The 56622-nt window shown below is 65.1% G+C and carries 60 protein-coding genes and 2 pseudogenes (1 of these 62 only partly in view); 44 read left to right on the top strand and 18 right to left on the bottom strand.

The window, feature by feature from the left end; translation table 11 throughout:
- Positions 1 to 184: 184 nt before the first annotated feature.
- The 3 genes and pseudogenes from LWC34_RS12505 to LWC34_RS12515 all read right to left on the bottom strand — a co-directional run bounded on the left by LWC34_RS12505 (position 185) and on the right by LWC34_RS12515 (position 2080).
- Positions 185 to 862 carry an IS630 family transposase gene (locus tag LWC34_RS12505; RefSeq protein ID WP_308200086.1) on the bottom strand — a complete coding sequence of 226 codons (678 nt, stop codon included), beginning with the start codon at positions 860 to 862 and terminating at the stop codon, positions 185 to 187.
- Positions 775 to 1266, bottom strand: a pseudogene (locus LWC34_RS12510) (winged helix-turn-helix domain-containing protein); the annotation flags it as partial. The gene LWC34_RS12505 and the pseudogene LWC34_RS12510, both read right to left, overlap by 88 nt.
- 73 nt (positions 1267 to 1339) lie before the next feature.
- Positions 1340 to 2080 carry a GNAT family N-acetyltransferase gene (locus LWC34_RS12515; RefSeq protein WP_233725219.1) on the bottom strand — a complete coding sequence of 247 codons (741 nt, stop codon included), beginning with the start codon at positions 2078 to 2080 and terminating at the stop codon, positions 1340 to 1342.
- Between the two features lie 301 nt (positions 2081 to 2381).
- Between LWC34_RS12515 and LWC34_RS59395 the strand changes: the two are divergent.
- Positions 2382 to 2540: pseudogene (locus LWC34_RS59395) on the top strand (hypothetical protein); the annotation flags it as partial.
- Positions 2541 to 2692: 152 nt separating this feature from the next.
- On the opposite strand, the gene LWC34_RS12520 reads toward LWC34_RS59395, so the two are convergent.
- On the bottom strand, positions 2693 to 3415 hold the full coding sequence (locus LWC34_RS12520) for a S1 family peptidase (protein WP_233725220.1): 723 nt from the start codon (positions 3413 to 3415) through the stop codon (positions 2693 to 2695).
- Between the two features lie 326 nt (positions 3416 to 3741).
- On the bottom strand, positions 3742 to 4035 hold the full coding sequence (locus tag LWC34_RS12525) for an AMP-binding enzyme (protein ID WP_233725221.1): 294 nt from the start codon (positions 4033 to 4035) through the stop codon (positions 3742 to 3744).
- A 104-nt stretch (positions 4036 to 4139) separates the two neighbouring features.
- On the opposite strand from LWC34_RS12525, the gene LWC34_RS12530 reads away from it, so the two are divergent.
- Both LWC34_RS12530 and LWC34_RS12535 read left to right on the top strand, forming a co-directional pair.
- A complete protein-coding gene (locus LWC34_RS12530) occupies positions 4140 to 4481 on the top strand; it encodes a hypothetical protein (protein WP_233725222.1) in 342 nt (113 codons plus the stop codon).
- Positions 4482 to 5885: 1404 nt separating this feature from the next.
- On the top strand, positions 5886 to 7133 hold the full coding sequence (locus LWC34_RS12535) for an IS701 family transposase (protein WP_233726421.1): 1248 nt from the start codon (positions 5886 to 5888) through the stop codon (positions 7131 to 7133).
- A gap of 363 nt (positions 7134 to 7496) precedes the next feature.
- Here the strand turns inward: LWC34_RS12535 and LWC34_RS12540 are convergent, their stop codons facing one another.
- Entirely contained in the window at positions 7497 to 7949 is a 453-nt protein-coding gene (locus LWC34_RS12540) for a hypothetical protein (protein WP_233725223.1), read from the bottom strand.
- 15 nt (positions 7950 to 7964) lie between these two features.
- Positions 7965 to 9281: an ISL3 family transposase gene (locus tag LWC34_RS12545; protein ID WP_233725224.1), complete on the bottom strand. Its 1317-nt coding sequence runs from the start codon at positions 9279 to 9281 to the stop codon at positions 7965 to 7967.
- A gap of 221 nt (positions 9282 to 9502) precedes the next feature.
- Between LWC34_RS12545 and LWC34_RS12550 the strand changes: the two genes are divergently transcribed.
- On the top strand, positions 9503 to 10126 hold the full coding sequence (locus LWC34_RS12550; protein ID WP_233725225.1) for a PadR family transcriptional regulator: 624 nt from the start codon (positions 9503 to 9505) through the stop codon (positions 10124 to 10126).
- A gap of 469 nt (positions 10127 to 10595) precedes the next feature.
- Here the strand turns inward: LWC34_RS12550 and LWC34_RS12555 are convergent, their stop codons facing one another.
- Complete coding sequence (locus LWC34_RS12555) at positions 10596 to 10808, bottom strand: hypothetical protein (protein WP_233725226.1); 213 nt, start codon at positions 10806 to 10808, stop codon at positions 10596 to 10598.
- Between the two features lie 89 nt (positions 10809 to 10897).
- On the opposite strand from LWC34_RS12555, the gene LWC34_RS12560 reads away from it, so the two are divergent.
- Positions 10898 to 11116 carry a hypothetical protein gene (locus LWC34_RS12560; protein ID WP_233725227.1) on the top strand — a complete coding sequence of 73 codons (219 nt, stop codon included), beginning with the start codon at positions 10898 to 10900 and terminating at the stop codon, positions 11114 to 11116.
- A gap of 257 nt (positions 11117 to 11373) precedes the next feature.
- Here the strand turns inward: LWC34_RS12560 and LWC34_RS12565 are convergent, their stop codons facing one another.
- Positions 11374 to 11658 (bottom strand): hypothetical protein, encoded by a 285-nt coding sequence (locus tag LWC34_RS12565; RefSeq protein WP_233725228.1) that lies wholly within the window; start codon positions 11656 to 11658, stop codon positions 11374 to 11376.
- On the opposite strand from LWC34_RS12565, the gene LWC34_RS12570 reads away from it, so the two are divergent.
- The 3 genes from LWC34_RS12570 (at position 11651) to LWC34_RS12580 (ending at position 15811) form a co-directional block, all read left to right on the top strand.
- Positions 11651 to 12022, top strand: a complete 372-nt coding sequence (locus LWC34_RS12570) for a hypothetical protein (RefSeq protein ID WP_233725229.1) — start codon at positions 11651 to 11653, stop codon at positions 12020 to 12022. The genes LWC34_RS12565 and LWC34_RS12570 overlap by 8 nt on opposite strands.
- A 78-nt stretch (positions 12023 to 12100) precedes the next feature.
- The gene (locus LWC34_RS12575; RefSeq protein WP_233725230.1) at positions 12101 to 12736 is read left to right on the top strand and encodes a hypothetical protein; all 636 of its coding nucleotides are present in this window, start codon (positions 12101 to 12103) and stop codon (positions 12734 to 12736) included.
- 72 nt (positions 12737 to 12808) lie between these two features.
- Positions 12809 to 15811 carry a toll/interleukin-1 receptor domain-containing protein gene (locus LWC34_RS12580; protein WP_233725231.1) on the top strand — a complete coding sequence of 1001 codons (3003 nt, stop codon included), beginning with the start codon at positions 12809 to 12811 and terminating at the stop codon, positions 15809 to 15811.
- Between the two features lie 9 nt (positions 15812 to 15820).
- On the opposite strand, the gene LWC34_RS12585 is transcribed toward LWC34_RS12580, so the two are convergent.
- Together LWC34_RS12585 and LWC34_RS58010 are read right to left on the bottom strand one after the other, a co-directional pair.
- Complete coding sequence (locus tag LWC34_RS12585; RefSeq protein ID WP_233725232.1) at positions 15821 to 16684, bottom strand: DUF4231 domain-containing protein; 864 nt, start codon at positions 16682 to 16684, stop codon at positions 15821 to 15823.
- A gap of 195 nt (positions 16685 to 16879) precedes the next feature.
- Positions 16880 to 17386 carry a response regulator transcription factor gene (locus tag LWC34_RS58010; protein ID WP_233725233.1) on the bottom strand — a complete coding sequence of 169 codons (507 nt, stop codon included), beginning with the start codon at positions 17384 to 17386 and terminating at the stop codon, positions 16880 to 16882.
- A gap of 252 nt (positions 17387 to 17638) precedes the next feature.
- Here LWC34_RS58010 and LWC34_RS12595 point away from each other — a divergent pair, with 252 nt between their 5' ends.
- From LWC34_RS12595 to LWC34_RS12605, 3 genes are all read left to right on the top strand, one after another.
- Positions 17639 to 18490: an IS5 family transposase gene (locus LWC34_RS12595; protein ID WP_233722595.1), complete on the top strand. Its 852-nt coding sequence runs from the start codon at positions 17639 to 17641 to the stop codon at positions 18488 to 18490.
- A gap of 387 nt (positions 18491 to 18877) precedes the next feature.
- On the top strand, positions 18878 to 19189 hold the full coding sequence (locus LWC34_RS12600) for a hypothetical protein (protein ID WP_233725234.1): 312 nt from the start codon (positions 18878 to 18880) through the stop codon (positions 19187 to 19189).
- A gap of 124 nt (positions 19190 to 19313) precedes the next feature.
- Positions 19314 to 19733 carry a hypothetical protein gene (locus LWC34_RS12605; protein ID WP_233725235.1) on the top strand — a complete coding sequence of 140 codons (420 nt, stop codon included), beginning with the start codon at positions 19314 to 19316 and terminating at the stop codon, positions 19731 to 19733.
- Here LWC34_RS12605 and LWC34_RS12610 read toward each other — a convergent pair.
- Positions 19696 to 19851 carry a hypothetical protein gene (locus LWC34_RS12610; RefSeq protein WP_233725236.1) on the bottom strand — a complete coding sequence of 52 codons (156 nt, stop codon included), beginning with the start codon at positions 19849 to 19851 and terminating at the stop codon, positions 19696 to 19698. The two genes, LWC34_RS12605 and LWC34_RS12610, sit on opposite strands and share 38 nt — an antisense overlap.
- Positions 19852 to 19912: 61 nt before the next feature.
- Here LWC34_RS12610 and LWC34_RS12615 point away from each other — a divergent pair, with 61 nt between their 5' ends.
- The 6 genes from LWC34_RS12615 to LWC34_RS12640 all read left to right on the top strand — a co-directional run bounded on the left by LWC34_RS12615 (position 19913) and on the right by LWC34_RS12640 (position 25202).
- The gene (locus LWC34_RS12615; RefSeq protein ID WP_233725237.1) at positions 19913 to 20518 is read left to right on the top strand and encodes a hypothetical protein; all 606 of its coding nucleotides are present in this window, start codon (positions 19913 to 19915) and stop codon (positions 20516 to 20518) included.
- A 232-nt stretch (positions 20519 to 20750) separates the two neighbouring features.
- Positions 20751 to 21293 (top strand): hypothetical protein, encoded by a 543-nt coding sequence (locus tag LWC34_RS12620; RefSeq protein WP_233725238.1) that lies wholly within the window; start codon positions 20751 to 20753, stop codon positions 21291 to 21293.
- A 15-nt stretch (positions 21294 to 21308) separates the two neighbouring features.
- Positions 21309 to 21770 carry a cupin domain-containing protein gene (locus LWC34_RS12625; RefSeq protein ID WP_233725239.1) on the top strand — a complete coding sequence of 154 codons (462 nt, stop codon included), beginning with the start codon at positions 21309 to 21311 and terminating at the stop codon, positions 21768 to 21770.
- Between the two features lie 113 nt (positions 21771 to 21883).
- Entirely contained in the window at positions 21884 to 23209 is a 1326-nt protein-coding gene (pdxR, locus tag LWC34_RS12630; protein ID WP_233725240.1) for a MocR-like pyridoxine biosynthesis transcription factor PdxR, read from the top strand.
- 207 nt (positions 23210 to 23416) lie between these two features.
- Positions 23417 to 24334 (top strand): NADP-dependent oxidoreductase, encoded by a 918-nt coding sequence (locus LWC34_RS12635; RefSeq protein ID WP_233725241.1) that lies wholly within the window; start codon positions 23417 to 23419, stop codon positions 24332 to 24334.
- Between the two features lie 508 nt (positions 24335 to 24842).
- Positions 24843 to 25202 (top strand): TetR-like C-terminal domain-containing protein, encoded by a 360-nt coding sequence (locus LWC34_RS12640; RefSeq protein ID WP_233725242.1) that lies wholly within the window; start codon positions 24843 to 24845, stop codon positions 25200 to 25202.
- A gap of 69 nt (positions 25203 to 25271) precedes the next feature.
- On the opposite strand, the gene LWC34_RS12645 is transcribed toward LWC34_RS12640, so the two are convergent.
- Entirely contained in the window at positions 25272 to 25931 is a 660-nt protein-coding gene (locus tag LWC34_RS12645) for a phosphatase PAP2 family protein (protein ID WP_233726422.1), read from the bottom strand.
- Positions 25932 to 26387: 456 nt separating this feature from the next.
- Between LWC34_RS12645 and LWC34_RS12650 the strand changes: the two genes are divergently transcribed.
- Positions 26388 to 26666: a hypothetical protein gene (locus LWC34_RS12650; protein WP_233725243.1), complete on the top strand. Its 279-nt coding sequence runs from the start codon at positions 26388 to 26390 to the stop codon at positions 26664 to 26666.
- A gap of 401 nt (positions 26667 to 27067) precedes the next feature.
- Here the strand turns inward: LWC34_RS12650 and LWC34_RS12655 are convergent, their stop codons facing one another.
- Complete coding sequence (locus LWC34_RS12655; RefSeq protein ID WP_233725244.1) at positions 27068 to 27952, bottom strand: SDR family NAD(P)-dependent oxidoreductase; 885 nt, start codon at positions 27950 to 27952, stop codon at positions 27068 to 27070.
- 68 nt (positions 27953 to 28020) lie between these two features.
- Between LWC34_RS12655 and LWC34_RS12660 the strand changes: the two genes are divergently transcribed.
- The 6 genes from LWC34_RS12660 (at position 28021) to LWC34_RS12685 (ending at position 33598) form a co-directional block, all read left to right on the top strand.
- The gene (locus tag LWC34_RS12660; RefSeq protein ID WP_233725245.1) at positions 28021 to 28620 is read left to right on the top strand and encodes a TetR/AcrR family transcriptional regulator; all 600 of its coding nucleotides are present in this window, start codon (positions 28021 to 28023) and stop codon (positions 28618 to 28620) included.
- A gap of 96 nt (positions 28621 to 28716) precedes the next feature.
- Positions 28717 to 29310 (top strand): class I SAM-dependent methyltransferase, encoded by a 594-nt coding sequence (locus LWC34_RS12665; protein ID WP_233725246.1) that lies wholly within the window; start codon positions 28717 to 28719, stop codon positions 29308 to 29310.
- Entirely contained in the window at positions 29307 to 30026 is a 720-nt protein-coding gene (locus LWC34_RS12670) for an SDR family NAD(P)-dependent oxidoreductase (protein WP_233725247.1), read from the top strand. The genes LWC34_RS12665 and LWC34_RS12670 overlap by 4 nt, the downstream gene beginning before the upstream one ends.
- A 178-nt stretch (positions 30027 to 30204) precedes the next feature.
- Positions 30205 to 31248, top strand: coding sequence for a chemotaxis protein CheB (locus LWC34_RS12675; protein ID WP_233725248.1), 1044 nt, complete (start codon positions 30205 to 30207; stop codon positions 31246 to 31248).
- Positions 31249 to 31311: 63 nt separating this feature from the next.
- The gene (locus LWC34_RS12680; RefSeq protein ID WP_233725249.1) at positions 31312 to 33177 is read left to right on the top strand and encodes a CheR family methyltransferase; all 1866 of its coding nucleotides are present in this window, start codon (positions 31312 to 31314) and stop codon (positions 33175 to 33177) included.
- Positions 33178 to 33217: 40 nt separating this feature from the next.
- Positions 33218 to 33598: a hypothetical protein gene (locus LWC34_RS12685; protein ID WP_233725250.1), complete on the top strand. Its 381-nt coding sequence runs from the start codon at positions 33218 to 33220 to the stop codon at positions 33596 to 33598.
- Between the two features lie 182 nt (positions 33599 to 33780).
- On the opposite strand, the gene LWC34_RS12690 is transcribed toward LWC34_RS12685, so the two are convergent.
- A complete protein-coding gene (locus LWC34_RS12690; RefSeq protein WP_233725251.1) occupies positions 33781 to 33963 on the bottom strand; it encodes a hypothetical protein in 183 nt (60 codons plus the stop codon).
- A 145-nt stretch (positions 33964 to 34108) separates the two neighbouring features.
- Positions 34109 to 35332 (bottom strand): STAS domain-containing protein, encoded by a 1224-nt coding sequence (locus LWC34_RS12695; RefSeq protein ID WP_233725252.1) that lies wholly within the window; start codon positions 35330 to 35332, stop codon positions 34109 to 34111.
- Positions 35333 to 35652: 320 nt separating this feature from the next.
- Between LWC34_RS12695 and LWC34_RS12700 the strand changes: the two genes are divergently transcribed.
- From LWC34_RS12700 to LWC34_RS12715, 4 genes are all read left to right on the top strand, one after another.
- Positions 35653 to 36396 (top strand): hypothetical protein, encoded by a 744-nt coding sequence (locus tag LWC34_RS12700; RefSeq protein WP_233725253.1) that lies wholly within the window; start codon positions 35653 to 35655, stop codon positions 36394 to 36396.
- A gap of 98 nt (positions 36397 to 36494) precedes the next feature.
- Positions 36495 to 36992: an ATP-binding protein gene (locus LWC34_RS12705; RefSeq protein WP_233725254.1), complete on the top strand. Its 498-nt coding sequence runs from the start codon at positions 36495 to 36497 to the stop codon at positions 36990 to 36992.
- Positions 36993 to 37141: 149 nt separating this feature from the next.
- Positions 37142 to 38023, top strand: coding sequence for a manganese catalase (locus LWC34_RS12710; RefSeq protein WP_233726423.1), 882 nt, complete (start codon positions 37142 to 37144; stop codon positions 38021 to 38023).
- Between the two features lie 113 nt (positions 38024 to 38136).
- A complete protein-coding gene (locus tag LWC34_RS12715; RefSeq protein WP_372496473.1) occupies positions 38137 to 39036 on the top strand; it encodes an SDR family oxidoreductase in 900 nt (299 codons plus the stop codon).
- On the opposite strand, the gene LWC34_RS58015 is transcribed toward LWC34_RS12715, so the two are convergent.
- On the bottom strand, positions 38985 to 40244 hold the full coding sequence (locus LWC34_RS58015) for a PP2C family protein-serine/threonine phosphatase (protein WP_233725255.1): 1260 nt from the start codon (positions 40242 to 40244) through the stop codon (positions 38985 to 38987). The two genes, LWC34_RS12715 and LWC34_RS58015, sit on opposite strands and share 52 nt — an antisense overlap.
- Before the next feature lie 146 nt (positions 40245 to 40390).
- Between LWC34_RS58015 and LWC34_RS12725 the strand changes: the two genes are divergently transcribed.
- From LWC34_RS12725 to LWC34_RS12800, 16 genes are all read left to right on the top strand, one after another.
- Complete coding sequence (locus LWC34_RS12725; protein WP_233725256.1) at positions 40391 to 40948, top strand: hemerythrin domain-containing protein; 558 nt, start codon at positions 40391 to 40393, stop codon at positions 40946 to 40948.
- 39 nt (positions 40949 to 40987) lie between these two features.
- Positions 40988 to 41974 carry a polyphosphate kinase 2 gene (ppk2, locus tag LWC34_RS12730; protein WP_233725257.1) on the top strand — a complete coding sequence of 329 codons (987 nt, stop codon included), beginning with the start codon at positions 40988 to 40990 and terminating at the stop codon, positions 41972 to 41974.
- 37 nt (positions 41975 to 42011) lie between these two features.
- On the top strand, positions 42012 to 42944 hold the full coding sequence (locus LWC34_RS12735; protein ID WP_233725258.1) for an NAD-dependent epimerase/dehydratase family protein: 933 nt from the start codon (positions 42012 to 42014) through the stop codon (positions 42942 to 42944).
- 3 nt (positions 42945 to 42947) lie between these two features.
- Positions 42948 to 44573 carry a carbamoyltransferase family protein gene (locus LWC34_RS12740; RefSeq protein WP_233725259.1) on the top strand — a complete coding sequence of 542 codons (1626 nt, stop codon included), beginning with the start codon at positions 42948 to 42950 and terminating at the stop codon, positions 44571 to 44573.
- A complete protein-coding gene (locus LWC34_RS12745) occupies positions 44570 to 45469 on the top strand; it encodes a glycosyltransferase family 9 protein (RefSeq protein WP_233725260.1) in 900 nt (299 codons plus the stop codon). The genes LWC34_RS12740 and LWC34_RS12745 overlap by 4 nt, the downstream gene beginning before the upstream one ends.
- Positions 45421 to 46713 carry a UDP-glucose dehydrogenase family protein gene (locus tag LWC34_RS12750; RefSeq protein ID WP_233725261.1) on the top strand — a complete coding sequence of 431 codons (1293 nt, stop codon included), beginning with the start codon at positions 45421 to 45423 and terminating at the stop codon, positions 46711 to 46713. The genes LWC34_RS12745 and LWC34_RS12750 overlap by 49 nt, the downstream gene beginning before the upstream one ends.
- Positions 46714 to 46761: 48 nt before the next feature.
- Positions 46762 to 47274 (top strand): D-glycero-alpha-D-manno-heptose-1,7-bisphosphate 7-phosphatase, encoded by a 513-nt coding sequence (locus LWC34_RS12755; RefSeq protein WP_233725262.1) that lies wholly within the window; start codon positions 46762 to 46764, stop codon positions 47272 to 47274.
- Positions 47271 to 48269 carry a glycosyltransferase family 9 protein gene (locus tag LWC34_RS12760; protein WP_372496474.1) on the top strand — a complete coding sequence of 333 codons (999 nt, stop codon included), beginning with the start codon at positions 47271 to 47273 and terminating at the stop codon, positions 48267 to 48269. Before LWC34_RS12755 ends, LWC34_RS12760 begins: the two co-directional genes overlap by 4 nt.
- Entirely contained in the window at positions 48266 to 49171 is a 906-nt protein-coding gene (locus LWC34_RS12765) for a glycosyltransferase (RefSeq protein WP_233725264.1), read from the top strand. The genes LWC34_RS12760 and LWC34_RS12765 overlap by 4 nt, the downstream gene beginning before the upstream one ends.
- On the top strand, positions 49168 to 50373 hold the full coding sequence (locus LWC34_RS12770; protein WP_233725265.1) for a glycosyltransferase: 1206 nt from the start codon (positions 49168 to 49170) through the stop codon (positions 50371 to 50373). Before LWC34_RS12765 ends, LWC34_RS12770 begins: the two co-directional genes overlap by 4 nt.
- Before the next feature lie 8 nt (positions 50374 to 50381).
- Positions 50382 to 50951, top strand: a complete 570-nt coding sequence (locus tag LWC34_RS12775; RefSeq protein WP_372496536.1) for a D-sedoheptulose-7-phosphate isomerase — start codon at positions 50382 to 50384, stop codon at positions 50949 to 50951.
- A complete protein-coding gene (locus LWC34_RS12780) occupies positions 50948 to 51802 on the top strand; it encodes a bifunctional heptose 7-phosphate kinase/heptose 1-phosphate adenyltransferase (protein ID WP_233725267.1) in 855 nt (284 codons plus the stop codon). Before LWC34_RS12775 ends, LWC34_RS12780 begins: the two co-directional genes overlap by 4 nt.
- The gene (locus tag LWC34_RS12785; protein WP_233725268.1) at positions 51799 to 52479 is read left to right on the top strand and encodes an SDR family oxidoreductase; all 681 of its coding nucleotides are present in this window, start codon (positions 51799 to 51801) and stop codon (positions 52477 to 52479) included. The genes LWC34_RS12780 and LWC34_RS12785 overlap by 4 nt, the downstream gene beginning before the upstream one ends.
- Positions 52470 to 52931 (top strand): D-glycero-beta-D-manno-heptose 1-phosphate adenylyltransferase, encoded by a 462-nt coding sequence (gene rfaE2, locus LWC34_RS12790; RefSeq protein WP_233725269.1) that lies wholly within the window; start codon positions 52470 to 52472, stop codon positions 52929 to 52931. The genes LWC34_RS12785 and rfaE2 overlap by 10 nt, the downstream gene beginning before the upstream one ends.
- The gene (locus LWC34_RS12795; RefSeq protein ID WP_308200027.1) at positions 52928 to 53905 is read left to right on the top strand and encodes a glycosyltransferase family 2 protein; all 978 of its coding nucleotides are present in this window, start codon (positions 52928 to 52930) and stop codon (positions 53903 to 53905) included. The genes rfaE2 and LWC34_RS12795 overlap by 4 nt, the downstream gene beginning before the upstream one ends.
- Before the next feature lie 62 nt (positions 53906 to 53967).
- The gene (locus tag LWC34_RS12800) at positions 53968 to 55560 is read left to right on the top strand and encodes an IS1182 family transposase (RefSeq protein WP_233725270.1); all 1593 of its coding nucleotides are present in this window, start codon (positions 53968 to 53970) and stop codon (positions 55558 to 55560) included.
- A gap of 312 nt (positions 55561 to 55872) precedes the next feature.
- Here the strand turns inward: LWC34_RS12800 and LWC34_RS12805 are convergent, their stop codons facing one another.
- On the bottom strand, positions 55873 to 56622 hold the 3' portion of the coding sequence (locus LWC34_RS12805; RefSeq protein ID WP_233725271.1) for an NAD-dependent epimerase/dehydratase family protein. The gene runs 306 nt beyond the window's last position; the window shows 750 of its 1056 coding nt (coding positions 307–1056); the start codon falls outside the window, past its right edge; its stop codon occupies positions 55873 to 55875.

Genomic DNA, 56622 nt, shown 5'->3' on the forward strand with positions numbered 1-56622 from the left:
CGGCGGAGGTGGCGGACGCGGGTTTCTCGCCGAGTGCGTACGCGACGGCCTGGTCGAGTCTCGCCGGACGAACCTCTCCAGCAAGCCGAAGCCATCGCAGCAGTCCGCGCCAGGCTCGACGACGAAGTCATCCGGCGCCCTTGTGCATGCCATTAAAGATCTTTCGGTATTTGAGTGAATTGTGTCATAGGGAAAGGCCGGTATGGTCGAGGAAGTTGAAGCACAGTTGGTAGCTGCTGCCGACACGTTCCAGGCCGGCCTGGGTGGCGGTGTGGGCCTCGTCGATGGTGTCCGGGCACAAGTTGGCCAGCTCGGTGGCTTTGACGTTGCCCCACACCATTTCCATCGGGTTGAGGTCGGGGGCGTAGCCGGGCAACGGTTCCACGCGCAGCCAGTGTCGTTGGGTGGCCAGCCATTCCTTCATGGCCGCGGAACGGTGGGCGGGCAGGCCGTCCCAGATCAGGGTGACTTTCTGGCGGTCAAGGTGATCGAGCAGAGCGGTGAGGAACTCGATCAGCGAGGCGGTGTTGTAGGCGCCTTCTTTGATGCCGAACACGAACACGGCCTCGCTGCGGTCGGGCCGGTAGGCCAGCGCGCCGGACATCGACAGGCGTTTCCAGGAGAACCGGTGGGTCAGCACCGGGGTCTGGCCGCGTGGCGCCCAGGTGGCCCGGACTACGGGCAGCAGGGAGAATCCGGACTCGTCCTGGAAGCAGATCCAGGCCCTTCGGCGCCGGGCGCTTTTTTTATGCGTGGCCACTCCTTTTTCACCCACCTGTCGATGGCCTCCTGGTCGCGTTCGGTGGCGCGGCGGGCGGGACGCTGCCTGCTCCAGCCCAGCCGCTCGCGCAGGATCGTCCAGGTCTGGGTTTGCGAGTACCGCACCCCGGTGAGTTTCTCGATGACCTTGGCCACCCGTGCCAGTGTCCACATGTCGGTCGGGAATCCGTTCGCCTTCGGTCCCTGCGCCAGCGCGCCGGCCACCTCGGCCACCTGCTCGTCGGTCAGCTTGGGCAGCCGCCCGGCACGGCCAGCCCCGGCCAATGCCTGCCGTCCGCCGGCCGACCACGCCCGGTGCCACCGTGAGGCGGTCTGCGCCGAGACTCCCAACTCCACCACCACATCGACCTGCCGCTTGCCGCGGTCGAACATCTCCGCTGCCCGCATCCGGCGTTCTCGCAACGCCTCAAAATCACGGCGGGCAGCTACTTTCTTGCTGCTACGGGCTTTCCGACGCTGGCCGGCCGATCGTGACGGTTCTGGCATACCACGATTGTCCTACCAGGCAAGGCGTATCACCCGCAACGACTCACCCTATTACGAAAGATCTTTAACGCAGTCAAGCCTTCAAGTTGTAGAAGTGGATCGGAGAGTTCGGTTTGAAGCCGATACGCGGATACACAGGCGCCCCAGCGGCAGTCGCGTGCAGTGTCGCCCGTGTCAGTCCGGTCGCCCGATTGGCTTCGTACAGGGACTTGCGTGTCACAGCCTCGCCGTAACCTCTGCGCTCCCACTGAGGATCAGTGGCGACGAGTACGACAAATAGACAACCATCCGTTTCCACCGTCCCTGCGCATGTCACTGGAATCCCGTCCCGCAATCCCAGGTATGCGTGCACTTCGGTCTTCCACAGCGTGGAGCCGACGAGCCCGTCGCGCCCGTCCTCCAACGCGAATCCGTAGGCACGCGAATTGATGTCCGCATAGGACTGCAGTTGCTCGTCTGTCGTCACACGCACGAACGTGAGGTCAGGGTGCGATGGCTCGGGAATGGGGAGCAGGTCTCCGGCCATGCCGATGCCCGAAAAGGCGAGATCGAGACCTGCCCGCTCGGCCGCTGCGGGCAGCGCTGCTCGTGTCTCGTCTTCGAGGAGATCCTCGAAGAGCCATAGGAAGCCTGGAAGACGTTTGGAGCGCATGATCTCTGCTGCCTGGCTCAACCGTCGCGTGACAAGGTCGAGTTCCGCATCGGCCTCGGTGAACGTAATGCAGTTCCAGAACGCGAACTTGCTGTCGGCCCAGCGAACAGCGATGCCGGGAAGGTCTCGCACGTCCGCATCCGGTGTCCGATCGAGTACCATCGCACGCCATCCTGTGGCGAGCTGTTGCATTGATTCGATTGAATCGGTGAAATCCGACATCACGGTCCTTACTGTCTACTTTGGATCTCAATCGTAGTTCAAATCGCCACGTCAGGCCGTACTGATATGTGCCTGAGGGGGTGAATCGTCCTGAGTAGCGTGGCTTTTCCCTTGGCGTAAAAGCGCCAATCGGCGTTGTGAGGCACGATGATGCGGCCCTGTCGATCCATAGAGGACGAACGGGCCACTCAGTGTAGGCGGCCCATTCGATGTGTCTCAACCGTGCATAACGGACTGTGGAATGAACCGCCCCGGGTCGGATCGTACGCGCACGTGCCAGTTCCCGTTGCGTAACACTGGTCAGGTGCGTCCGTTCACCAACGGCCACCCGGAGGATGTCAGTTCTTATGTGGACTCTGACGTCTACCGGTTGTCGGCTTCGGTGTCCGGCTATGGCTGGAGTGTTCAGGTGGACGCTGGAAGTCGCGGTACGGGTGCCCGCACCGTGGAGGAGGTCGACGGCTTGCTCAGTTCGGTCTCTTCCGGTTCTCGTGAACTGAATGGCAGAGGTGAGTCCCACGAATTAGACGGGTGCGGACGAGATGGAAACCCTCACGTACCGGTTTGCTGGCGGATCCAGGACAGGTGCGCGGCGATGCCGGTGTACAGCGTCGTGGTGGCGCATTCGCCGTTGTTGTCGCCGGGACCGCTGGCCTCGCCGACCAGGGTCCAGTTCGCGCGAGTGCCAGTGATCGCCGGTCCGCCGGAGTCGCCGTGGCAGGCGGACTGACCTCGTCCGCCCGAGACGCACACGTCCTTGGCGGTTCCGCCACCGGCCATGCAACGACTGCTGGGAAGGACGGTCAGGTCGATCTCTTGCAATGTGACCGGAGTAGAACAGCTCGGCCAGCTCGTGCACCCCCAGCCGGTCAGCCGGACGGGGCTACCGGCGGCGGGATTGGTCTCCGCCATCCGCACCGGGGCGGACCGGGCGGGTGTGGACAGGTGCATCAGGGCCAGATCGGTTCCGGGCTTGGTGACGCGACGGTCGATCTGTCTGACCTCACCACCAGAATTCTTGTCGGTCGAGCCGATCCGCGCCTGCGACGCATTGCCGCAGTGGTTGGCTGTGACAATCCATTGGGGCGCGACCAGGCTGCCACCGCACTTGTTGCTCAACGCGACCATGAACGAATACGTCTCGGTGGCATTGTGCCCGCCGATGATGCTCGGCTGGGCGCCGCCAGCGGGTTCCGCCGCGTTCGCGGCCGTCGCGCTTACCGCCGGGAACGCGAGCGTGCACGTCCCAAACGCGGCGATGAGGACCTTGCGCATAGGACTCTCCCAATCGACAGCCAACGCCGTCTCCGGACAAAGATTCACCAGCCGTGCGCTTGCGGGAAAGACAGTGTCGCAGCGGTCGGGTGTCAAGGGATGCCTCTGTCGTGAATTGGACATCAGGCCAGGGGCGGCGTAGCGCTCAACAGGTCATCGCCGCATGTCAAGCCGCTGCTCAGGTAGGCGAAGACGGGTGAATGGTGTGCAAGATCTCGGACACATCAGTGCCCCACGGCTCGCGTTTGATTCGAACGACATGAGACCGTGGGGTTTGTCTGTGACGACGGCGACCTCGTATCGCGGCCGCGACCAGCACACGCAGTTCACGCTTGTCGACTCAGTGCCAGACGGTCGAACTTTCCGTTGACATTGAGCGGAAACGAGTCTTGATGCTGGTATCGATGCGGCACCATGTAGATCGGCAAGTGCTCGCGGAGCAACCGGGTCAGTTCGCCGGTGGTGACCGGCTCGCCGGTGTAAAGGGCGACGAGTTCCGTGTCACCCGTGCGCGGGGATGCGACCACGACGACGTCGGCAACGGCGGGATGCTTGCGGATGGCGGCTTCGATCTCGCCGAGTTCCACCCGGTAGCCACGGATCTTTATCTGGTTGTCCACTCGTCCCAGATGGACCATTCCGTCTTCAGCAAGGAAGAACTGGCGGCGATCGTACCTTTATCCACGCGGAGGACAACGACCGTGGACCCGCCCTCGACGCGGCGTTGAAGCCGGCCGGAGTCACGCCGGAGCAGCTGCGCGAGTTCAACTCGTACATGTGGGCGCCGGACGCCGAGAAACGCCGCCAGAACAGGTTCACCGAACTCAAGGCGACTGCCACTGGGCGCGACTCCGAACGAGACTCGATGCGCATCTGGATGTCCGTGCCGAACGACAGCCTGTACAACTCCAGAGCGATCGACCTCTCCCAATATGTCGGCAATAACCCTGAGATGCCAAGGGACGCGCGGTTCGAAGCCTGTAAGGCGGCCAACCTTGAGAAGATCAGCCCCACCTACCTGCGGTACATCCCAGTCGGCCCGTTGCAGTTTCCGCGCGGCCGCTGAACTCCTGGCAGGGGACGGTCACGGCACCCGCGGTAGCCGACCGCTACGCGGGTCACCTCTTTCAACACGTCCCATGTGGACAGTTGGCGGCAGATCGGGATTGACCTTTCCGGTCTCTCAAACCCGTGCTCGCGGGTCCGGAGTTGACGGCAGGGAGGCGGCCACAAGCCGGCCCACCTGGTCAAGCAGGCGGGTTTCCCTCGCACGACACGCATCGAGGACTTCGACTTCGTCGCGAACCCGAACGTCCCGCCCGCTCTCGTCCACATCCTCGCCAAGGGCGCCTGGATCGCCCGCGAAACCCGAGACTTGCCACAGCCAAATGACGATCGAAGGACGGCACGACGTCCAGGCTCCTGCGTCAAAGCCGGGTGGCTATGGCGAACAGCCGGTCTGACGCACGAACTCGTACAGTTGCTGACGTCGCATCCAGGACCGCCTCAACTGATCCGCCGAGCCGGTCCGCTCAAGATGGTTCGGTTTCCACCCGGTCCGGGTCGTGCACGATGAGAACACCGCTGTGTAGAACACCGCTGTGCGCGTCCAGGACAACGATGCGGCACGCGGCAAACGAATATAATTAACTGTTGGAAACAAGTGATCTCAATTCAGCGAATATGGATCATTCAATAAGTGTGTGCTCTGTCCAGACGAAATCCGGCGTCCGTTTGACCTATCTGAAAAGTTGTGTCCCGCTGGACTGGACCAAGGCGTTGACAGGCTGCAATCGTCGTGATTAAGTTTAGGCCTGTTTAATTAATTGGCAACTCTTGCCATGCAATCGACAGTCTCCGTGGAAAGGTTCTGGAATGGTAATTGGGACACGCCTGCAGCGCATCGCCGCGGTTGCGGGGCTTGTTGGGGCGGCTTCGCTTGGCGTGGTGAGTGCTTCGGGCCAGGCTTTTGCGGAAACGCAGCGCGCTACCGCACCGCACGCTACTGCGACGGCCCAAGTGTTCTACGGCCCGTACAGCACATACAAGGAGTGTCTCGACGCACAGGCCACCGTCGTGGAGAAGGGTGGCACTGTGCTCTGGAAATGCGGCTTTATCAGCCAGGATCCTTACCGGTGGAGTTTCTATGCTCGTTGAGCCTTGGACGACATGGTAATTAACCCCGTCGGTGTCGGAGTGGCTCGCTGATCAGGGCCATGATACTGAGGCGGATATGGCCTTCCTGGTTGCCCGTAATACAGCCGGAGATCATGTGATGTGGTCTCCGGCTGTGCACTTTCGCCCGTCTTAGTACTCCAGCTGTAGTTCGTGATGTTGCTGGAGGGACCCGGTGACATGGGTGCGGCCACCACGTTGATCATGATTGTTTGTGAAGACATACCAAGATCGCGTGGTGGCCGCAGCCGCTAGCGTAGACCTGCGGATCGTGCAGGCGAGTGTGGGGCGGTTGCTGGACCAGGTCGCGGGCCGGTTCTGCCGGGTCGAGTCCCGCCGTCGTGCGGCTCGGTTCGTGACGGGATTGCTGGCGGAGTTGCCGGACAAGAACTGTTGGACCATCGCCGAGCATGTCGGTGACGCGTCGCCGGCGGGGATGCAGCATTTGCTGTCGCGGGCGGTGTGGGATGCCGATGGTGTCCGCGACGACGTTCGGGACCATGTTTTGGAGGCGTTGGCTGATCCCGGGGCGATCCTGGTGGTCGACGAGACCGGGGATCTGAAGAAGGGCACCGAATCGGTCGGGGTGCAACGCCAATACACCGGGACCGCGGGCCGTATCGAGAACTGTCAGATGTCGGTGTTCCTGGTCTACGCGAGCGACGCTGGGCACGCGCTGATCGACCGGGAGTTGTATCTGCCCGCCTCATGGGCCGCCGATCCCGCCCGGCGGGCCGGGGCCGGGGTGCCCGAGGACACGGCCTTTGCCACGAAATCGGTGCTGGCCCGAGAGATGATCACCCGGGCGATCGATGCGGGGACGCCGACGCGGTGGGCAACCGGGGACGAGGCCTACGGCAAAGACGGTCAGCTGAGGGCCTTTCTTGAACAGCAAGGGTTGGGTTATGTGTTGGCGGTGGCCTGTGATCACCAGATCACCGCTGGGCGGGTCAAGATCCGCATCGACCAGATCGCCGCGAACCTTCCCGACGCGGTATGGCAACGCCTGTCGGCCGGACCGGGCGCGAAAGGACACCGCTACTACGACTGGGCATGGATCGACCTCAACACCGAGCACCACGATCAGCCGGGGCATCGGTGGATGCTGATCCGCCGCAACCGCCGCACTCGCGAGCTGGCGTTTTACCGCTGCTACGCACCCACCCGGGTCCGGCTGGGCGAGTTGGTGCGGGTGGCCGGACGCCGCTGGAGCATCGAGGAATCCTTCCAGACCGCCAAGGGACAAGTCGGCCTGGACCAGCACCAAGTCCGTACCTGGATCTCCTGGTACCGGTGGACCACCCTGGCCGTGCTCGCCCACGCCTTCCTCGCCGTGAGCACTGCCCTGACCCGCGCCGCTGCCACTGTCGAGGGCCTGATCCCGTTGACACTCAACGAAATCAGGCGCCTCTACATCAGACTCGTTGTCGAACCAGCCCGCGCCGCCGTGGACACCGAGGCCTGGTCCCGCTGGCGACGAGAACACCAATACCGAGCCCAACAAGCCCATTACCAGCGAAAATCCGATCACGAACCCGCATGATCACGATCTACAGCTGGAGTATTAGCGTCCGGTCATCGGCAGAAAGAGCACGAGGCGTGATCGATTTACGTACGCGCGATCAGCGGCATGACAGTGCGTCGGCCGGATGTGTCCCCAGTTATGCGTTGTGCCGGTTCCGGCTGTTGTCGGATGCCGTGCCGGGTCGGTGGCGGGTGTTGCGGCCAACCCGGCAAGCCGTGGACCGGCCCGGTGCGGCGGCATCGGTTCCAAGCCGTTGGGGCGAACGCTCGCGTTGATCACGTTCGACTGGAGATCGGTAGCCGGGCGTGGAGAGCCGTCCGGTCCGGGTGTTGTGGATCACGTGGGCCCGGCTGGTCAGGATCTGCCGTGGTTCCGGTCGTGTCAGGGGACAGCCGGAACGGCCTCGCAGGTGGGAGGGACACAGGTGCCGAACCCCGTCTCGAGCCAGAGGACCAGCCAGACCGCGAACGGCCCGATGGACAGCAGCACGACGGGGGCTAGTGCGTACAACGCGATGGCCAGAACGGCCTTGAGGATGGACTCGATGGGCCGGGGGCCCGACCGGATTCCCCGGGTGATGAGGGCGATGCCGCCCACGAGCACGGCAAGGCCGACGAAGGTCCAGGCCAGTGCGGGTGCGAGGGTGGTGGATATCCAGGCCAGGGCGGTGAACGCCTCACTGAGGTGGACGGGTTCGCCGAGTCTGAACCCGCGTAACCCCGCGCCGCAGCCGGCCAGCAGGCCGAACACCGCGGCGGCGATCATCGACAGGATCAGGGCGGATCGGCCCAGGGAAGAGCACTCGGTGGCGGGGGTGGGTGGTGTCTGAGACATGGGGGCTCTTCGAAGTTATGCGGGGTTGAGGCATCCTCGGGCTTTGCGGGTGGTGGCGCAACGGGTGCGGAGTCGCTGGCTGGCGGGGTTGCGGAAACCGTAGGCGTCGCGGGCGACGGTTTTGATGACACGGTTGGTGCCTTCGGATCCGGCGTTGGTGATGTCGGTGTCGAGGAAGGCGAGGATTTCGGGCCACCAGGCCGAGACCGTGCCGGCCAGACGCTCCAGTTCGGGTAGGCCCGAGGCGGCGCACCGCTCGTAGAACCGGGACAATCGGGCCCAGATCGTGGCCCGGTCCGGGTGGGTGCGGGCCAGGGCAAGCAGATCGAGCAGGTCTTCCTTGGCGTTCCACGCGGCCAGGATCGGCGTCCCGATTACCGCGGGCAGCGCGCGAAGATCGTCGATCATGGGGTCCAGGTGCTGCTCGTGCATCCGGGCGGCGGAGCGGGTCAGCCGGTTGCGCAGTTCCCATTCGCGGTTGCCTTTCCGTCCTCGCCTGCCCCGCACCTGCAGGGTGACCCTGCGACGTACCTCGGTGAGGGCCTGGTTGGCCAACTGCACGAGATGAAAGTGGTCCACGACCAGCCTGGCCTGCGGTAACGCGGCACGGGCCGCGGCCTTGAAAACCGTGCACATATCGATCGCCACGACCCGGACGCCCTGACGCCAGGCCTCATCCCACTGGGTGAGCCAGTCCCGCACGGCCACACTGGTGCGGCCCTCGACCTGCCCGAGCAGCCCCTGCCCGCCCGCCAGGTCCACGAACCCGACATGCCAGCGATCCACCGTGATCTCCCAGCACTGCTGTTCGTCGTTCCAGGTCCATTGTGGACGGCCCCGGCGGATCTCGTCGATCCCCAGCACCGCCACCGGTTGCGGCTTGTCCGGCAGCACCGCCGTGGCGTGTGCGGTGAACGCGGCCGAGACCACCGGCCAGGACAGGCCGTGATCACGCGCGGCTTGCACGATCGTGCGCCCACCATCGGCCACCGCCGCACCGGCCGCCTGCCGCAACCGAGTGGTCACCCGGGCTCGAGCCGGAATCTCCCCGATCGCCTCGGTGAACGTCTTCCTGTCGCATCCCTGCTGGTCACAGTGCCACCGACGCTTACACCACCGCAGCTCGACAGGCCGGCCGGCCACCGGCAGATCTCTCGGGCTGGTCGTCACCCACCCCTTGACCCGCCTCGCCCGCACTCCACATCCCGGGCAGATACAAGCCTGCTCGTCCGCGGTAACCAGGTGCACGACCGGCCCATCATGTACTGCGTCCTCGACCCGAACGACAGCCAGACCGGCAAGGCCCAGCAGACGGGTCGTATCGTTGACCATGCCCGTGGCTCTTCTGTTGTGATCGTTCTGCTTCGACAACAGACATGATCACTCACAGAGTCACGGGCCCTTGCCACTGGCTGCCCCCAGCAACATCACGACCAGTTCAAACCCCGGTCAAATTCGAAGAGCCGACATGGGACACCTCGCAGTAGATACTCCGTTTCAGAGTATGTCTATACTCCGAAACGGAGTATCTGGCAAGGTGGGAGGAGGCGGACTTGGCTGGCCGGACCAAGAAACTCACCACGGTGTCCTACGGCATCCTGGGTCTGCTCGGACTGCGCCCGCACACGCCCTACGAATTGGTGCAGCAGTTCAAGCGCAGCGGTACGTTCTGGGCCTCGGCCGAGAGCGTGGTCTACAACGAGCCCAAGGCGCTGGTGGCGCACGGCCTGGCCGCGGCGGCCGCCGAGACCAACGGCGGGCGGCGCCGCACCCGTTATTCGATCACCCCGGCCGGGCGTCGGGAGCTGCGCCGCTGGCTGTCCGACCCCGCCGCCGAACCGCAGTTCCAGTTCGACGCGATGATGAAGGTCCTGTTCTCCGATCTCGGCGACAAGGACGACCTGCTCGGCGCGATCAAGGCGATGCGTGCGTGGGCCGATCGAACCCAGGCCGGTGCGGCCATGATCACGCACGACTACACGACCGGCGACGAGCCCTACCCCGACCGGACGCACATCGTCGGCCTGACCCAGGCATACCGGGTCGGACTGGCACAGATGACCCGGCAGTGGGCGGACTGGGCCGAACAGCAAGTCCGGGACTGGCCCGATACCCACAGCGGCCCCACCCCCGCCGGCCTGCTGGCCCGACTGGGTGCCGGCCGGACACCCTGGTAGCGCGGCGACTGGTGGACCTCCCCGCACCGCGAGCGTGACCCGCGTGGCCGACTCTCTCGCCAACACGGCCAGGACCTGCCAGCGCCTACGAGTCCGCCGGTGAATCTGGGTCGTGCGATTCCGCAGTTCGAGGCGACGCTCGCTGACAGCGAGTGAGTGTTGGGCCACGGCCACCCGACAACCAAGGTGATCCGGTCGAACCTTGACATGGCAGGATCGACCGAGAAGCCGCTTACCTTCGGTAACACATGGCCGGCCGCAACAGCGCCCGAACTACCGCTCGTCGGCAGAAGAGCACGGGGCGTGATCAATTTACGTACGCGCGATCAGCGGCATGAGCGGATGTCCGCACTGCACGCAGGTCTCGCCTCGGGGAAGGATCTGTGTGCGGCCGAAGTCCAGGTGCACCAGGCGGAACGGGCTTTCGCCAGACTGGACCGAGGTGACGTGGCAGAGGTCGGGCTACGGCTCAGCGCAGGTCGATCTCGATCTGGTGCTCGGTGAACATGTCCAGGAGATACTCCAGGGTGATCGCCGGACCCAGCAGACGCCGGTCGTAACCGACGACGAGGCACGAGACCGTCGCCGAATACACCGCGGACGTGCTCGCGCCGATCGAGGAGTTCGTGCTCCGCACCGTCAGCGACGAAGGTGACTTCGTCGGCGCCGTCGCGGCCTTCACAATCGTGATCGAAGGAGTGCTGGCGCCCGCCGCGGAGCTCAGCGAACGCAAGTGGGACCGGCTCGACCCGGCGGCGGGCGAGATCGCCCGTGGCGGCGGGAATCGACGAGATCTGGCACCTGACGGTCGGCAGCTCGATCGTGCGCGAGCACCTCATCCGCGGTGTTGGTGGCCAGGATCGCCACGGCCTCCTCGAGGTCCATGTAGCGCAGGCGGGCCTCGGACATCTCATCGGTCCACTGTTCAGCGATGTCGTGGCACTCCATCGGGGTGGTGTCCAGCAGCTTGCGGCCGGGGACACCGCATAGCCGTCCAGCAGGTCGCGGGGTTCCTGCATGCCTTCCTGGAAGAGGTTCTCGCCGTGCAGCACGTACTTGAGCACCGGCACCTCGTCCCAGATCTTGCGGTCCTCCGTCACGATCTCCAGCACGCGCGACTTGTAATCCGGGTGGCCGTGCGGACGCACACGTCTCTGACTGACCGTGAGTGAAGCCTTGGTGTGATCAGTCCTCATGCGACAGGAGGACAGTCACACCAAGGGCTTCGCAACGCCGAGTCATCGGTGTCAGCCGATGGAGGCGCCGAACTCGCCGGATGCCTTGTTCCTTCCCGGATCATCGGTCTTTGGCAGGAAATGGAGCACGGCGCCGGCGCTGTCGTTCCTGTCGATCTCGATGGCGACGGAATTGGCTAGCCTGATGGTGCCCTTACCGAGGACATAGCCGTTCACGACTCCTGTTTCGGCGCAGTCGACGCTGAAGCTCACCTTGTGCGGGGCGGCATGGCGCATGATGAACGTGGTGCAGTCGAACTTGCGCGCCATCGGAATCGTGACTTCCCCGGTGATCACGATTTCGCAGTCCGCGTTGCTGCACGATTTCACGTCGGTGCCGTTCGCCGCCGAGAGCGGCGGGGTCCCTGAGGTCAAGGAGGTTCGGGGCGAGGTGCTCACCGGTGTTGTCGGCGGCGAGTTCGTCGTGCTGGATGCCGACGTGGCTGTGGTGGTGGGCGTGGTGGATTCCGGTCCGGCCGATGTCGCACATCCAGGCGCGATCAGTGCGACGAACATCAATGGCAACGTGCGCTTTGATGAAGTTCGCATGGGGCTTGTTTGTAGTGGCTTTGTTCCGGGAGCGGTCCCGCCGCGCAGTGGATGTCTTGATATCATGTCGGCTCATTTTGCACGACGTCTGCGCGGTTGCGATTCCAGGTAGGCGTTGGTCGGCCGGGTGACTGGTGGTGGGCCGTCCGGCAGTCCAGAATCGATAGCCGTGACGCGGAATGATCGACTCGTGCGGGTAACCGCCGTGGGGGAACTGCCTGGCGCCCTCGACCGGTTGGGCGTGAGCCGGGGACGTCCGGTGATCGTCCTGGTCGGTGGGGCGGGCGGGATGAGTGCCCGGCACCTTGATCTGGTCCGCGACCTGTTCGGTGACCTGATGCCCGCCCTTGTCCGCCGAGGAGCCGCGGTGGTCGACGGCGGTACGGACACGGGCGTCATGCAGTCCATCGGCGAGTTCAGTTGCGACGGGGTCACGCTCGTGGGAGTCGCCGCGGAAGGTTCATTGGGTGACACACCGCTGGAACCGCACCACGTACACGTATTGGTGCCGGGCGAATCGTGGGGCGATGAGTCACCGTGGATCGCCGAGGTGGCCTCAGTGCTCGCCGGCCCGAACGCGGCCGTGACGTTGTTGGTCAACGGCGGTGACGTGACATATGTCGACGCCGAGCAGAGCATTGCGAGACGACGTCCGCTGATAGTGCTCGCGGGCACCGGCAGAACAGCTGATGTGATCGCCTCGGCGGCCGCTGGCGTCGTTGACGATCCCCGTGCCGCGGCCATCGCCGCCGCTGATTTAACTCAGGTGGTATCGGTCGAGGACTTTGTCGCGGTTGTCGCGGCCGAATTGGACAGGCCCGGCTGATCGATGATCTGTCCGGTCTCCTGAGTATTGTGATCCGTCGTGAACGGACATATGTCAGGGGAGTCCGCGTCCGTGGATCACACGCGTACTTCTGAGTACGACGCGTTCATCTCTTATAGTCACGGTGCCAACAATCATCTCGCAAGCGGCATCGAGCAGGGATTGCGCTTACTGACGAAACGGTGGAATCAGCGGCGTGCGCTGCGCGTGTTCCTCGACCAGAGCAACCTGGGTGCCTCCTCTGACGTGTGGGGCACGCTCACCGAGGCGCTGGACCGGGCCAGATTCCTCATCCTGCTGGCGTCACCCCAGGCCGCTCTGTCCCAAGGAGTCGACCGGGAGATCAAGCACTGGATCGACACCGGACGTGCCCACGACCGCTTTCTGATCGTGCTCACGAGCGGCACGATCGCCTGGGGTGACGGTGACTTCGACTGGCAGCGCACGGACGCGCTGCCAAAGCGGCTGGCGGGCTGGTTCCCCGCAGAGCCGAAGTGGGTGGATCTGAGCTCGGCGCACGAGGATCCGCAGTTCTCCCTTCGGCACAGCGTGTTCCGCAAGGCCATCGCCGAGCTGGCGTCGCCGATCCACGGCAAACCGGTCGACGACATCGAGGGCGAGGACATCCGGCAGCACAGGCGAACCACCTCGATCAGGCGGTTCGCGGTGGTGTTCCTCGCGCTGTCACTGGCGGTGGTCACCGGATTGCTCGGCTACACGGCGGTGCTGCGGTCGGACGCCGAGAAACAGCGAGACGCGGCGCTGTCCCGCGAGCTGGCGGCGCGCAGCGAGGCCACCGGCGACGGAGATCCGGACCTGGCACGTCTGCTCGCGGTCGCCGCGTACGACATCAGCCCCACCGCGGAGGCGCGCGCGGCCCAGTTCACCGCGGCCGTCAGGCCAGGCGCCGCGGTCCTGTCTCCCGGCGGTGGCCCGGTCGGCGCGCTGGCGTTCAGCCCGGACGGCAGGACACTGGTCGTCGGCTCGGCGGACAAGACGATGAGTGTGTGGGATTCGGCCACACATGCGCGAATAGGCGCGCCGGTCACCGGGCACCGCACGCCGCTGGCCTCGATCGCGTTCAGCCCGGACGGCGCCACCCTGGCGACCGGTGACGGCGGGGATGTCCGGCTCTGGCGCATGGCCGACCGGCGGCCGGTCGACCCGGCCGGTCTGATCGATTCGAAGTTGACCAAGGACAACCGTTCGCCGGACAGCAATGCTTACCGGGTCGCTTTCAGCCCTGATGGGCGGTGGCTGGTGGCCACCGCGTGGGGCCCGCCGGAGATGCAGATGTGGGATGTCGCCACCCGTGCGCCGATCGACCCACTCGCACGCATGTACGTCAGTGGCAGACCTGCCGTCGCGTTCGGCCCGGATGATGACCATGTCATCACCTTGAGCCAGGAGGGCGACAATCTGGCGTTCTGGCACACCGGCAGCGGACCAGACGGCCCGTTCGTGGCCGCGCATGGCGACAGCTTCATCTCCAACACCGGCCCCGCGATCGCGATCGCTCCGAACCGCCAGACCATAGCCACTGTCGGCAGGGACAACGCGTTGCGATTCTGGGACGCGTCCACCAAACAACCTCTCGGCGAGCCCATCGTGGGGTACGTCAGTCCCGACAGCGCCACGAGGATCCCGGCGGTGGCGTACTCGCCCGACGGGGCGTTGTTCGTCGCAGGTGGCCATGGCGGAATGGTGCACCTGTGGGACACAGCTGGGCGGCGATACGTCGGCGAACCTCTGCGTGGTCACACCGGTGCGGTGACCACGTTGGCGTTCAGCCCGAACGGTGAGCTGCTGGCAACAGGCAGTGCCGATGGCACAGTGCGACTGTGGAGCATGTCGCACCATCGGGTGCACGCCGCACCCTTGGCAGGTCACGGTGGCCGTGTGCACGCCGCCGCGTTCAGTCCGGACGGACGGACGCTCGCTACGGCAGGAGATTCCCGTCGTGAGTCGTCAGCCGCCAGCGAGGTGTACCTGTGCTCCGATGGCGGCCGCGAGGTTTGCTTTCTTGACGATGACGGGGTCACGGCAATAGCCCCCGGAGGCTCCGCGTGGGGCCCGACCAATGAGCGCGCATGGTCAGCGGAGGGCCCAGCCGTGCTGCTCTGGGACGTGGTGCGGCGCGAACGCACGGGGGATCTGGCGGTCGGTTGGTCGACCGCTGTGCGGTCCGTCGTGTTCAACGCGGACGGATCGACGCTCGCAGTCGGCGGGCTCGAGGAGAAACCGGACAGTAATTCCCAACAGGACGTACGTGGCATCCTGTCCCTGTGGAGGGTCGATACCCGAGCCCTGCAAACCACCACGCTGCTCGACATGCATCAAACAGTTCGGTCTCTCGCGCGGCATCAGGACGGCCGCACCTTCGCCGTCGCCACGGACTACAGGGCCGGCGCCGGCGGGAGCGTCATGCAGGTCGAGCCCACGGTGTTGCTGTGGGATTCCAAGGACCGCGTGCCTGCCGGAGAGCGCCTGCGGGGACACACTGCCTACTCGACGGCGTTGAGTCCGGACGGCCAGCTCCAGCTGGCGGGCCTGCAGGACGGCCGGGTCCAGATCTGGCGGCACGGGCACGACACGAAACAGCTTCCGGGACACGGTGGGCCGGTGGGCGCGGTCGCGTTCGCACCCGACGGCAAAACCTGGGCCAGTGCGAGCGACGACGGCACGATAAGGCTGTGGGACACCTCGACCGGCACGCAGATCGGTGAGCCGCTGATCGGCCACACGGGGCCGGTGTACACGGTGGCCTTCAGCCCCAACGGCGAGCTCCTGGCGACCGGGGGAGGGGACGACTCGGTGCGCCTGTGGCACCTTCCTACCCGGCGTCAGATCTCACCGGCTCACCTGGCTCATCACGGGGCAGTCCGAGCGGTCGCGTTCAGCCCGGACGGGCGGTCTCTTGCCACTGTGGGTGACGACAGCGGGGTTCGCCTGTGGGACGTCAGCCCCACCACAGATCCGCGACACGCCTTATGTGCCATGACAAACCGTACGCTGAGCCCGGAGGAATGGGCGCGATACGCACCAGGCGTGTCCTATCGTGCGCCTTGCCGCTAGTTGTCGCGGTCAAGTCGTGCTGGGGCGTGACGCGAGCCATGCGGAATGCTCGCGGCTGATGGCTTCCTCCGTATTCGCCACCGCTGCGGGCCATTCGTCCTCCGCGGTGTCGGCGAGTTTCTCGTGCAGCAGCGCCAGGTCGCGGGCGGCCGCTGAATAGGTGACGTGCAGGTTCTCGTGTTGTTTCAGCCCGAGCCAGGCCGCGCCACCGGCGACGGCCGCGGCCATCACACCGGAGATGTCGACATCCCAGACGCCCATGGCTCGGAGAAGTGCCAGGACGATGGCGACGAATTCGCCCCCGATCAACAGATAGCGCCACAGTTTCGCCCATTTCTCGTTGCGATTTGCCCGGTCCGCGTACCAGTTCTTCTGAAGTAGCACGCGGTCCCTGCGGTACGCCTGCTTGCGGTCGTCGAACGATGCGCCGCGCAACTCGATCATCGACGGCGTGACCGAAGGGTTCTCACTGGACAACGCCAGCTTCCTGCCGTGGCTTTCGACCACATTCGTGATCTTGTCCCGCAGGTTTTGCGTGGCTTCCGGCAGTGTGGACGGAAACGGATCAGCCGCGACAGCGAACCGCCACACGAGCGACTTGATGCTTTCGGCGACGGCGCGGCCCGCGTTCCACTTCTGCTCCGGGTGCAGTGCCCACAGCAGGATCTCGGCGAACAACGCGACAAGGAAGCCGGCCAGCGACACGAAAGCCCACACGTCGTATCTGCCGAATTTCCAGCTGAGCGCGCCACCGAGGGCGGCGACCACTGCGCTGAGCAGCCGCAATCGGCTGAGCACAATGGTTTGCCGCTGGCCGGTCAGCGATGCCCTCTCCGCGTCGTGGAAGAAACCGGGCAGGTCGGCGTCGGTCATCTGGTGTCTTTCTGCGCCAACGTCAAACGTTGATCACGATTATTCAAACCTATACTGGCACGTTGCCGGTCGTTGCGAGGTGCTTTCGTCTAATGGGGTAGCGGACATTAAACCAGCCGTGCCGCACCGCCGAGATCGCTGCTGCCTGATGTGTGGATTGTGAGGTTGTGGCCTGCGAATTGTTCCCGGTCAGCGCTAGGAGTTCCATGGCGTCAGGTGGGCGATGCGGATCAGGTCGCAGCGGCGGGTCCGGCCGAGCTTGTCCCGAATGTTTTCCAGGTGACGGTTCACCGTGCGCACGGCGATGTGCAACTGCATGGCGATCTCCTGGTTGTCGTATCCGTTCGCCGGGCAGCGCAGCACGTCGCGCTCTCGGGACGTGAGTGGGCGGGCGTGCCGGTGCAGTTCACCGATCAGGTGCGCGGCGAGTTCGGCGGGGAGCACCGGGCCCGCTTGGGAGAGCATGAGAACGCGTACTTCCGGCCTGCGTTGGCGTAGGTGGCTGATCAGGCTGACGCCCTGTCCGGTGCGTTCGTCGGGGTGGGGCCGCAGGCGCAGGTCTATGAGGGCGACGTCCGGCCGTGCCTGGTCGGCCATCCGGCATGCGGTTGGCACGTCGGCTGCCTCGGCAACGACTGTCGCCCTGCCGTCGCGTTCCAGTCCAGTTCGCACGCCGTCCTGGGTGATCGAGTGGTCCTCCACGACGAGCTCGCGGATCTGGTTCTCGCCGGAGAGCAGACCTAACCAGGCCGGAACCCACCCGGTACTCGGATCCGGCGGTCTCGAGCCAGCGCATGGCGCGGGGCATTGCTGATCATGGTCCCGATCGCGGTCGCTCGCGCCGGGTTCATGGCGACCGTCTATGGGTGGCTGACCGCAGTTTCTTAGAGGGCATCTGATCTTGGTTGGGGCGATATGTCTGTGTCGGGTGACGGCTGATACCTTGATCAACTTGTGGGGTCCCGGCGTGCGTACCGCAGCGACTTGTCCGATGCTCGCTGGGCGTTGATCGAGCCAACGCTGACGGCGTGGCGTGCTGCCCGGCGTGGGCCGGGAACCGTGATGCGCGTGCATGACTTGCGGGAGATCGTGAACGCGATCCTGTACGTGTGCCGGACCGGGATCGCCTGGGAGTATCTGCCGCACGACTTCCCGCCCTGCAAGACGGTTTATGACTACTACGCCAAGTGGGAAGCCGATGGCACAACGGAAACGCTGCATGACCTGTTGCGTGACCAAGTCCGCGTCGCGAAAGGCCGCGCTGCTGCCCCGACGGCGGCGATCATCGACTCGCAGAGCGTGAAAACCTCCTGCAATGTCAGCGAATCCAGTCAGGGTATCGACGCGGGCAAGAAGATCAAGGGCCGCAAACGGCACATCGCCACCGATGTGCTCGGCCTGCTGCTGGCGGTAATCGTGACCGCGGCGTCGGTGCAGGATTCCGCTGGCGGGCAACAGGTTCTCGATCATCTCGCCGCTGCGCATCCGACCGTGTCGGCGGCATGGGTGGACGGTGGCTACAACAACACAGTCATCCGTCATGGAGCCCAGCGGGGTATCCGGGTTGAGGTCGTCAAACGCCCTTCTGCCAAGGGATTCCACGTGTTGCCCCGGCGGTGGGTAGTGGAGCGCAGTCTGGGCTGGCTGATGCAACACCGCCGACTCGCGCGCGACTACGAAGCCCTGCCCCAGCGGTCGCGCACGATGGTCCACTGGGCGATGACTAACATAATGAGCCGCACCCTGACCGGGGAATCCACCCAAACCTGGCGAAACGATCCACCCAAAGCAGACATTCTTGCCTAACTAAGATCAGATGCCCTCTTACACGCTGCCGTTCGCGTTCACCTGCAGGGTCTATTTCTGGCTGGTCTGTGGTGGCTGCCCGTCGCTCCAGTACAAAGCCCTCTTCGCCGCGCTGCATTCGTCCGACCAACTACGTGGCCTTTCTCGACTGGGCCGGTTCACGGCTCCTCCTGCACACGGCGGGCAGCGCGCTGACGTCCCCGCACCGCGAGATCCAGCAGTACCTGTCAACGACGTGGCGGGCGCGGTCCTGACCGGCAGGGCCGCACGGGCCAGGACGTGGCGATGTGCACCATGCAGTACACCCTGTAGGACGGCGCATCGGTGAACATACTCAACTCGGCAATAGCGGACGTTCGATCGCCGTCGCCTTGATCGGTCCGCACGGTGGATCTGGGGCAGGTCCGTGTTCGTCGACCCGGTGGACGGTGGCTCAGCGAACGACTACGACTACGTGGCGGCGACCCGATCAACAAGATCGACCTCGACGGCCGCAGCCTCTGGGGCTGGATCACGAAGAACGCGACCGCCATCAGCAACGTCCTGAGCACAGCGGCCGTCGTGCTGTCGGTCGCCGCGATGTTCGTCCCGGTACTCGCCCGATCGCCATCGTGGTCAACGTCGCGTCGGTCGCACGGGGACTGGTTCGGCGTGGTCACCTCGCTTCCCGGGATCGAGGCGGCCGCGACCCGCGGCTGACCAAGATCGCCGTCGGTACGTACGCCTACGGGTATGTGCTGGGGCAACGGCTGGGCTGCCGGTAACGTCGGATCGCGTCTGAAGGAGGAGAGACATGGGTGGTCGTGGCGATCCTGGTGTAGTCATGACCGCCCGTGTCCTTCCTCTTGCCGTCCTTGTGTTCAGCCGGTACTCCGACAGGGAACTGGCCCGGTATCGCGGGACGCTCACCGAACTGGCGCATGGCGCCGAAGTCCCAGAGCAGGAAGCCCATGACTCGCTCCTCGAAGGCCTGCAGGGACTGGCCGGCCTGACGATCCTCGGCGGACTGCTCAGCGCGATCTTCATCTGGGCGTCCCAGCGCACGGCGTATGTCCCGATGTCCGTGCTCGCGGCGATGAGCACGGGACTAATGGGATTCGCCGGCACCCTCACGGCGATATACGGTGCTCGGCTGACGTGGCGCAGGCCCGCTTTGCGGCCACGTCGAGTCGATTTCTGGCTGGCCGTCGCTCTGGGTCTGCTGATCACGGCCGGGGTCCTGGCAGCCCGGTTGACCGCGTGACACGTCGTCCCCTGTGGAACGGGCCACGGCTTCGGCCGCCTGCCATGAACTGGGCCTTCCACCGCGACACCGACTGCTCGGAGACCCTGTTCTGTCGAGCGGCCTCAGCGATGGTCATCTCGCCGGACAGCACTTTCTACGGAGGAGGCCTATTCTTTGCTGGTGCCCACGCCGCGCGCGTGCTGCACGCATGGCGTGAATGGGTCACATCGCTGCCCGTCGAGATGAGTTCGTCGATCGCGTTCCTGCGTCGCCAGGCGCTGCCAGAAATTCCGGCGCCCCTGCGGGGCACTTTCGTTGTGCACGTGCGCTTTTCGTCGCTCTGTTCGGCTGCCGACGCGGAGGTCGCACTCGCGCCGATACGCGCGCTGGCGCCGACCGTACTCGACACGATCGCCGAAATCCCGTACCGCGATGCCGGACACGTCCACATGGACCCGCCCGAACCTCTTCCATGGGTGGAGCACACCACCGCCTTGAGCTCATTCCCAGCCGAGGCCGCCGATGCGCTGCTGGCTGCCGTCGGCCCAGACTCGGGTAGCACCCTGGTCTTGGCGGAAGTACGCGCGCTAGGCGGGGCGCTGGTCGAACAACCGCCCGTACCGAACGCGATGTCGGGCCGCAGCGCGCGCTGGGCCTTCCTTGCCGCAGGTGCTGGCAGTCCAGACTCGGCGCCCTGTATGGCCCCGAACGCTACGACGTCCTCGCGCACATCAAACACCGGTACGACCCGAAAACCTGTTCCGCGCGAACCACAACATCCGACCAGCTCAGTAAGAATCTGAGGACGCACAACATTTTGTCCGCTGTGGACAGTCCACTGACGACAGTCGAAGTCGATGAGCTCGACCGGTTGACAGCTGGGCCGTGATCCACCTTTCGGCAAGCCGTTCGACGAGCTCGTGGTGAACGCGTTCCACTCGATTGGTTCCCGTTCCCAGGTACCAAGTGGACCCAGATTCCGAGTCGAAACCGGGCTAGGTTTGGAGCCATCAAGCGTCTACAAGGGGAGATCTGATGGTTGTGCAGGCCGTCGCTCAGCGGGAGCGAGTGTGGTCGGTCGCGACGGTATTCGCGCGCCTTGCGTTGGCCGCCGGGTTTCTCTCGGCCGTTGCTGATCGGTTCGGCTTGTGGGGTCCGCTGGGCACCGGGTCGGTAGGGTGGGGTGATTTTTCCGCGTATACCGCCTATACGCACACCCTCTCGCCCTACGTGCCGGATGGGCTTCACCTCGCCGCCGCGTGGGGCGCGACCGTTGCGGAATCGGTGCTGGGCTTGACGTTGCTGGTCGGCGTCCTCGTGCGCTGGTCCGCGTGTGCCGCTGCGGCGCTGCTGGTCGGGTTCGCGCTGTCGATGGGGCTGTTCCTGGACTGGGAAGCACCGCTCAGCAGCTCTGTGTTCGCCGCTGCGGCCGCCGCCCTGTTGCTGGCCCTCGCACCCGTAAACACGTTCGCCCTCAGCGTCGACCGAATCTTCGACAGGAAGCGAACAATAGGGTCAACCCGCAGTGCCACCGGGCTCGCGCGCGGTGGGCGTGAAGACCTGGCCGCCGCGCGATAACACTGGGAGCACTCAATGGTTCGATCTCAGATCGTCGGCCGCCTTTTGGCCATTGCCGCATTGGCCGGTGCAACAGCCTGTGGCTCTGCCAACGAGAGCGTGCCCGTGGCGGCCTCGGCGACGAGCGCGGCCGCAGCGTTGCCGCCCCAGGCTAGTATCCTGCTCCAGCAGGCCCTTCCGAACGCTGAGGGCAAGACGTTCACGTCACAGGTGGTGGACTTCCCGCCAGGTGCAGCCGCGGGGCCGCATCGGCACGGCCGGGCTTTCGTGTTCGCATACGTCCTGCAAGGTGCTGTGCGAAGCCAGGTCGATGACAAACCCGCGACCACGTACCACCAAGGCGAGAACTGGTTCGAAGAGCCGGGTGCCCACCACGTCGTCGCCGCGAATCCCAGCATGACCGAACGGGCCAAGCTGCTGGTCGTCTACGTCTCCAACACCGGAGACCCGCTCCAAGCCAACGATCCCCCTTCGTGAATCCGGATTCCGACAGCACAGTCGTGCGAGCCGAACAAGCGGTTCGTGGTACCCGGACGCCCGGCCTGGACCTCCACGTGGGCCATCTCGGGCGCAATGCGCGAGCGGGGCTCATGGATGCCTTCCGGGAAGCGATCCGCACGGGGAGGTTGGCGCCGGGGACGCGGCTGCCCTCAAGCCGTGTGCTGGCGAACGATCTGGGGCTGGGCCGCAACACCGTGGTTCGGGCCTACTCGGAGCTGATCAACGAGGGATGGCTCATGGGGCAGCACGGTTCCGGCACGGAAGTGGCGCAGCGTTCGGCGGAGCTGGTGGCCGACCGGGAACCGCCGCGGCCGCTGGCGGCACGGCCGCAACTGGTGTATGACCTGCGGCCTGGGCGGCCGGACCTGTCGTCGTTTCCACGCCAGGAATGGATTCGCGCGGTGAAGCGGACGGTGAGCACGGCGCCGTTCGAAGCCTTCGGGTACACCGATCCGCACGGCCGCAGCGAACTGCGTGCTGCCATCGCCCGGTATCTGGCTCGGGCCAGGGGACTGCGCGCGCGGGCCGACAACGTCGTGGTGTGCAGCGGGGCCGCGGAAGGGTTGCGGCTCGTGGCCGCGGCGCTGGCGAGGGCCCGGGTCACGACGGTTGCGGTCGAGGAGTTCGGCCTGCAGACCCAGCGCGAGGCGTTGCTGAAGGCCAGGCTCGATGCCGTCCCGATCCCGGTGGACGCGGACGGCGCCAACCTGTCCACACTGGACGATACGCCGACTCCGGGGGCGGTGCTGCTCACGCCGTCACACCAGTTCCCCTTGGGGGTGGCGCTGCATTCCGACCGGCGGGCAGCAGTCGTGGACTGGGCTCGCCGGCGGGGCGCGCTGATCATCGAAGACGACTACGACGGCGAGTTCCGCTACGACCGATCTCCCGTCGGCGCGTTGCAGGGACTGGATCACGACCACGTGATCTACCTCGGAACCGCGAGCAAATCCCTGGCGCCGGGGCTGCGCCTGGGCTGGCTCGTCGTGCCGGACCGCCTGGTCGGCTCGATCGTCGCGGAGAAAGGGTGGGCAGAGGAGACCGTTGGGTTCGTCAACCAGTTGGCGATGACCGACTTCATCGAGTCCGGGGCGTACGACCGCCACATTCGCGCGATGCGCTCGCAGTACTGCCGCCGACGTGAGCAGCTCGTCGAGATGATCGACCGGCATGCGCCAACCGCGCGGGTGACCGGGATGTCCGCCGGGCTGCACATCGTTGTCGAACAACCCGGCCGTACCGGCGCCGAACTCGTGCGCCGCGCTGCTCGCGAACAGCTGACGGTCGAGCCGCTCGACTTCTTCCGGCACCTCGGGTCCACATCGGACCGTGACGGCGTGGCCATCGGATTCGCCGCACCCTCCGCCAGCGCCTGGTCGGGCGCGCTGGAGGCGCTGGTTCGCACACTGCGGTGACCACCCGACTGGTTCCCGTTCCGAGCGGCCAGGTGGACTCAGGTTCCGGGCCGACAACGAGTTAGCGTCAACCAACTGGACTACCGCGTCCAGGGAACGCGGCAGGACTTTTGCGGCTCGGCTTGTCCGCGCTGGGCGTTCTATGGACGGAATGGTCCATAGAACCGTCCATTTTCGCCGCGAGGACTGGATACAGAAAGGTGCCGGATGAAGGCGATCGTGGTGACGGATCAGGCCGCGGGAACGGCCGGGATGACGCTGGCGGAACGACCCCAGCCCGAGGCGGCGGGAAACGATGTGCTGGTTGAGGTTCATGCGTCAGGGTTCACTCCGGGGGAGTTGGAGTGGGACACGACGTGGACCGATCGTCTTGGTCGTGACCGGACGCCGTCGATTCCCGGGCACGAGTTGGCCGGTGTGGTCAGCGCTCTCGGCTACGGTACGAGAGGGCTGTCGGTGGGCCAGCGGGTGTTCGGTCTCACCGACTGGACCCGCGACGGCACCCTGGCGGAGTACGCAGTCGTCGAGGCGCGCAACCTCGCGCCGCTGCCGGGCGACGTCGACTTCACAGTAGGTGCCAGCCTGCCGATCTCGGGTCTGACCGCATGGCAGGGATTGTTCGTGCACGGCCGCCTTCAGACGGGGCAAAGCGTTCTGGTGCACGGCGCCGCCGGTGGAGTCGGCTCAATGGTGACGCAACTCGCCCGCGAAGCCGGCGCGTACGTCATCGGCACCGGACGAGCCGCCGACCGGCAGGCCGCGCTCGACATCGGTGCGCACGAGTTCGTCGACCTTCAGGACGACTCGCTGGCAGACGTCGGCGCAGTCGATGTGGTGTTCGACATTTTCGGCGGAGAGATCCAGAAGCGGTCCGCGGGCCTGATTCGAGCTGGCGGAACGCTGGTGACCATTGCCGGCCCGCCGGAGGCTCGGCCAGCCGAAGGCTTGGCGATCGACTTCGTCGTCGAGGCCGACCGCGCCCAACTGAGTGAGATCGCCCAGCGGGTGCGGGAAGGGCGACTGCGGACGCTCATCGGAAACGTCGCGACCCTCGACGATGCCGTCGCCGCCTTCAACCCGACCGAGCGGGTCAAGGGCAAGACGATCATCCGCGTTCGTCCGTAAGGACGGCGAGGCGATCGCCAGACGGTGGCTCGTACGACAATGACGTCGTGCGACTCCCGCGTGAACTCAAGACACTCTTCCCGCCGTGCATGCTCCTCGCGCGTGCTGGTCATCGCGGATCACCGGTCGCGCCAGGGAGTTCCAGGTCAGTGCGCCAAACAAGGTTGGGGTTATAGGGAACCTCGCTCGTCGGACACACTCGTCAACCACATGAGGATGGGCCGTCGCATAGATGGCCTTCTTCTATTGGGTGAAACCGCAGCTCAGGCCCGAGCTTCTCGTAGAGTTGGGCAAGCCGGTCAGGCTTCTTCTCCCGCAATGCCTCATCGAGATCATTCAATGAGTTCCCGTTGATTAAGTCGACCACGCCGCCGGATCGACACCGGCCGTGATCGGTGCGTGGTCGACATCTACCTTTCACGGCATCGACCGCGCCACAGTAAGCCCTCCAAGTATTGCTTCTTAGAGCCGCCCGGCGGGGTTTGGCTTACGCGGTGATGGCGTGCAGATGAGCGGAGACGAACGCGGCGAACGTCTGCGCTGGGCGTCCGGTTACCTGCTGCACGGTCGGGGTGACGCGGTCCTCCGCGCCGTGCCGGATGTCTTCGTCGAGACCGGCGAGCATGGCGGCGAACTCTGGTGTGAGACCGGTGGCGATGAGCTGGCTGGTCATCTCGGCGGTCGTGATGCGGCGGAGAGGGGCGAACTGCCCGACGACCTCGATTTCGAACTCGCGCTCGATCTGCTCGCCGCGCCCATCTACTGGCGGATGACCGTCCGCCAAGCTCCGATCGAAGCCGATTACCTCGACCACCTCGCCGATCACATCCTGCGTGCGCCCAACGCGCGGTCCGTGCCACGTTTGTAGGCCGAGGCGTCGGCTGCGGTTCGCGGTACAGCAGGCTGGCGTTGCGAAGCCAGCACGATCACAACAAGTTCATGCCGTATACCCACCGCCATGGTCGGCACCCACGCGGTGACCTTGCGCATGTCGTTGTCCTGCTGGAGAGTGGCGGTGATCTGCGCGTTCCACCACGAATGCCGTTGCGGTGGCGTAGCAACTCGCGGCAAGCAGCACCGCGCCCAAGAAGTCACTCGGCCGGTGCCAGCCCGCGACCAACGTCGAAATGCCGACGGCACCAACCCACACAAATCCGGGTACGGCCACAAACCACTGGGCCCGCCCGGGCACCACCAGCAACACCGCGAAAACGCAGATGGCCGCCACGGTGACATGCCCACTGGGAAAACTGTTGTCGGTGTACGGGATCTGCTGGGCGAGGTCCGGCCGAGCCAACCCGACTTTCAACAGCTGCGCGAGCGCCGCGGCAACGACCATCAGAACGACAGCCACCACAGTCCGCCGAATCACCCGGCGGCCCAGTCCGATCACGCACACCACGATCAGCGTGCCGACGAACAACGCCGGGGCCGGGACGGTCAGTGGCAGTGGCACCTCGCCGGACGCCCGCGTGAACGTCGGGTCGAACCACGACAGCATCTCGTAATCCAGCAACTGCCCACCGGCCGTGCCCACCATGACCACGTACGTCACACTGGTGGCTACGGCGAGCAGCACGGCCACAGGCAGTCGCATCCTCACGTGATCCACAATGCCGCCGGAATGTCCGCGTCATGCCGAGGTTGTGTCATGACTCCGCAACGGCTGCGTGCCCAGACGGCCGCGCCACCGGCGCCCGACCAGGAAACCAGCCGTGGCCAGGTCGAATAGCGGCAGCGGTCCCGCGAGCGATGGCAGACTCCGCAGAGACGAATTCGCCCATAGTCACCACCGTGGTGATGGTTCCGCTTTGCGAGGCTATTCGGATTATTTCTCTGCATGTGCAACGCCGTACCCGGCGAGCCCGGCAGTGTCGTGAGCTATTTGGAAGCCCAGGCTGAGAATCTTGGTCTGCGCTTCACAGCCCCACCATGCAGTTCATGATCCTGTCCGCTCCGCTGATACGCCACTACCGCACCTACGCTGGTCACCACCGCGGAACTGAAACCCAACCCACCGTCAACGGCTACAGTCGAAGAACTCGCCTGCACATTGCGACGATCCCAAGCCGGATACGCACGCCTCATCACCACCGCTATCAGCGAGCTCGTCACCGAACGCCGTACCGGCATCGAATACGGCACCATCTTGGACAACCGCGACAACACCACTGACCTCACCAACGGCAACGTCGCACTGCAGATCATCACGCTCATCCCCATCACCCGTGCCGGAATCGAACTTTCCACACAGGACAATGAGGCACTCCATAGCCACTGGGACACAGTCAAACCAGACCTACTCGACATCACCAGGCCATGCACCCTCTAGACACAACACCGCAGATCCGGAGGGTGGGCCCACCGTGACCCGCGGGTGACGGCGTTGGCGCGAACCGCTGGTCCATCAACTGGTGAGCGTCAACGGCGTGTCACCAAAGCGGCCCTCAAGGAAGTGGTCGAACAGGTCGGGCAGAGTGACCGGCAAGAGCTTGATCGGTGCACCACCGAAGCTTCTCGCTGACCACCAGCGCCGTTCAATCAGCCTGATCTCGGCGAGTCCGAATGATAGGCCAGCCGGGCGAAGAGACGCCGCCTACGACGAACGGGGCGACCGGATCGAGGTCTAACCTGGCTCGCGGAGTTACGGCGGGGCGCGGCTGAAGGAACAGCGGCTGGCGGAGCAGATCGGAAGCCCACGTCGGCAAACCCCGCGCTCTGTGCCCGGCGTGGCTATGGCAGGGGTGGTGTCAGCATTCGCCTGCCTGCGGCTATTCCACCGTCGACGGGCACGCAAGCGCCTGTGAGGTAGGCGAATTCTTCGCCCGCCAGGCCGAGTACGGCTGAGGCGATCATCTGGGGCGTGGCGGTCCGTTTCAAGCCGTCGACGTTCTCTTGGCCGACGTACGCGAGCACGCGTCGCCACGTCGCGTCATCCAGGCCGGGTGGGCGGATCATGGCGGTGTCGGTGATGCCGGGGAGGATCGCGTTGACCCGGATGCCCTGGCTTCCGTACTCCAGGGCGGCGGCTTTGACCAGTGCTTGGACGGCTTGTTTGGTGGCCTGGTAGGTGGACAGGTTGGGGCGCCCGATGAGCGCGCCTACTGAGGAGTTCACGATGATGTGTCCACCAGTCCTGAGCATGTGCGGGATCTGGTACTTCATCGTCAGGAAGACGCCGCGTGCGTTGGTGTTGGTGACGTCGTCCCATTGCTCGAGTGTCACCTCGTGCAGCGGTGCGCTGATCTGTACGCCCGCGTTGTTGAACGCGATGTCTAAGCGTCCGTAGCGTTGTACCGCGCTGCCTACGAAGTGCTGGACGGATGATGGTTTGCGCACGTCGGCTTGGATGTAGGTCGCTTCGCCGCGTGTGGCTCGGATGCCGCGTTCGACTTCGCGGCCCCGATCGGTCCGGCGTCCGCAGAATGCGACCTTGGCGCCAGCTGCGGCGAAGGCTCGCGCGGTCGCTTCGCCGATTCCCGAGGTCCCGCCGGTGATCAGGACGACTTTGCCGGTGAACCGGCCTGCCTGGTCCGCCGCGGCGGGCCTGGCGAGCACGCCGAGTCCCGCCGCTGCCGCGGCACCACTCAGGACGGATCGGCGAGTCGGTGTGCCCATCTCCAACCTCCTAAAAGCAACTTTTCGTTGCTTTTACTCTTCCTGGTTGGCCGGACTAAAGTCAACTCGTGGCTGAGAGTCCTGTCAGGCGGCCCGGCGGTCGTAGCGCGCATGTGCGGACGTCGGTGCTTGACGCCGGTCTTGCCGAACTCGTCGATGTGGGGTTCCATGCCCTGAGCCTGGAGGGCATCGCAAAACGCGCCGGCGTGAACAAGACGACGCTGTACCGGCGCTGGGAGAGCAAGGAAGCGCTGATGCTTGACGCGATCCGGGAGCGCGCCGCGGCGCGGGTGCCGATTCCGGACACGGGCAGCCTGCGGGACGACTTGCTGACGTTGGTCCGTACTGCGATCGCCAATCTGCTCACACCCGAGGTGCAGGCGATGGTGCGGGTGGGAATTGCCTTGGCGCCGCACGAGGCCGCAGTGGCCACAATGGTCGATTCATTTTGGACAGATCGACTTGCGGTCGACGGGGTGATCGTCGAACGGGCGATCCGGCGTGGGGAGATCCCGCCGGTTGATCCGGCGGAGCTGATCGAGGCGGTACTTGGTCCGCCCTACTTCCGTGCGTTGGTTGCCGGGCGGCCGGTGACCGACGATTTCCTCGTTCGGACAGTCGATCTGGTGCTCAACGGGGTGGGCGCCGACGACACTGCACGATGCTGAGCTGCCAAGCGGATGCCAGGCGTGGGCTCTGGTATGCCACCTCAGGAAGATCAGTTTCCGACTTCGCAAAGGCATTGTTCGCAAGCATCGACAAAGGTGTTGACGCTGCTGTTCCCGGAAGGGGCCAAGGACGAGACCGAGCCGATCTATCAGAGCTCGCCGATCGCGCGGTACTACAACGTGCTGGCCAGGCACGTGATCGGGCGGCTGGCCGACACGGCCGATCGTGGCCGCACCTTGCGCGTTCTCGAAGTGGGTGGCGGGACCGGCGGGCTCACGTCCGCGGTGCTGCCGGTGCTTCCGGCCGACCGGTGCGAGTACGTGTTCACTGACATCTCGCCTGCGTTCGTGCAGTCGGCCGTCGAGGGGTACCAGCGGTACGAGTTCGTCACCGGCCGGACCTTGGACATCGAGGGAGACCTTGCCGCACAAGGCATCGAGCTCGGGTCGTTCGATCTCGTGCTGGCCTCCGACGTGGTGCACGCGACCGCTGATGTGAAACGGACCCTGCTGCACCTGCGCGAAGTGCTCGCTCCCGGCGGCGTGCTCGCCATGATGGAGAGCCGGATAGCGCTGGAGGCCCTGGCTTCGCGGACATCCGCGATCTCGCCCTTGCCAGAGGAGCCGCGATACCTGCCCAGCTACCTGTTGCGAGGCCGGATCAGCATGCCGGTACAGGTGAAACGGTGAAGGTCGCGGTAGTGACGGGCGCCGCCAGCGGCATCGGCCGTGCAGTCGCCCATCGCTTGAGCAACGATGGCTACCACGTCATCGCGGCAGACCTCACCGCTGGCTCGGCCGGGGCATCGCTGCGGCCGTACCTTCTCGACGTGACCGATGCAGAGGCGGTCGATCGGTTGGCATCGTCCCTCAGTGACTGCAGAGTGTTGGTCAACAATGCCGCGATCTGGCGGTTCGAACGGCTGATGGATGCGACCGATGAGGTCATGGCCACCAACCTGTACGGCCCGTTGCGGCTGATGCGAAAACTGGTGCCGTTGATGCGTGACGGGGGAGCGGTAGTGAACATCACCTTGGTGGTGACAACCTTCCCGCCACGTGGCCTCGGCCTCTATCCGCCATCCAAAGCCGCGCTTGAGACGGTAACACGGATGGCCGCCGTCGAGTTCGGGCCGCTCGGTGTGCGCTGCAACGCGGTCGCCCCCGGCCTGATCCCCACCGAAGGCACAATGGACTTCTACGGTTCACCACAAGATATCGCGGCAAAGGGATCGCTGCTGCCACTCGGCACACCGGACGAGGTCGCCGCTGCCGTGTCGTTCCTGGCTTCCGACGACAGCCGCTACGTCACCGGGCAGGTGCTGGCAGTCGATGGCGGGTACCTCGCTGCTGGTGCGGGATTCTTCGCCGCTGCGGCCTCGGGTCGGCCCATGGTGAGACCTTGATCGCCAAGATCTGCTTGGGAAAGGTCGTGAGCAGTCGGGCCTACTTCACGCCCCTGCTGTTGCGAATCGCCAGGTAGGGGCGCTGCGCGTCCACTTCGAGGTGAAGCCCACCGGAGTGTCGTATCGGCTGCGCTCAGACAGAGGCTGGTTCTGATGGCCACGACCGGGGTACCCGTGAGTGGGCCGAGCCGAGGAAGTGGTCAGCATGCTGCCGCAACACCGCGATGTGATCGTGGTCGGCGCTTCGGCAGGTGGGGTGGAGGCGTTGCGTACCCTGATCGCCGGTGTTCCTGGTGATCTGGCGGCGGCGATCGCGGTCGTGCTGCACATGCCTGCGGGAGGCACGAGCGCGTTGCCGCAGATTTTGCGGCGTTTCGGCAACCTGCCCACCGTCACCGCGTCGAATGGCGCACCGCTGCGACCGGGCACGGTGTACGTCGCACGGCCTGACCACCACCTTGTGCTCATCGATGACGAGGTGGCGCTGTCGCATGGCCCGACCGAGAACGGGCACAGGCCGGCTATCAACGCGCTGTTCCGGTCGGCCGCGCTGAGCTTGGGACCTCGGGTGATCGGGGTGCTGCTGTCGGGCGTACTCGACGACGGCGTGGCGGGTTTGGTGGCGATCAAGGCACAAGGTGGTCTGGTGGTCGTCCAGGATCCGGCTGACGCCCTGTATCCGGGAATGCCGGAGAACGCCATTCGGAACGTGGCCGCCGACTACGTGCTGCCCGCGGCCGAGATCGGGCCGCTGTTGGGCACGTTGACCAAGGAGAACAGCGTCGAACCGGCCTCGTCGCCGTCCTCGCTGCTGCGACTGGAGAACGAAATCGCCCGTGACCAGCGGACCAGCACCGACTACCAAGCGAATGGAGTGGGCGTGAGCAGCGGCCTCACCTGCCCCGACTGCCAGGGGGTGCTGAGTGAGCTCACTTCCGCCGACGGTCGCTACCGATGCCGGGTGGGCCACGCGTGGTCCGTGGAGGCGTTGCTGGAAGCGCAAGGTGGTGTGTTCGAGAGAGCATTGTGGACGGCATTGCGGTCACTCGACGAGAAGCGCAACCTTGCCGAGCGCATGTGTCGTGACGCGCGGCAGCGCGGCAACGAACGCCTGGTCGAGCGCTATCAGCAGATGGCCGATGAAGCCCGGCAGGCGGCCGGTGTGCTGCGCGCGCATCTCACAGGGCTGCCCGCGAGCCCGGAGCCGACCGGTGATGGCTGACAACGCCGGACACGCTAGCTCGTGCAGCACGCCGGTCGGACCGGCGGAGTAGTCTGCGCAGTCGTGGATACCGTCCCACCCAGTGAGCCGAACAGCCAGTTCGAGGCAATCCTGTCCTATTTGAAGGAGACGCGGGGTTTCGACTTCACCGGGTACAAGAGGACCAGCTTGGCGCGCCGGGTGCGCAGGCGGATGGCGCAGATCGGGGTGGAGGAATTCGGCGACTACATCGATCTGCTCCAGGTCAACAGCGAGGAATTCGGCGCGCTGTTCAACACCATCCTGATCAATGTGACCAGCTTCTTCCGTGATGCCGAAGCCTGGAGTCACCTGCGGGAAGAGATCGTGCCGACCTTGCTGGCCGAGCGGGCGCCGGACGACCCGGTCCGGATCTGGAGCGCTGGTTGTGCCTCCGGCCAGGAGGCGTACAGCCTCGCGATGGTCTTCGCCGACGCACTGGGACCTGAACGGTTCCGGCAGCGCATCAAGATCTACGCGACCGACGTCGACGACCAGGCGCTGGCACAGGCAAGGCAGGCCTCGTACGCCGCGACTGACGTGCAGAATCTCGAACCTGAGCAGATCGAGCAGTACTTCGAGCAGCAGGGCAACCAGTACGTGTTCCGCAAGGACCTGCGCCGCTCGGTCATCTTCGGCCGCAACGACCTGGTGCAGGACGCCCCGATATCCCGGATCGATCTGCTGGTCTGCCGCAACACCCTGATGTACTTCAACGCCGAGACACAGGCCAAGATCCTCGGCCGGTTCCACTTCGCGCTGGCGCCGCGTGGGCTGCTGTTTCTCGGCAAGGCCGAGATGTTGTTGTCACACAGCCGGATCTTTGATCCAGTCGACCTCAAGCGGCGGATCTTCCGCAAGACCCCCTGCAACCCGATCGGCTTGGGCCATCTCGTCTCGCAGACGTTCGTGGCCGAGCGGCAGGGCGAGGTCGGCGGGCTCGACGAGCTGCGCGAACACGCGTTCTCGGCCAGCCCGGTCGCCCAGGTCGTCGTCACCGGCGAGGACATCGTCGCGCTGATCAACCAGCAGGCCGAACAGGTCTTCGGGCTGTCACACCGCGACATCGGCAGGCCACTGCGGGACTTGGAGATCTCGTACCGTCCGGTGGAGCTGCGCGCTTACGTCGAGCAAGCCAAGGTGGAACGCCGCGCGTTGCGGATCAAAGATGTGGAGTGGCAGCGCGGTCCCGGTGACGCGGTGTGGTTCGAGATCCACATCAACCCGTTGGTGAACAACGACAACGGGCTTGTCGGTGTGTCCATTGTGTTCCACGACGTCACCGCGGCCCGCAAGCTGCTCGACGAACTCGAGCACACCAACCGGCAACTGGAGTCGGCATACGAGGAACTGCAGTCGACGAACGAAGAACTCGAGACCACCAACGAGGAACTGCAGTCCACGGTGGAGGAACTGGAGACCACGAACGAAGAGCTCCAGTCCACCAACGAGGAACTGGAGACGATGAACGAAGAACTCCAGTCCACCAACGACGAACTGCGGGCGATCAACGACACCCTGCGCGAACGCAGTGCCGAACTCGACGAGGTCAAGGATTTCCTCGAGTCGATATTGAGCTCGGTCCGGCCAGGGGTTGTCGTTGTCGATCTGGAGATGCGGATCCTGGTCTGGAACCACGGCGCGCAGGACCTCTGGGGGTTGCGGCAGGACGAGGCCGCCGGTGAGCACCTGCTCAACCTCGACATCGGCCTGCCGGTCGGCGAGCTGCGGGCATCGGTCCGTACCGCGATGACCGACCCGGCGTTCGAAGACACAATGATGCTCGACGCGGTCAACCGCCGAGGACGGCAAACCAAGATCAGGATCGCGGTCGGTGCGCTGCGCCGCCCGGACAACGGCTCTACCCAGGGCGCCATTCTGGTCATGGAGCCGATCGAGAACGCCGATTAGGCACTGTGTCGAAGAGCGATTCGTCGTGAGACATTGGGCTATGGACACAGACGATCCGTCTGTTCAGGCGCGCATGCGGGCAGCGTCCGCGCGGCGGCGTGCGCAGCAGTTGCGGCAACGTCGTGCGATGCTGGCCGCTGGTGACGAGCTGTGCCACTCAAGCCAACAGGACAACGAAGCCGCTGCCGAAGCACTGAAAGAGGCGCGGCGACGCGCCGACGACGCTCGGATGAGCGCGAAGCAGGGATTTCTCCGAGCGATTGAGGCCCACGAACGCGCTGCGCGGCGCCATGATCTGGCGGCTGAAATGGGTATCGGGGATGTCGGCGACCATCGGCGACGGGCGGCCAAGCACCGCGAAGAAGCGGCGGCCGACCGTGCCACGCTCGCCGTCCAGTTCGACCAAGCCGTCGACGGCTAGTGGTGTGTCTCGGACCGTTTGTTCGGCGGCGTCGGTCTCCGCTGGCCAGGATCAATCCGAGGTGGTCCGAGTGACCTCGAATGCAGCGTTTCCTCGGCGGGAGGGCCGCCTCCTGCGTCGTCCGGCGCTGGTCCACGCCCGCGTCTGTTAGTGAGGGGCGGTGAACGCCCACGCCAGGAGTTTCAGGCTTGCCGATCGGGCGTTGCTGGCCCGGTGTTCAGGTCGGTGAGCTGCAGGTTTGCCTGTGGCACAGTGCGGAGGCTGTCATGGCCCCGGTCACGCTGACGGGCCACGGCCCGGTGCGGGCGGTAGGCCGTTGCGAGGGGAAGATTCGGCGCGTTCAACGCCGTCAAGGTGACCTTCACGGCATCGACATGGGTAACAGGTGTGGCATGTGTGACAGGTGTGGCTCAGGTGGCGATTAATCGTCCATTATGGACAGACTGACGGCTCGGTTACTTGGTCAACGAATTAAGACGCTAGCGCACACTAATGCGTCCACAGTGGACATCAGCGCTTGACGTAGTCCGGCGCGTGGCTGTGCAGTCGCTCCAGCGCGTCCACGATGACCGTGCGTCGGTACCACCACAGCCAATCAGCGGTTTCCGTCGCAAGGCTGTCCAGTTTCGCGTAGGCCAGCTTGGACGGGGTGAAGTACGGCTCGAGATGGTAGGTGGTCACGACACCGACGCATTCGCCATCGAAGGTGACCAGCGGCGTGCTCTGCAGCGCGTGAATACCGGCTTTCGCGAACATCGCGTGCTCCGAGTCGACTGGCACGTACTCGATCACTCGGACCTCGCGCTGCGCGGCTTGCCAGGCGGCCGACGACGGATCGTCGAGATCAGCCAGGTAATCCACAAGATCAAGCGGCAAGTCGTGATACGACTCCATACGCGGCCGTAGCCCAGCGCCCTCGACCAGTTGAACGTCTCCCATCGAGGTGTTCAGGTATCCCAATGCTGTGTCGAGGAACGCCTCAAGCACCACAGCACGGTTTCGCCGGTGTTCCCGTTGCAAACGGAAGAACGACAGGGACGGCGCTGGAAGCCGGGCGCGGCCGGGGAACCAGATGTCGGTACGTGGCGCCGACGCGGCGAGAAACGCTCGGGCCAAGGCGTGGACCTGCACATCGTGGTATCGCGCGCACTCACCCAACAGTTCGGACGCGGCGTCCATGTTCGGCAGACCGTACCGTTCCTGCAGCATGCCCAACGCGCGCGCGATTACCGTTCGTGTTCGCAACGCGGATCGCGCGGCGAACAATTCCCGCTGGATGGTCGACACTTCGTCCGCAGCTGGCCTGTCGTTGTCGGCGCGTGGACGTCGCACGGGTTGAGTGGCTGTGGTGCACGCTGCGATCGCCGAGGGCACGCTGTCGTATGTTCCGACGATTTGTGTCGCCCTCGCCAGTTCGAGGACGCGTCGCACGTGTGGGTTGCCTGCGACCGTCAGCATCCGCCTGCCAGCCAGTTCCTGCCGGTCGGCGTGCTCGACAAGCACTCGCACGCCTGCTGCGGCCAGCATGTCCACCGAGCTGAGGTCGACAACGACGTAGCGGCATTTCGGCGGGATCCGGTGCCGCAGCCAATAGTCGGCCGTGCGGCTGCTGTCTGTGTCGATCTCACCGGCCAGCCGCACAATGACGAGGTCATCGCGGTACTGCTGGAGGCTGAACTCGAAATGTGGATGCGAGGCATCCTCGCCGGCTTTTCGGTGATCGGTTGGGTCCACCTGCGCTCCTTGGAACGATCTCGTGAGGAGATGCAAGGGGAGCTTCGGCTGTTGAACCCTCCCTGCCCACCAGCTAGCCTCAGCCAGAGCCTGACGCACCAATGGGGTACCCATGGTGTGCCCCGTCAACCCGCCGCTAACCCGCCACGCGGTGTTTTTCTTATCCGGGCCGCTCACGCACCAGTTTGCGGCCGGACAGCGCCGGGAATACGTTTGTTGTGGTCACTCGGTGGTTCCGGGTTCAACAGGTAGCTCGGTTGGTTGAGCGCCAAGGCTCACGCGGCAGCATCATCGTGGCAAGTAGTCGGACGGAGCCGGTCATGGCAGGGGAGTACCTGTGGTGCCACACCGAGGAAATCCAGCGATGCACCATCGTGCGTGTGGTTGGTGTTCTCGGCCAAGCCACTTACTCGACGCTGCGCGACACATTGTTGAAGTGTGTGATTGAGCAACCCAGGGCGCTGATCGCCGACGTCGCCGACGTTCGGATTGCCACCGCGACAGTGCTGAGTGTGTTCACAGCGGTGCGGATCCGCACAAGCGACTGGCCCTCGATACCTATATTGGTAGCGACGGGGCCGCACCACGCCGAACTTTTCGGTCAGTCGCCGATCCGGCGATACGTCGGCTTGTACGACAGCGTCGCTACCGCGTTGACGAACGTCCATCAGCCACCACCCGGCAAACGAGCGTTCTGCGCCCTGCCACACGACCCTGGCAGTCCCCGGGCAGCCCGCCAGTTCGTCAGGCGGACATGCTTCGAGTGGGAGCTACCCGGCACGCTGACTGAGGACGCGGTGCATGTCGCCTCCGAATTCGTCCAGAACACGATGTCGCACACGGTCTCCGAGGCACGATTGCGCCTGGAACTGCGCAATGACCGACTCACCGTGGCGGTCGGCGACGACAACGCGGCGCCTGCCGTGATCCGCGACCCAGGGTCCAACGTCCGTAACGCGGCGGCGGGCATTCTCCTTATCGCGCAGATGGCGAAAAGCTGGGGCTGCGTCACCGACGAGATCAACAGCCAGAAAACGGTATGGGCGGTACTGCGAAGTCCGTGATGCCCTGGTTGGCGCTCCACAACGGACGGTTGTGGGCCGTGAACGTGGGTAATCCGGACACATTCCGCCAACGAGTTGCCTTCAGAGGTGTGCAGGGGATGCCGTCGCAAGAGCAAGACCGCGTACTGCCCGCCGCATTGCGGGCATGGGCGGAGACTTTGCCGGAACTCGCGGCGGATGTCGTCGTTGACGCCGACCTGACCAGGCCTTATCTCCATGTTTCGGTCGCGGTGGCGCCGGACCGGCTGGGGTTGTTGCGCTCCCGCGTGTGGGAATGGGCGTATGAGGCCGGTCTGCTCGACGAGGAGCGACAGGACATCGTGATGGCGACGGACGAGGCCCTCTCGAACGCGATGGAGCACGCTTTCCCGGCAGGGAATGGCGAACTGACTTTGTTCGCCGCCAGGGACCGGTTGGCGCGGGCGGTGCACGTGATTGTCTCGGACAACGGCACATGGGCCGCGCCGTTGAGCCGCGCGGCAGGTCGTGGCATGGGGTTGGCGATGATGGACCAGCTCGCCGATGTGTTCGATCTGCACCATGACGAGCGTGGCACCACCGTCGTCCTGCGTTGGGCAAGCCAAGCGAGTGTTTGAACCGCCCCGGTTCTGCTCGTGGGTTGCGCCTTATGCGATGTGCGGCCGCCGAATTCAAGTCCTTGAGAACCTCAGTGCCGGGTTTGGTGGCCTGACGCGCGGGAAGCCAGGTGCGTCAAGCAATCCATCTCATGTCTTTGGAGACGAAGATGTTCTTCCACCGCCAGGAACTTCAGTTCAAGGCGAGTCCGGAGCGGCCAGACGCGGTCTACGCCCGCAAGCTGCAAGAGGTGCTTGGAGGCCAGTACGGTGAAATCACCGTGGCGATGCAGTACATGTTCCAGGGCTGGAACATGCATGTCCCCGGCAAGTACCGCGACCTGGTGTTCGGTATCGGCTCGGAGGAGTTCGGTCACGTCGAGATGCTCGCGACGATGATCGCGCGGTTGTTGGAAAAGGCACCGCTTGGCATCACGAAAGATGCCGTCCAAGAAGATCCGACGGTGGCCGCGGTGATCGGTGGCACCGATGTGCAGCACGCGATTGTCGCGGGAGCCGGTGTGCGGCCGGTGGACAGCATGGGAAACCCGTGGCAGGGAACGTACATCACGGCCAGCGGCAACCTGTTGGCTGACTTCACCGCCAACGCCAACGCGGAGATGCAGGGACGGGTTCAGGTCGCGCGGCTGTACCACATGACCGACGACCACGGTGTGCGTGACCTGTTGGCGTTCCTGCTGGCGCGCGACACCGCACATCAGAACCAGTGGATGGCCGCTGCCGCCGAACTCCGGGAAAAGGGGATCGAAGACTACCCCGTACCCAGCAACTTCCCGCAGAGCAAGGAACACGCGGAGGTTTCGTACCAGTACCTGAACTTCAGTGACGGCAAGCAGGCTGGCCACGGTCCGTGGGCGTCCGGTACGACCCCGGACGGGAAGGGAGAGTTCAGCTACTACGACGGCCCCACCACCAGCGCGCCGATGCCACCACCCACTCACCCTGATGCCCGTTTCTATGGCACGACCGACCTTCCGAATGTCGTCGAGAAGGTCGCGGGCTCCGTTCAGGACAAATTGAAGAAAGAGTGACGACGTGACCCGCCTGGTTGCGTGCGGCACGCAGCCAGGCGGTCGGCGAAGGTTGACGATCTTGCCGGGCGGGCATACCGGGAGTTGAGACGGGCGAAGGAAGGCGAACCAGGATGGCGCAGGACCAGTATGCCCAGCAGGACCCGAGGTCGCAGTATCCGCGGCCGGGACGTCAGGAGGGGCAGGAACAGAGTCATCCAGGCACGGGCGAGCAGATGGGGCCGCGGCCCGACCACGGTGAAGAGTCCTACCGAGGCTCTGATCGGCTTGTGGACCGCAAGACGATCATCACCGGCGGGGATTCCGGGATAGGCAGGGCCGTAGCGCTGGCTTTCGCCCGTGAGGGTGCGGATGTCGTCCTGTCCTATCTTCAGGACGAGGAGCGGGACGCGAAGCAGACCGCCGATCTCGTGCGCGAGGCAGGGCGTCAGGTTGTGCTTGTGCCAGGCGACATCCAGACGGAGGAGCAATGCCAACAGGTTGTGGATCGCGCGGTGGCGGAGTTCGGCCGGATCGACGTGTTGGTGAACAATGCCGCTTTTCAGATGTCGCAGGATGATGGGTTGATCGAGATCTCAACCGAGCAGTTCGACCGGGTGCTCAAGACCAACTTGTACGCGATGTTCTGGCTGAGCAAGGCGGCTGTGCCGCACATGCGGCCAGGTTCCTGCATCATCAACACGTCGTCCATTCAGGCGTTCCAGCCTTCGCCGAACCTGTTGGACTACGCCGTGACCAAGGCCGGGATCGTCAACTTCACCAAAGGGCTCGCCCAGGACCTGATCGGCAAAGGGATCCGCGTCAACTCCGTCGCGCCAGGTCCGGTGTGGACTCCGCTGATTCCGGCAACCATGTCCGCGGACAAAGTGGACTCGTTCGGTGCCAACACGCCCATCGGGCGTGCCGCTCAACCGGCCGAACTCGCACCGGCGTACGTGTACTTCGCGTCGCAGGAATCCAGTTATGTGACAGGCGAGGTGCTCGGCGTCACCGGGGGAAAACCGCTGACGTGACCAACAGGATGGGAAATGAGCATGCGACGCTCGTGCGAGCTGCGCCACTCCACCATCAAGACGCTGGCGTCGTCCTGTAAGCGATCGTTCTGGTAGGCGAGGATCGTACGCATCAGCCTGCGCAGTGTTTCCGGTGCGGAGAGGCCGTCGGCCTCGTGGCGGATGATGTAGTCGGTGAACCGCTGTAGACCGAACTGCTGGCCAACGGAGTCACGAGCTTCCACGATGCCGTCGGTGTAGAGCACCAGGCGGTCACCTGGCTGCAAATGTCGCTGGCAGCGCACAGGTGGGATCGGAATCTGGAATCCCATGGGCGGTGTCGGCCGGCATTCCAGCTGTTTGAGCCAACGGCCTTGCCGGATCAGCAGCGGCGGTGGGTGGCCACGGTTGACCCAGCTGAACAGTCCGGTTCGATTGTCGAGGTTGGCGACGATGCCAGTGGCGAAGCGGCGCCGGTCGAAGTGGTTGCCGATCGCGGTGTCGATGTCGACACTGGTCTCCGCCAGGCTGCGATGGTGCCGCCGGGAGTTGCGGCAGGTGCCGGTGGCTAGTGCGACGGTCAGTCCGGCGGCTTGGTCGTGTCCCATGGCATCGAAGATGGACAGGTGCGCAGTGTCGCCGTCGATGGCGTAATCGAGGGCATCGCCGCCGATTTCATAGGCAGGCTCCAAAAGGCCAGTGATCACCAGTCCTTCAGTGGCGAATGACAACGGTGGCATCAGCGGCCACACAACGTCAGCAGCCACCGACATCGGTCTTGTCCGTACGAGTCGGGCGAAAGAGTCACTGTGGGTTCTCTTGCTGACGATGAGCACGGCGAGCAGCGATGCCAGCGCGCGAACCAGCTCCACCGAGGCCGCGTCGTTTTCTGCGGATACGGTGCCGAGAACCCCCACGCGCTCGGTTCCGTCCAGCAGGGGGATCCAGAAGTGGTGACCAGTTGGCTGGTGGTCGGATTCGATGAGCTCGACGTGCTGGAAGGCTCGACCTGCCAGGCCAGCGTCCACAGCGAACGCCTCGACGGCGCCTGTGGCCGACAAGGTGATCAGCGACTGCTGCCGCAAGTCCGGTATCAAGATCGTGATGTCGGACAAACCCGCGAGCGCACCGTAGTGGCTGACCAGATCGGGCAGTTGTTCCATTGTCGCGAGGTGACTTGCCTCCAGCATGCCTGCCAGCGTGGAGAAGCGTTGTCCGGCACCGGTCACGCCATTCACCTTCGCTTCAGTGTCCCGCCGATGGAACTAGCCTGTCGTCGTCGTACCCGCTGCCTGCTCCGGCAAACGGTCTACCACGTGATTGCGTCTTCGTTCGCCGGGTAGTCCAACACCGGAAACTGACGAAAAGGAGCCCCATGACTGACAGACGAGCAGACGAGAACGTCATCGCGCTGCTGGAGCGCCAGCACGTCGAGATCCGGACATTGTTCGGCGTCGTGGAAGGCACAACCGGAGACGAGCGCCGAGACGCGTTTCACGATCTCGTCCGGCTGCTTGCTGTGCACGAGACCGCAGAGGAGGAGGTGCTCCATCCCGAGGTTCGGCACGTTGACGGCGGCGACGTCGTGGTTGACGCTCGTGTCGGTGAGGAGCATCGCGCCAAGCAGCTCCTTTCGACGTTGTACGAGATGGGCCCGGACGCGGAAGGCTTCGACATCTTGTTCGCGGAGCTGAAAGCGGACGTCTTGGCACATGCGGGCCATGAGGAACAAGAAGAGTTCCCGTTGCTGCGCAAGGCGCATGACGAGAAGAGGCTACGGTCGATGGCGGGCGCTGTGCGCGCTGCCGAGATGATTGCCCCGACCCGCCCACATCCCGGTGTCGAGAGTGCCGCGGCGAACCTCCTGTTGGGACCGCCGTTGGCAATCATGGACCGCGCCAGGGACGCGATCCGGTCGGTCTTCAAGCGCTAGTGCGGTTTACGGCCCGAGGATGTCGGGTATGTCGGGATCGTGCTTGATCAGTCAGCCGATGTTCTCAGCGGATTTCCCGAATTGGCCGGATCGGACCTGATCGTCGACTACCCGGAGGGCGACGACCCTGTGCTGCGGCGCGCCGACGGTTCGGTGGTGGACAAGTGGCGCGAGAACTATCCGTATGCGGAGCGGATGTCACGCGACGAGTACGACCGGACGAAGCGCCTGCTGCAGATCGAGTTGCTGAAGCTGCAGTACTGGATCAAAGATACCGGCGGGCGGATGGTGATCCTGTTCGAGGGACGCGACGCGGCCGGTAAAGGTGGCACGATCAAGCGTTTCACCGAACATCTCAACCCTCGTGGCGCCAGGGTGGTGGCGTTGGGCAAACCGACTGAGCGGGAACAGGGGGAGTGGTATTTCCAGCGCTACGTCAACCACCTGCCGACCGCGGGGGAGATCGTGTTGTTCGATCGGTCCTGGTACAACCGCGCCGGGGTGGAACGGGTGATGGGCTACTGCACCGAGAGGCAGTACCAGCAGTTCATCGGGCAGGCGCCGACGTTCGAACGGATGCTGGTCGACGATGGCGTGACGCTGGTCAAGCTGTGGTTCTCGGTGTCACAGGCCGAACAGCGGACCAGGTTTCTCATCCGCCAGATCGATCCGGTGCGCCAGTGGAAACTCAGCGCCAATGACGTGAAATCACTGGACCGGTGGGACGCCTACACCCAGGCGAAGGTCGCGATGTTCCGTGAGACGGACACCGAAGCGGCACCGTGGACGGTCGTGAAGAGCAACGACAAGAAACGCGCGCGGATCGAAGCGATGCGCAGTGTGCTGGCCCGCATCGACTACGAGGACAAGGATCACGACATCGTCGGCGAGCCGGATTCCCGCGTGGTCGGTGCCGCGGCCACGCTGCTGGAAAAGGGTGAGGACGAGACTTCGCTCAGCCCGACCCCGATCGCACCGGTGGTTGACCCCGACCACGGCCCGGGGCTACACCCCGACGAAGCCTAGCGGGGTTACTTCGCCGATTCGAGGGTAGGTCGTTGCTATGACCTTCGAACGTGCGGTGGTGACCGGCGGGGCCGGATTTCTCGGATCACACGTGTGCGCCGAGTTGCTTCGGCGCGGCACACGCGTTGTCTGTGTCGACGACTTCCGCACCAGCACTCCCCGCAACGTCACGCCCCTGTTCGACGACAGCCGCTTCGAGTTGCGGGTCGCCGACGTGGCCACGCTGATCGACGTGACAGGCCAGGTGGACCTGGTTCTTCACCTGGCTTGCCCAGCGTCCCCTGTGGACTATCTGCGGATGCCGATCGACACCATGCGGTCCGGCGCCTTCGGGACATGGCAAGCGCTGGAATACGCCAGCGGGTGCGGCGCGCGGATCGTCGTCGCCTCGACGAGTGAGGTCTACGGCGACCCACTCGAACACCCGCAGCGGGAAACCTATTGGGGCAACGTCAATCCGGTCGGACCGCGCAGCGTGTACGACGAGGCGAAGCGGTTCGGCGAGGCGCTGACTGCCGCGTTTCACCGGGAACACGGCACCCGAGCGGGAATCGTCCGGATCTTCAACACTTACGGGCCGCGAATGCGGCAGCACGACGGCCGGATGATCCCGACTTTCCTCCGGCAGGCACTGGTCGGCGAACCGCTGACCGTGCACGGGACGGGTGATCAGACTCGTTCGTTGTGCTATGTGGACGATCTGGTTCGCGGCCTACTGGCGATGGCGGAGTCCGGCCACCCTGGGCCAATCAATCTTGGCAATCCGGAAGAAGTCACCGTACTCGACGTGGCCGAGCGGGTGATCGAGGTGACCGGAAGCCGTTCGGGCATCCGGCTTGTCGAACCCATGGTCGACGACCCACGCCGACGGTGCCCTGATATCACCGCGGCACAACGGATTCTGAGCTGGTGGCCGGAGGTTTCCCTACGCGAAGGACTGAAGGAAATGGTCCAGGCAGGACGGAATTGAGCCATGCGGATCCTAGGCGTCAACGCCATCTTCCATGATCCAGCCGCGGCACTTGTCGTGGACGGCGAGATCGCGGCCGCCGCGGAGGAGGAGCGGTTCTCCCGGCGCAAGCACGGCAAACGTCCGGTGCCTTTCTCCGCATGGGAGTTGCCGGAACAGTCCGCTCGGTGGTGTCTGGAACACGCTGGCCTGCAGCCCGGTGACCTGGACGCGGTGGCCTACTCGTACGACCCGAATCTGGTCGAGCCGGGGCAAAAGGGACTCGACGATAACTGGGAGGAGCTACGCACCCAGTACGCCCGTCGTTCGCCATACTTCCTGGCCACAGCGTTGCCAGGCCTCGATCCGGACATCGTACGGTTCGTCCCGCACCATATGGCTCACGCCGGATCGACCGGTTTGGCGGCCCCGTTCGACGGTGACTGCGCGGTGCTGGTGTCCGACGGGCGTGGCGAGTGCGCGTCTCATCTCGCTGGCAGCTACCGTGGGCATAAGCTGGAGACCTTTGCCACACAACGGCTTCCGCATTCACTGGGCCTGATGTACGAGGAACTGACCGAGCACCTCGGGTTCCTGAGGTCCAGCGACGAATACAAGGTCATGGCACTGGCTTCCTACGCCAAGCCGAAGCATCTGGATCTGATGCGCGAGCACGTCTACGCCACAGATGACGGCGGTTTCACCGTACGGCCGATCGACTGGGCCACCCTCGTCAAGCGTCGCGCCGCGGATGACGAGATGACCGACGAACACGCCGAACTGGCGGCAAGCGTTCAGGTTCGTGTGGAGGAAGTCCTGCTCGATCTGGTCAGATGGCTGCATGACCGAACCGGCCAGCGGCGACTGACCATGGCCGGAGGTGTGGCGCTGAACTGTGTCGCCAACACCCGGATTCTGGCCGAAGGCCCGTTCGAGGACGTATGGGTGCAACCGGCCGCAGGGGACGCGGGTACCGCGCTGGGCGCAGCACTGCACCTTGCCGCCGAAGCTGGTGAGCCCGCGTCGCCCATGGCCGGTGCCGATCTGGGGCGTGAATGGACAGACGAGGAGATCCGCGGTTACTTGGACCGGGCCAGGATCGCCTACTCCGAACCGCGGAGTGTGGCGGCGGATGTGGCCGAGGCCCTTGCTGCCAACAAGATCGTCGCGTGGTTCCAAGGACGCGGTGAGTACGGCCCGCGTGCGTTGGGCCGTCGATCGTTGCTGGCGCATCCCGGGTTCGCCGACAACTTGGGGCGTCTCAACGAAGTCAAGGGGCGTGAGCAGTTCCGGCCGATCGCGCCGATGGTTTTGCTCGACCGCGCGCCGGAGATGTTCGCCCGTGGCCCGATTCCCAGTCCGTACATGCTTTTCGTGCACGATGTCCGTCCGGAATGGAAGGACCGCATTCCAGCGGTGGTCCATGTGGACGGTACCGCTCGTGCGCAGACCGTCGACCCGGCGAAGGATCCGTTGCTGGCCAGGATGTTGGCGGAGTTCAACCACCGCACCGGTTTGCCGGTGGTGGTCAACACCAGCCTGAACACCGCCGGACGGCCCATGGTGGACGATCCACGCGACGCATTGGAGTGCTTCGGGTCCGCGCCAGTGGACCTGCTGGCGATCGGGCCGTTCGTGGTGCGCCGGTGAACATCCTGGTGTTGCGCGCCCTCGGACTCGGCGATCTACTGACCGCCGTTCCGGCCCTACGCGCGCTGCGCCGAGCGTATCCCGGCGCGACCATCACGCTCGCCGCACCGGCCTGGTTGTCGGACGCCGTGAGCCGCATCCAGGCGGTGGATCATCTGCTGCCTACCGAAGGCCTCGTTCCGATCGACTGGCCCGGATCTCCGCCAGACCTTGCCGTGAACCTGCACGGCATCGGTCCACAAAGTACACAGCTGCTGGCCAAGGTGTGCCCGGCCAGGTTGATCGCCCATCAACAGTGGAACCCCGATCGGCACGAAGTGGACAGATGGTGCGATTTGCTCGCCCGCAACGGGATCCCTGCCGACGCCAGCGATCTGCACCTCGGCGCCACAGGCCATCGCGGACCTGCCGTCGTTCATCCTGGAGCCAGTCATGGCTCGCGGCGGTGGCCCGGCGAGCGGTACGCCGAGGTGGTGCGCGCGCTTGGCCCGGACGTGGTCGTGACAGGTGACGCCTCGGAGAAAGAACTCGTGAAACGGGTTGCTGGGAGCGTGCCCACCCGTATCGGCGGCAGTGTGGGAGGTTTGCTTGACCTGATCGCCGCCGCGAGGCTCGTGGTATGTGGTGACACTGGCGTGGCCCATGTGGCGACCGCATACCGGACACCATCGGTGGTGCTGTTCGGCCCAGTCTCGCCTGGGCATTGGGGGCCGCGGACCGGCCCGCATCGGGCGCTGTGGCATGGCCGGACCGGTGACACGTTCGCTGACCGGCCCGATCCCGGACTGCTGGCCATCACTGTGGACGAAGTGTTGACGGCCGTAGCCGACCTGCAGGGAGGTGAACTGTGGCAGCACAACGCATCGCAGTCATCGGCACGGGCTACGTCGGGCTGACGACCGCCGCGTGCTTTGCCCGGCTCGGGCACAATGTTGTCGGCGCGGACGTCGACGAGGCCAAAGTGGCCGCGCTGTCCCGCGCGGAGGTGAGCTTGCACGAGCCCGCTCTCGCGGAGATCGTGGCTGAGGAATTGCGATCCGGACGGCTGCGGTTCGCTCACGGCCTGCCCGGCACATTGTCTGAAGTGGACTTTGTGTTCCTCGCGGTACCGACTCCGACTGGCAACGATGGGGCAGCCGACCTGACTGCCGTCTCAACTGTACTGGCACAGCTGCGCGAGCAGATCTCGCCGCGTTGTGTGGTAGTCGTCAAGTCCACTGTGCCTGTGGGCACTGTGGACCGTATCGTCGCATCGCTTGGTAGGACGACCGTCGTGGCCAATCCGGAGTTCCTTCGAGAGGGACATGCCGTCGAGGACTTCTTGCATCCGCAGCGGGTGGTCGTGGGCTCGGCCGACAAGCACGCGGCTCGGAAAGTCGCACGCCTGTACGCCGGAACTGACGCACCTGTCCTGATGACGAGCAGCGCCAGCGCGGAACTGGTGAAGTACGCCAGCAACTGCTTCCTGGCAATGAAACTGTCCTACGTCAACACCCTGGCGGAGTTGTGCGAGGAGCTAGGCGCCGACATCTCGGATGTCGCGGAGGGAATGCGGCTCGACCAGCGAGTCGGCTCCTCCTTTCTCACCCCAGGCCCAGGCTGGGGTGGCTCCTGTCTGCCAAAGGACACAAAGGCGCTGTTGTCCACATCCGCGGCGGCCGAAGTGGACTTCCCCTTGCTGGACGCCACAATCGCGACAAACGCGCGACAGGCACACCGCGTGACCGACAAGATCAGGAAGGCGGCGGGCGGGGCACTCTCCGGCGTCCACGTAGGACTATTAGGGCTGACATTCAAGGCTGGAACCGACGATATCCGGGACTCCCCAGCGCTGGCCGTCGCCGAATTGCTCGCGGCTGAAGGAGCCTTGTTGACCGGGTATGACCCTTGCGTGCCGACGGGGCGCCAGGTGGGTGCGGTGCGTGTCGTGGCCTCACCGTACGCGGTGGCTGAGGGAGCATCTGTGCTCGCGGTGCTGACCGAATGGCCCGAGTTCGCCGAACTGGACTGGTCACGGGTCACGTCGGCGGCTCCGCACCCGGTCATCGTGGACACGCGTGGCCTGCTTCCCGCGTCGAAGGTGGCGGAAGCAGGTTTGACACTGGTATCAGTGGGCAGACGCGACCGGCGCGAGAAGTAGTGGTGTCACTTCGGTTTACGCACCACTTCTCCGGCAATGTCCGTCAGTATGAATCCGACAGTCGTGCTGTTCGATCGCGACGGCACGTTGATCAAGGATCGGCCGTACAACGGGAATCCGGCTCTGGTCGAGCCGCTCCCGTTGGCAGGTAAAGCCTTGACGCGGCTTCGTGCGGCTGGAGTACGGACCGGAGTGGTGACCAACCAGTCCGGGATCGCCAGGGACCTGATTACCGAGTCCCAGGTGGAGAGCGTGAACGCGCGAGTGGACCAGATCCTCGGTCCTTTCGACACCTGGCAGATATGTCCACACGGTCCGGATGATGGCTGCTCGTGCCGTAAACCCGCGCCAGGTCTGATTTTCGCCGCATGTGCGCAGTTGCGGGTCAGTCCGGCGGATGTGGTGGTCATTGGCGACATCGAAAGCGACATCCTGGCGGCGGACAACGCGGGCGCCCGGGCGGTTCTCGTCCCGACCACGGTGACCCGGTCCGATGAGGTCCATCGGGCGCCGGTGACCGCATCGGACCTGCTGGCGGCTGTCGAATGGGTGCTGTCGTGAAGGCGCTGGTCGTGCGGCTGGACAGCGATGGCGATGTGCTGACCACCGGTCCGGCGGTCCGCGCGGTCGCGACCCGTGCGGAGGTCACGTATCTCTGCGGCCCCAAGGGCAGGCAGGCGGCGGAACTGTTGCCTGACGTCGCGAACGTATGGCAGTGGTCCTGTCCGTGGATTCTGGCCGACCCACCGGATGTATCGGCTGTGGACGTTCAACGTCTGGTGGATCGGTTGACTCCGTTTGATGTAGCAGTGGTGCTGACGTCGTTCCACCAGTCGCCGTTGCCGATGGCGTTGCTGCTGCGGATGGCGGGAGTGCGAAAGATCGCGGCCATCTCGACGGACTACCCGGGCTCGTTGCTTGACCATCGCGTCCGGCCGGGGCTCGATGTGGAGCCTGACCAGCCAGAACCGCTCAACGCACTGTGCGTAGCTGAAGTGGCAGGCTTCGCACTACCCCCAGATGACGACGGCAAACTTCGGATTCTCAAGCCACCTGACATGAGCGGGCTGACCGGCGTGGCCCCATATGTGGTGGTCCACCCAGGAGCGTCCGCGCCCGCCAGGGCGTGGTCGCCGGATCGGTGCGCCGAAGCCGTGACCGCGCTGCGCCGGGCAGGCCACCGGGTGGTCGTCACCGGAGGTCCCAAGGAAGTGGACCTGACGGCATGGGTCGCCGGGACGGACGGCGTGGATTTGGGCGGCCGCACGACTTACCCCGAACTGGCCGGAGTCCTGGCCACCGCTGACGTGGTCGTGGTGGGCAACACCGGCGCAGCGCACCTGGCCGCCGCAGTCGGTACGCCAGTCGTGTCGCTCTTCGCACCGGTTGTGCCCGCGTCTCGATGGAAGCCGTACGGCGTACCGGTAGCCGTCCTCGGCCACCAGAACTCGGACTGCCGAGGCACTCGGGCAACCGAGTGTCCTGTGGACGGTCACCCTTGCCTGAACTCGATCACCGCCGCCGATGTGATGGCCGCGGTACGGAGGCTGACATGAACATCCTCGTCTGGCATGTGCACGGTTCGTGGACGACATCCATCGTCCAAGGTAGACACACGTACCTGCTGCCGACCGGACCGTCAGGCGGTGGCCGGCAGGGCAGGGACTGGCCAGCCAGTGCCATGGAAATCCCGGCCGGGGGTCTCGCGGATGCGTCGATCGACCTCGTGCTGGCACAAAGTCCTGAGCACGTCGACGTCGCCGACCAGCTGGGCCTGCCAGTGATCTATGTGGAGCACAACACTCCCAAAGGCGACATACCGTATACCCGGCACCCCATGGCGGACCGCGACGATGTGTGGCTTGTGCACGTGACGCACTTCAACAACCTGATGTGGGACTCGGGCAACGCGCCGACGACCGTGATCGAACACGGAATCCCAGACCCAGGGCAGCGGTACTCCGGTGAGATGGAACGAGTCGCCGTGGTCACCAACGAACCGGTTCGCCGTGGCCGGATCACCGGCACCGATCTGTATCCGGTGTTCGCGGCGCACGCCCCGATCGACGTCTTCGGCATGGGGCTGGCCGGCCTGCTCGACGTGACCTGCATCGGTGACCTGCGCAGCGAGTCGTTGTTCGACGAGATGTGCCGACGGCGGGTCTACCTGCACCTGACGAGGTGGACGTCGTTGGGTCTGTCGCTGATCGAGGCGATGCACCTCGGCATGCCTGTGCTCGCTCTGGCCACGACTGAGGCATCCCGCGCGGTACCACCGGATGCCGGGATCGTCTCGGCGGACCTCGACGAGCTGATCGACGGGCTGCGGTTACTCATGGCCGAGCCGGAAACAGCGCGTCAGATGGGTAAACGAGCTCGTGAACACGCGCTGGCCCACTACGGGCTGGCGAGATTCCTGCGTGAGTGGGACGAGCTGCTGATGGAGGTGAGCACATGAGGATCGCGATGGTCTCCGAACACGCCAGTCCACTGGCCGCACTGGGCGACGTCGATGCCGGTGGGCAGAACGTGCATGTCGCGGAGTTGTCCGCGGCGCTGTGCCGTCGTGGACACGAAGTCGTCGTCTACACCCGGCGGGACGCGCCGGGCCTGCCCGACGAGGTGTCCGTATCGGACGGATACCGCGTCGGGCACATCCACGCTGGGCCGGCCGAACGGCTTGGCAAGGACGAAATGCTCCCGCATATGGCGGATTTCGGCATGGCACTGCGTGAGCGCTTGACCGACTGGCGACCGGACGTGGTGCACGCGCACTTCTGGATGTCCGGCTTGGCTTCGGTTTTGGCCGGACGCGTGCTGAGTGTGCCTGTGGTACAGACGTTCCACGCATTGGGGACGGTGAAGAAGCGGTACCAGGGCAACGCGGACACCAGCCCAGCCGAGCGAATCCGGATCGAACGGTTTGTCGGCAACCATGTCGCCAGGATCGCGGCCACGTGCACGGACGAAGTGTTCGAACTGGTCCGGATGGGCGTGCCCCGCGACCGGATCTCGGTTGTGCCATGTGGAGTGGACGTGTCGAAGTTCGTGCCGGGTGGTTCCGCCGATCCACATCGGATAGTCGCGACTGGACGACTGGTTCCCCGCAAGGGATTCGATACGATCATCGAGGCGTTGCCCGGCCTTCCGGACGTCGAACTGGCGATCGCGGGCGGCCCACCGAGCGATCGGCTCAGTGCGGACCCGGAAGCGATGGCCCTGATGCGGAAAGCCGAAGACCTCGGTGTCGCCGAGCGGGTGCGGCTGCTTGGTTCCGTATCCCGAAGTGAGATGCCGCCGCTGCTACGGTCGGCGGCCGCGGTGGTGTGCGCTCCATGGTACGAGCCGTTCGGAATCGTTCCCTTGGAGGCGATGGCGTGCGCCCGCCCGGTTATCGCGTCCGCGGTAGGCGGCTTGATCGACACCGTGGTGGACGGCGTGACCGGCTTGCATATCCCGCCCCGGTCTCCGCACGCGCTGGCGTGCACGGTGAAAAATCTCCTCGGCGACGAGGTGATGACCGAGTCATTCGGCTTGGCAGGCAGGGACCGAGTGGTCGCCCGCTACTCCTGGGACCGAGTAGCCCAGGACACCGCCCGTGTCTACACACGGGCCCGCGGTGCACAGTCCACGGACCAACTCTTCGGGGAGGGACTGTGAACCCGCGTATCCACATTGACGCATTGACGGAGACACTTTCCACCCTGCGGAGCCAAAGCAACGTACTTGTCCGATGGGGACGGATGATGGCCGAACGATTGCCCGAAGGTGGGCGGCTGCTGGCTGCTGGCAACGGCGGATCGGCTGCCGAAGCCCAGCATCTGACCGCCGAACTGGTCGGACGTTACCGCAGCGACCGTGAACCCTATTCCGCTATCGCTCTGTGCGCCGAGTCTTCCAGCGTGACCGCGATCAGCAACGACTATGGCTACGACGAAGTCTTCGCACGGCAAGTCGCTGCGCACGGACGCCCCGGAGACATGCTCGTCCTGCTCACGACGTCCGGCCGCAGCAGCAACCTCCTGCACGCCGCCACAGCGGGCGTCCGATGTGGTCTGACGGTGTGGGCGATGACCGGTGCCCGCCCCAACCCGCTGGCCGACATCGCCCACGAAACCCTTGCCCTGCCCGGCGAACCATGCACTGTGCAGGAGGCACAACTGGCTGCCGTGCACATTATGTGCGAGGTGTTCGAAGCGGCCATCGGAGTCCCGGCTGTGGAACGGCGGGTGTCATGAACCTCGTGGTTGTGGGTGACACGCTGCTCGACGTCGATCTGGTAGGTACGACCACGCGCTTGTGCCCGGACGCGCCGGTCCCGGTCGTCGACCTGACGAGCGAAAGCAAGCGCCCGGGCGGTGCTGGTCTCGCGGCGATGTTGGCACCAGCCGACGACGTCACTTTGGTGACCGCGATCGCCGACGATGTGGACGGAGACCAACTCCGCAAAGCATTGGGCGATATGACTATTGTCGCCGGCCCGTCCTGGGCCGCGACTCCGGTCAAGACCCGGGTGCGTTGCGATGGGCAATCCTTGGCGCGGATCGACCGTGGAGGTAAGGGCGATCCCGTGGTCACCGACGACATGCTGGACGCGGTAGTGGCCGCGGACGCAGTTCTCGTGTCCGACTATGGCCGTGGCATGACGAGGAATGAGCGCCTGCGGGCTGTGCTGGGTAACCACAGGTTGGTCGTCTGGGATCCACATCCGCGTGGTGCCTCACCGGTTGCCGGGGTTTGTCTGGTCACACCGAACAGTGAGGAAGCGGTTTCGGCGTGCGGCGGGCGCTTGGTTGAAGCCGCCGGGATCCTGCGGGACATGTGGCTTGCCGATGCTGTCGTGGTGACTACTGGTTCGGACGGGGCTGTCCTGGACATTGGTGACGGTCCGCTGCACGTCGCCGCACCTCCGGCGCACGTTGTCGACCCGTGCGGTGCGGGCGACTGCTTCGCCGCTTCCGTCGCTACAGGACTGATGCACGGTGCCAGTCTGTTCGAAGCCGTTCGGTCCGGTGTGGACGCGGCAAGCCGGTTCCTCGCCGCCGGAGGAGTCTCCGGTGTTGGAGTTGTGGAAGGGGAAACTCGATGAAGACAGTTCTGATCACCGGCGGCGCGTCCGGACTCGGTGCGGCCGTGGCTTCAGCCGTCATGGCGGACGGTGGGCGCGCCGTCGTTCTCGACAAAGCGGCACCGACGGCGCATGTCACCGACTTCCTGTCGGTCGACTTGTCCGACAGCGCCGCGGCTGAACGTGCAACCGCCGAAGCGGCTGACCGTTATGCAGGTTTGGACGCGGTCGTCACCGCGGCGGGCATCGACAGCTGCGGACCGCTGGGACGAGTGTCCGCTTCGGACTGGGAACGAGTCGTCCAAGTGAACCTGTTCGGCACGGTCTCGGTCGTGCGGGTAGCGTTGCCGCACCTGGAACGCTCTCATGGACGCGTCGTGACGGTGGCATCAACACTCGGTTTGCGTGCGTTGCCCGAGGCAACCGCGTACTGTGCCTCGAAGTTCGGGATTGTTGGCTTCACCCGAGCGCTGGCTGCGGAGACCGCGGGCCGGATCGGTGTGACGCTGCTCGTTCCTGGTGGAATGAGAACGTCCTTTTTCGACGGTCGCGAAGAGAAGTACCGCCCGCCGGACATGGAACAGCTCAACGCGCCGGACAACGTGGCCGCCGCTGTATTGCACGCGCTCAACCAGCCGGTTGACTGTGAGATCAGGGAACTTGTCGTCTGCGCACCGAATGAGTCGTCGTGGCCGTGACCGAGAGTCTCGTTCAGTTCGTTGCCCGACACCGCGCCGCTGGGCACCGGATCGTGTTCACCAACGGCTGTTTCGACGTCCTGCACCGTGGTCACGTGACTTACCTCGAGCAAGCCAAGCAACGCGGCGACGTGTTGATCGTGGCACTGAACGACGACGCCAGTGTGACCCGGTTGAAAGGATCTGACCGGCCGGTGAACACGGTGGCCGATCGCGCCGCAGTCCTCGCTGGACTGTCCTGTGTGGATTATGTTGTCCAGTTCACGGAGGACACTCCAGCCAGACTGATCGAACTGATCAAGCCCGATGTGTACGCCAAAGGCGGCGACTACACGACGTTGCCGGAGAGCGGGATGGTCCGGTCGTTCGGCGGTGAGGTCGCCATTCTCGATCACGTGGCTGGCCAGTCCACCACGGCGACGATCACCCGGATCAGAAAGGGGAAAGGGTGAACTACACAGTGGTGATCCCGACGATGGGTCGCACAAGCTTGAACGTCGTCCTGCAGGCGTTGCGTGAAGCCGACGGCCCGGTGCCGCGTGAGATCGTCGTGGTCGACGACCGGCCTGTGCGCTACCCACAGTTCGTGCTTGGAGATGACGTGCGGGTGCTGCGTACCGGCGGCCAGGGACCGGCAGCGGCCCGTAACGCAGGGTGGCGCGCGACGACGACGGAATGGATCGCGTTCCTGGACGACGACGTTGTGCCGTCCCCGGAGTGGAAGCGGCGGCTCGTCAAGGATCTGACCAACCTGTCGGAGGATGTTGCGGCCAGTCAGGCACGAATCGACGTTCCGCTGTCGCAGGACCGCGATCCGACCGATTGGGAACGCGGGACAGCCGGGCTGATGGTCGCCAAATGGATCACTGCCGACATGGCGTACCGGCGTGCCGCGTTGCAGGCGGTCGGCGGGTTCGACGAGCGATTCCCCCGGGCGTATCGGGAGGATGCCGATTTGGCGCTGCGGATCCAGGAAGCCGGGTACCAGATCGTGTCCGGGGAACGCGTCACCAAGCATCCGGTGCGTCCGTCCGGTTTCTTCGCAAGCGTCAAGGCACAACGTGGAAACATGGATGACGCGTTGATGCGCCATGTGCACGGTCGGGATTGGCGTGCGAAGGTCGGTGCGTATCCCACGCGGTTGCGGCGGCACGCGCTCACTACCGTGGCTTTGATGTCCGCTCTGCTAGGGCGGCGGAAGGGCGCCGCAGCGGTGTGGGCGGCTCTCACGGCCTACTTCGCGTACGAACGCATCGTGCCTGGTCCGCGATCCGCGTCCGAGATCACCCGGATGGTCGTCACAAGCATCGTGATTCCACCAGCCGCGTGCGCCTACCGTGTGCGCGGCGAACTGCGCGTCCGAATGGACGCTAGTGGTCACGATCGTAAGTCTGTCGGGGGTCTCGACGGCCCAGCTTCCCGCTAGGAGGCCGCTGAATAATCGGCGTGTCGCCCCAGGATGTGGGTTTGAGCTGGGAGAATCGTTTCATGCAGGGTGTGGAGCGTGGTGATCGGGAGCTGCTGGACGCGGAGGCGCTGGTCGGTCATCTGGTCCCGGCGGGGAGCATGTTCGCGTTCCTGGCCGGGCATCGCCGGAATCTGTTCCCCGATGGAGAGTTCGAGGATCTGTTCCCCTCGGGCAAGGGACGGCCCTCGATCCCGGCGTCGGTGATGGCCTCCATCCTGGTGTTGCAGACCCTGCATGATCTCTCGGATCGGGAGACCGCTGAGGCGGCCCGGTGTGACCTGCGGTGGAAGGTCGCGACCGGGATGGCATTGGACGACAAGGGATTCGACCCCTCGACGCTGGTGTACTGGCGCAAACGACTGGCCACCTCGGGGCGGCCGCATCGGATCAACGACGCGGTGCGCACGGTCGTCGAGGAGACCGGGATCCTGCGTGGCCGCCGCAAGCGGGCGGTGGATTCCACGATCCTGGCCGACGCGGTCGCCACCCAGGACACCATCACCCAGCTGATCTCGGCGATCCGGCGGGTGGATCGGCAGGTGCCCGGCGCGGCGGGGCAGATCGCGAAGGTGTGTACCGGCCATGACTACAGTCGGCCGGACAAGCCGAGGATCGACTGGGACGACCCGGCCGCCAGGGACGCGCTGGTCTCCGCGCTGGTCAACGATGCGAACGCGCTGGTGGCGGCGCTGGCCGATACCGAACTGGAAGGCGACGCGGAGTTCGCGTTGGCGTTGCTGGCGTTGGTCGCCGGTCAGGATGTCGAGCCCGCCGAGGGCAGTGACGGCACTGATGGGCGGTGGCGGATCGCCCGCAAGGTCGCCCCGGACCGGGTGGTGTCCACAGTGGATCCGGATGCGCGGCATACCCGCAAGTCCCCGGAGAACCGGCGGGACGGGTATCGGGCGCACGTGGCGGCCGAGCCCGAGACCGGGATCGTCACCGACGAGAAGGTGACCACGGCCGCCGGCACGGAGAACTCCGACCCCGCTGTGGCCGAGGAGTTCCTCGACGCCGAGGACGGCAAGCGCGCGTGGCACGGCGATTCCGCCTATGGCACAGGGGATCTACGCGGTGGGATCGACGATGCCGGGCATGAGGCGGTGATCAAGCCCAAGCCGCTGCGGGCTCCGGTCGAGGGCGGATTCACCGTGGACGACTTCACCGTGGACGACTTCACCGTGGACGACTTCACCGTGGACGAGCAAGCGGGCACGGTCACCTGCCCCAACGACATCACCCGCCCGATCAGCCGGACCCGGGTCGCCACCTTTGGCGCTCTCTGTCGTGCCTGCTCACTGCGTGCACAGTGCACCACGTCCAAGACCGGCCGTAAAATCGTTCTGCACCCACGAGATGACCTGCTGCGCCAAGCCCGACGCGACTGGGCGGACAAGCCCGAACTGCGCGAGAGCTACAGGACGTTCCGCCCCAACGTGGAACGGGTCATCTCCCAGATCGCCAGCCGCGGTGGCCGACGTCTCAAACTCCGATATCTAGGCACCGGCAAGAACAACGCCTGGCTCAAACGCCGCACCGCAGCCTTGAACCTCCGCAACCTCATCGGTCGCGGCCTGACCCATACGGCGGGCGCTTGGACCCTGGCTACCTGAGGGAAACCACGGCCCAACCCCCAGTCTTGGGAGTTGTGAACCTCGTCGAGCAACCGCCCTGGGCTCCCTGAACGCCCAGCATCACCCATAATCAGCAAGGCCCAGGTCCTCGCCTGCCATCACTCGGTGACAACCAACCCGCAAACCACCCTAATTCAGCGGCCTCCTAGCCAGATTTTCCTCTGGGCAGCACCGACCAAAGGCGCCGGTACAACACCGGTACCGGCCCCTTCGCCCGGCACTCAGCGAAAACCTGGATCCGCCGAATACCCCCAACGAACTCCCGATCGCAACCACTAGTGGCCGCCCCTGTCAGGGCCGTTCGCCGACACCGGTGCTCAGCTCGTGCCAACGTCCACCCTCCACTGAGGACGCCAGTGGCGGCGTTGGCAGACCAGATCCGTGCCGCAGGCCGAGCAGGAAGGCCCGAATCGCGTCCTTGGCGGTATATCGAGGAGTCCAGCCGAGTTCGGTTCGGGCGCGGTATGTGTCCATCACCGGCACCCGCAGGACGGTGTCGAACAACCCGGGGGACGCTGGAACGAGATGCAGCCGCCACGCTGCGGCCAGCGCCGCGCGCACCGGCCTTGCGGGGACGTTCACCACCTTTGCCCGGAGGCAATCAGCCAGAACGTCGGCATCGACGATCGGGTCCGCCGCGATGTTGAACGCCCCACGGACGTCCTTCAGCACGGCCGCGCGATAGGCGGCAGCCGCGTCATCGGTGTGCAACACCTGGAAAACAAGGCCAGGCAGCTTGGGGACCACGGGCACGATGCCCGGCCGGGCGAGTCGGTTGGGCAAGAACGGGCCGCCGAAGAGCCGTCGTTGCTGGCTGGCCGCGCCTGTCTGGAAAATGAAGCCCGGGCGCATCCGGACGACGCGGATGTCCGGATGCGACAGTTCGAACGTGTCAAGAACACGTTCGAGGTACGCCTTTTCACTCGGATACGCCGCACCAGGCCAGCCGTCTGTCGGCCAACTCTCGCTGACCTGCTCGTCTTTGGGGCCAGGGGAGTAGGCGCCAACAGATGAGGCGTAGACAAGCGCGGGGACACCCGC

Source organism: Kibdelosporangium philippinense, from assembly GCF_021390435.2.
Lineage (GTDB): Bacteria > Actinomycetota > Actinomycetes > Mycobacteriales > Pseudonocardiaceae > Kibdelosporangium > Kibdelosporangium philippinense.

What these genes read in the sequence shown, in the direction of transcription:
- LWC34_RS12740 (WP_233725259.1), top strand. Translation starts at nt 42,948, where the DNA reads ATGCGGATCCTAGGCGTCAACGCCATCTTCCATGATCCAGCCGCGGCA.
- LWC34_RS12715 (WP_372496473.1), top strand. Translation starts at nt 38,137, where the DNA reads ATGGCGCAGGACCAGTATGCCCAGCAGGACCCGAGGTCGCAGTATCCG.
- LWC34_RS12610 (WP_233725236.1), bottom strand. Translation starts at nt 19,851, where the DNA reads ATGACCATCGCTGAGGCCGCTCGACAGAACAGGGTCTCCGAGCAGTCG.
- LWC34_RS12780 (WP_233725267.1), top strand. Translation starts at nt 50,948, where the DNA reads ATGAACCTCGTGGTTGTGGGTGACACGCTGCTCGACGTCGATCTGGTA.
- LWC34_RS12625 (WP_233725239.1), top strand. Translation starts at nt 21,309, where the DNA reads ATGGTTCGATCTCAGATCGTCGGCCGCCTTTTGGCCATTGCCGCATTG.
- LWC34_RS12705 (WP_233725254.1), top strand. Translation starts at nt 36,495, where the DNA reads ATGCCGTCGCAAGAGCAAGACCGCGTACTGCCCGCCGCATTGCGGGCA.
- LWC34_RS12635 (WP_233725241.1), top strand. Translation starts at nt 23,417, where the DNA reads ATGAAGGCGATCGTGGTGACGGATCAGGCCGCGGGAACGGCCGGGATG.
- LWC34_RS12605 (WP_233725235.1), top strand. Translation starts at nt 19,314, where the DNA reads ATGACCGCCCGTGTCCTTCCTCTTGCCGTCCTTGTGTTCAGCCGGTAC.
- LWC34_RS12785 (WP_233725268.1), top strand. Translation starts at nt 51,799, where the DNA reads ATGAAGACAGTTCTGATCACCGGCGGCGCGTCCGGACTCGGTGCGGCC.
- LWC34_RS12545 (WP_233725224.1), bottom strand. Translation starts at nt 9,281, where the DNA reads ATGGTCAACGATACGACCCGTCTGCTGGGCCTTGCCGGTCTGGCTGTC.
- LWC34_RS12685 (WP_233725250.1), top strand. Translation starts at nt 33,218, where the DNA reads ATGGACACAGACGATCCGTCTGTTCAGGCGCGCATGCGGGCAGCGTCC.
- LWC34_RS12755 (WP_233725262.1), top strand. Translation starts at nt 46,762, where the DNA reads ATGAATCCGACAGTCGTGCTGTTCGATCGCGACGGCACGTTGATCAAG.
- LWC34_RS12515 (WP_233725219.1), bottom strand. Translation starts at nt 2,080, where the DNA reads ATGGTACTCGATCGGACACCGGATGCGGACGTGCGAGACCTTCCCGGC.
- LWC34_RS12520 (WP_233725220.1), bottom strand. Translation starts at nt 3,415, where the DNA reads ATGCGCAAGGTCCTCATCGCCGCGTTTGGGACGTGCACGCTCGCGTTC.
- LWC34_RS12655 (WP_233725244.1), bottom strand. Translation starts at nt 27,952, where the DNA reads ATGGGCACACCGACTCGCCGATCCGTCCTGAGTGGTGCCGCGGCAGCG.
- LWC34_RS12710 (WP_233726423.1), top strand. Translation starts at nt 37,142, where the DNA reads ATGTTCTTCCACCGCCAGGAACTTCAGTTCAAGGCGAGTCCGGAGCGG.
- LWC34_RS12620 (WP_233725238.1), top strand. Translation starts at nt 20,751, where the DNA reads ATGGTTGTGCAGGCCGTCGCTCAGCGGGAGCGAGTGTGGTCGGTCGCG.
- LWC34_RS12800 (WP_233725270.1), top strand. Translation starts at nt 53,968, where the DNA reads ATGCAGGGTGTGGAGCGTGGTGATCGGGAGCTGCTGGACGCGGAGGCG.
- LWC34_RS12765 (WP_233725264.1), top strand. Translation starts at nt 48,266, where the DNA reads ATGAACATCCTCGTCTGGCATGTGCACGGTTCGTGGACGACATCCATC.
- LWC34_RS12540 (WP_233725223.1), bottom strand. Translation starts at nt 7,949, where the DNA reads ATGTCTCAGACACCACCCACCCCCGCCACCGAGTGCTCTTCCCTGGGC.
- LWC34_RS12640 (WP_233725242.1), top strand. Translation starts at nt 24,843, where the DNA reads ATGAGCGGAGACGAACGCGGCGAACGTCTGCGCTGGGCGTCCGGTTAC.
- LWC34_RS12725 (WP_233725256.1), top strand. Translation starts at nt 40,391, where the DNA reads ATGACTGACAGACGAGCAGACGAGAACGTCATCGCGCTGCTGGAGCGC.
- LWC34_RS12585 (WP_233725232.1), bottom strand. Translation starts at nt 16,684, where the DNA reads ATGACCGACGCCGACCTGCCCGGTTTCTTCCACGACGCGGAGAGGGCA.
- LWC34_RS12645 (WP_233726422.1), bottom strand. Translation starts at nt 25,931, where the DNA reads ATGCGACTGCCTGTGGCCGTGCTGCTCGCCGTAGCCACCAGTGTGACG.
- LWC34_RS12735 (WP_233725258.1), top strand. Translation starts at nt 42,012, where the DNA reads ATGACCTTCGAACGTGCGGTGGTGACCGGCGGGGCCGGATTTCTCGGA.
- LWC34_RS12700 (WP_233725253.1), top strand. Translation starts at nt 35,653, where the DNA reads ATGGCAGGGGAGTACCTGTGGTGCCACACCGAGGAAATCCAGCGATGC.
- pdxR (WP_233725240.1), top strand. Translation starts at nt 21,884, where the DNA reads ATGGATGCCTTCCGGGAAGCGATCCGCACGGGGAGGTTGGCGCCGGGG.
- LWC34_RS12770 (WP_233725265.1), top strand. Translation starts at nt 49,168, where the DNA reads ATGAGGATCGCGATGGTCTCCGAACACGCCAGTCCACTGGCCGCACTG.